This is a genomic window from Citricoccus sp. NPDC079358 (assembly GCF_040702545.1).
Taxonomy (GTDB): Bacteria; Actinomycetota; Actinomycetes; order Actinomycetales; family Micrococcaceae; genus Citricoccus.
The window spans coordinates 114,356-170,206 of record NZ_JBFBLI010000004.1; the positions used below are offsets into that span (position 1 = coordinate 114,356).

General features: G+C 69.1%; 56 protein-coding genes and 1 tRNA gene (2 of these 57 only partly in view). 31 read left to right on the plus strand and 26 right to left on the minus strand.

Translation table 11 applies throughout. From position 1 onward, the window contains the following. The 4 genes from AB0333_RS06815 to AB0333_RS06830 all read right to left on the minus strand — a co-directional run. On the minus strand, positions 1-125 hold the beginning of the coding sequence (locus AB0333_RS06815) for an acyl-CoA dehydrogenase family protein (protein WP_366217908.1). Its footprint begins 1,012 nt before the window's first position; only the first 125 of its 1,137 coding nucleotides appear in the window; its start codon is at positions 123-125; its stop codon lies off the left edge, out of view. A gap of 102 nt (positions 126-227) precedes the next feature. Beyond that, entirely contained in the window at positions 228-1,973 is a 1,746-nt protein-coding gene (locus tag AB0333_RS06820; RefSeq protein ID WP_366217909.1) for a cytochrome b/b6 domain-containing protein, read from the minus strand. 124 nt (positions 1,974-2,097) lie between these two features. Next, positions 2,098-3,087 (minus strand): electron transfer flavoprotein subunit alpha/FixB family protein, encoded by a 990-nt coding sequence (locus tag AB0333_RS06825; RefSeq protein WP_366217910.1) that lies wholly within the window; start codon positions 3,085-3,087, stop codon positions 2,098-2,100. Between the two features lie 63 nt (positions 3,088-3,150). Then, positions 3,151-3,933 carry an electron transfer flavoprotein subunit beta/FixA family protein gene (locus AB0333_RS06830; protein ID WP_366217911.1) on the minus strand — a complete coding sequence of 261 codons (783 nt, stop codon included), beginning with the start codon at positions 3,931-3,933 and terminating at the stop codon, positions 3,151-3,153. A gap of 231 nt (positions 3,934-4,164) precedes the next feature. Between AB0333_RS06830 and AB0333_RS06835 the strand changes: the two genes are divergently transcribed. Next, positions 4,165-4,680, plus strand: coding sequence for a thioesterase family protein (locus tag AB0333_RS06835; RefSeq protein ID WP_366217912.1), 516 nt, complete (start codon positions 4,165-4,167; stop codon positions 4,678-4,680). 119 nt (positions 4,681-4,799) lie between these two features. Then, complete coding sequence (locus AB0333_RS06840) at positions 4,800-6,542, plus strand: AMP-binding protein (protein WP_366217913.1); 1,743 nt, start codon at positions 4,800-4,802, stop codon at positions 6,540-6,542. Positions 6,543-6,605: 63 nt separating this feature from the next. On the opposite strand, the gene AB0333_RS06845 is transcribed toward AB0333_RS06840, so the two are convergent. Genes AB0333_RS06845 through AB0333_RS06860 form a run of 4 tightly spaced genes read right to left on the minus strand, consistent with a single transcriptional unit; the run spans position 6,606 to position 11,738 of the window. Beyond that, the gene (locus tag AB0333_RS06845) at positions 6,606-7,448 is read right to left on the minus strand and encodes a CoA ester lyase (protein WP_366217914.1); all 843 of its coding nucleotides are present in this window, start codon (positions 7,446-7,448) and stop codon (positions 6,606-6,608) included. Further along, on the minus strand, positions 7,445-7,981 hold the full coding sequence (locus AB0333_RS06850; protein WP_366217915.1) for a MaoC family dehydratase: 537 nt from the start codon (positions 7,979-7,981) through the stop codon (positions 7,445-7,447). The genes AB0333_RS06845 and AB0333_RS06850 overlap by 4 nt, the downstream gene beginning before the upstream one ends. After that, on the minus strand, positions 7,978-10,092 hold the full coding sequence (locus AB0333_RS06855) for an acetyl/propionyl/methylcrotonyl-CoA carboxylase subunit alpha (RefSeq protein WP_366217916.1): 2,115 nt from the start codon (positions 10,090-10,092) through the stop codon (positions 7,978-7,980). The genes AB0333_RS06850 and AB0333_RS06855 overlap by 4 nt, the downstream gene beginning before the upstream one ends. A 53-nt stretch (positions 10,093-10,145) precedes the next feature. After that, on the minus strand, positions 10,146-11,738 hold the full coding sequence (locus tag AB0333_RS06860) for a carboxyl transferase domain-containing protein (protein ID WP_366217917.1): 1,593 nt from the start codon (positions 11,736-11,738) through the stop codon (positions 10,146-10,148). Between the two features lie 124 nt (positions 11,739-11,862). Between AB0333_RS06860 and AB0333_RS06865 the strand changes: the two genes are divergently transcribed. The 6 genes from AB0333_RS06865 to AB0333_RS06890 all read left to right on the plus strand — a co-directional run bounded on the left by AB0333_RS06865 (position 11,863) and on the right by AB0333_RS06890 (position 17,719). Continuing rightward, a complete protein-coding gene (locus AB0333_RS06865; RefSeq protein WP_366217918.1) occupies positions 11,863-12,483 on the plus strand; it encodes a TetR/AcrR family transcriptional regulator in 621 nt (206 codons plus the stop codon). 93 nt (positions 12,484-12,576) lie between these two features. Next, positions 12,577-13,398, plus strand: coding sequence for an NUDIX hydrolase (locus tag AB0333_RS06870; RefSeq protein WP_366217919.1), 822 nt, complete (start codon positions 12,577-12,579; stop codon positions 13,396-13,398). 273 nt (positions 13,399-13,671) lie between these two features. Beyond that, positions 13,672-14,976, plus strand: a complete 1,305-nt coding sequence (gene aceA / locus AB0333_RS06875) for an isocitrate lyase (RefSeq protein WP_115932786.1) — start codon at positions 13,672-13,674, stop codon at positions 14,974-14,976. Positions 14,977-15,243: 267 nt separating this feature from the next. After that, positions 15,244-16,917, plus strand: coding sequence for a malate synthase A (gene aceB, locus AB0333_RS06880; RefSeq protein WP_366217920.1), 1,674 nt, complete (start codon positions 15,244-15,246; stop codon positions 16,915-16,917). A 61-nt stretch (positions 16,918-16,978) separates the two neighbouring features. Beyond that, positions 16,979-17,347 carry a glyoxalase superfamily protein gene (locus AB0333_RS06885; protein ID WP_366217921.1) on the plus strand — a complete coding sequence of 123 codons (369 nt, stop codon included), beginning with the start codon at positions 16,979-16,981 and terminating at the stop codon, positions 17,345-17,347. 192 nt (positions 17,348-17,539) lie between these two features. Then, entirely contained in the window at positions 17,540-17,719 is a 180-nt protein-coding gene (locus tag AB0333_RS06890; RefSeq protein WP_147301246.1) for a hypothetical protein, read from the plus strand. Between the two features lie 104 nt (positions 17,720-17,823). Here AB0333_RS06890 and AB0333_RS06895 read toward each other — a convergent pair whose 3' ends face one another. The 4 genes from AB0333_RS06895 to AB0333_RS06910 all read right to left on the minus strand — a co-directional run bounded on the left by AB0333_RS06895 (position 17,824) and on the right by AB0333_RS06910 (position 20,791). After that, the gene (locus AB0333_RS06895; protein ID WP_366217922.1) at positions 17,824-18,438 is read right to left on the minus strand and encodes a malonic semialdehyde reductase; all 615 of its coding nucleotides are present in this window, start codon (positions 18,436-18,438) and stop codon (positions 17,824-17,826) included. A 112-nt stretch (positions 18,439-18,550) separates the two neighbouring features. Next, entirely contained in the window at positions 18,551-18,967 is a 417-nt protein-coding gene (locus AB0333_RS06900) for an acyl-CoA thioesterase (protein ID WP_366217923.1), read from the minus strand. Further along, the gene (locus AB0333_RS06905; RefSeq protein WP_366217924.1) at positions 18,951-20,054 is read right to left on the minus strand and encodes a DNA adenine methylase; all 1,104 of its coding nucleotides are present in this window, start codon (positions 20,052-20,054) and stop codon (positions 18,951-18,953) included. The genes AB0333_RS06900 and AB0333_RS06905 overlap by 17 nt, the downstream gene beginning before the upstream one ends. Before the next feature lie 47 nt (positions 20,055-20,101). Then, complete coding sequence (locus tag AB0333_RS06910; RefSeq protein WP_366217925.1) at positions 20,102-20,791, minus strand: DUF1275 family protein; 690 nt, start codon at positions 20,789-20,791, stop codon at positions 20,102-20,104. A gap of 137 nt (positions 20,792-20,928) precedes the next feature. Here AB0333_RS06910 and AB0333_RS06915 point away from each other — a divergent pair, with 137 nt between their 5' ends. The 3 genes from AB0333_RS06915 to AB0333_RS06925 all read left to right on the plus strand — a co-directional run bounded on the left by AB0333_RS06915 (position 20,929) and on the right by AB0333_RS06925 (position 23,653). Beyond that, positions 20,929-22,047 (plus strand): YihY/virulence factor BrkB family protein, encoded by a 1,119-nt coding sequence (locus AB0333_RS06915; RefSeq protein WP_366217926.1) that lies wholly within the window; start codon positions 20,929-20,931, stop codon positions 22,045-22,047. A 175-nt stretch (positions 22,048-22,222) separates the two neighbouring features. Beyond that, the gene (locus tag AB0333_RS06920; RefSeq protein WP_366217927.1) at positions 22,223-23,335 is read left to right on the plus strand and encodes a YihY/virulence factor BrkB family protein; all 1,113 of its coding nucleotides are present in this window, start codon (positions 22,223-22,225) and stop codon (positions 23,333-23,335) included. A gap of 15 nt (positions 23,336-23,350) precedes the next feature. After that, positions 23,351-23,653, plus strand: a complete 303-nt coding sequence (locus AB0333_RS06925) for an SDR family NAD(P)-dependent oxidoreductase (RefSeq protein WP_366218109.1) — start codon at positions 23,351-23,353, stop codon at positions 23,651-23,653. 206 nt (positions 23,654-23,859) lie between these two features. Here AB0333_RS06925 and AB0333_RS06930 read toward each other — a convergent pair whose 3' ends face one another. Beyond that, complete coding sequence (locus tag AB0333_RS06930) at positions 23,860-25,014, minus strand: thermonuclease family protein (protein ID WP_366217928.1); 1,155 nt, start codon at positions 25,012-25,014, stop codon at positions 23,860-23,862. A gap of 225 nt (positions 25,015-25,239) precedes the next feature. On the opposite strand from AB0333_RS06930, the gene AB0333_RS06935 reads away from it, so the two are divergent. Together AB0333_RS06935 and AB0333_RS06940 are read left to right on the plus strand one after the other, a co-directional pair. Further along, on the plus strand, positions 25,240-25,677 hold the full coding sequence (locus AB0333_RS06935; protein ID WP_366217929.1) for a DUF3052 domain-containing protein: 438 nt from the start codon (positions 25,240-25,242) through the stop codon (positions 25,675-25,677). 66 nt (positions 25,678-25,743) lie between these two features. Then, positions 25,744-26,382, plus strand: a complete 639-nt coding sequence (locus tag AB0333_RS06940; protein WP_366217930.1) for a hypothetical protein — start codon at positions 25,744-25,746, stop codon at positions 26,380-26,382. Between the two features lie 2 nt (positions 26,383-26,384). Here AB0333_RS06940 and AB0333_RS06945 read toward each other — a convergent pair whose 3' ends face one another. From AB0333_RS06945 to AB0333_RS06955, 3 genes are all read right to left on the minus strand, one after another. Next, positions 26,385-27,488: an enolase C-terminal domain-like protein gene (locus tag AB0333_RS06945; protein ID WP_366217931.1), complete on the minus strand. Its 1,104-nt coding sequence runs from the start codon at positions 27,486-27,488 to the stop codon at positions 26,385-26,387. Continuing rightward, on the minus strand, positions 27,485-28,429 hold the full coding sequence (locus AB0333_RS06950; RefSeq protein WP_366217932.1) for a LysR substrate-binding domain-containing protein: 945 nt from the start codon (positions 28,427-28,429) through the stop codon (positions 27,485-27,487). Before AB0333_RS06950 ends, AB0333_RS06945 begins: the two co-directional genes overlap by 4 nt. A gap of 265 nt (positions 28,430-28,694) precedes the next feature. Next, the gene (locus AB0333_RS06955; RefSeq protein WP_366217933.1) at positions 28,695-29,354 is read right to left on the minus strand and encodes a LytR C-terminal domain-containing protein; all 660 of its coding nucleotides are present in this window, start codon (positions 29,352-29,354) and stop codon (positions 28,695-28,697) included. Between the two features lie 92 nt (positions 29,355-29,446). On the opposite strand from AB0333_RS06955, the gene AB0333_RS06960 reads away from it, so the two are divergent. The 4 genes from AB0333_RS06960 to AB0333_RS06975 all read left to right on the plus strand — a co-directional run bounded on the left by AB0333_RS06960 (position 29,447) and on the right by AB0333_RS06975 (position 32,200). After that, the gene (locus AB0333_RS06960; protein ID WP_366217934.1) at positions 29,447-30,346 is read left to right on the plus strand and encodes a haloacid dehalogenase; all 900 of its coding nucleotides are present in this window, start codon (positions 29,447-29,449) and stop codon (positions 30,344-30,346) included. A gap of 74 nt (positions 30,347-30,420) precedes the next feature. Beyond that, entirely contained in the window at positions 30,421-31,476 is a 1,056-nt protein-coding gene (locus AB0333_RS06965; RefSeq protein ID WP_366217935.1) for a 2-oxoglutarate and iron-dependent oxygenase domain-containing protein, read from the plus strand. Between the two features lie 104 nt (positions 31,477-31,580). Then, entirely contained in the window at positions 31,581-31,820 is a 240-nt protein-coding gene (locus AB0333_RS06970; protein WP_366217936.1) for a hypothetical protein, read from the plus strand. After that, the gene (locus tag AB0333_RS06975) at positions 31,817-32,200 is read left to right on the plus strand and encodes a type II toxin-antitoxin system VapC family toxin (protein WP_366217938.1); all 384 of its coding nucleotides are present in this window, start codon (positions 31,817-31,819) and stop codon (positions 32,198-32,200) included. The genes AB0333_RS06970 and AB0333_RS06975 overlap by 4 nt, the downstream gene beginning before the upstream one ends. A 42-nt stretch (positions 32,201-32,242) precedes the next feature. On the opposite strand, the gene AB0333_RS06980 is transcribed toward AB0333_RS06975, so the two are convergent. After that, complete coding sequence (locus AB0333_RS06980) at positions 32,243-33,067, minus strand: SWIM zinc finger family protein (RefSeq protein ID WP_366217939.1); 825 nt, start codon at positions 33,065-33,067, stop codon at positions 32,243-32,245. Further along, positions 33,060-36,242, minus strand: coding sequence for a DEAD/DEAH box helicase (locus AB0333_RS06985; RefSeq protein ID WP_366217940.1), 3,183 nt, complete (start codon positions 36,240-36,242; stop codon positions 33,060-33,062). The genes AB0333_RS06980 and AB0333_RS06985 overlap by 8 nt, the downstream gene beginning before the upstream one ends. A gap of 268 nt (positions 36,243-36,510) precedes the next feature. Here AB0333_RS06985 and AB0333_RS06990 point away from each other — a divergent pair, with 268 nt between their 5' ends. After that, positions 36,511-36,840 (plus strand): nucleotidyltransferase domain-containing protein, encoded by a 330-nt coding sequence (locus AB0333_RS06990; protein ID WP_366217941.1) that lies wholly within the window; start codon positions 36,511-36,513, stop codon positions 36,838-36,840. Continuing rightward, entirely contained in the window at positions 36,837-37,238 is a 402-nt protein-coding gene (locus AB0333_RS06995; RefSeq protein ID WP_366217942.1) for an antitoxin, read from the plus strand. The genes AB0333_RS06990 and AB0333_RS06995 overlap by 4 nt, the downstream gene beginning before the upstream one ends. Positions 37,239-37,443: 205 nt before the next feature. On the opposite strand, the gene AB0333_RS07000 is transcribed toward AB0333_RS06995, so the two are convergent. Beyond that, positions 37,444-37,516: transfer RNA gene (locus AB0333_RS07000), tRNA-Ala, on the minus strand. Between the two features lie 480 nt (positions 37,517-37,996). Between AB0333_RS07000 and AB0333_RS07005 the strand changes: the two genes are divergently transcribed. Together AB0333_RS07005 and AB0333_RS07010 are read left to right on the plus strand one after the other, a co-directional pair. Continuing rightward, positions 37,997-39,751, plus strand: coding sequence for a sodium:solute symporter family protein (locus tag AB0333_RS07005; RefSeq protein WP_366217943.1), 1,755 nt, complete (start codon positions 37,997-37,999; stop codon positions 39,749-39,751). Between the two features lie 30 nt (positions 39,752-39,781). Then, positions 39,782-39,913, plus strand: coding sequence for a putative transporter small subunit (locus AB0333_RS07010; protein WP_366217944.1), 132 nt, complete (start codon positions 39,782-39,784; stop codon positions 39,911-39,913). 171 nt (positions 39,914-40,084) lie between these two features. Here the strand turns inward: AB0333_RS07010 and AB0333_RS07015 are convergent, their stop codons facing one another. Then, positions 40,085-40,585 carry a DUF456 domain-containing protein gene (locus AB0333_RS07015; protein ID WP_366218110.1) on the minus strand — a complete coding sequence of 167 codons (501 nt, stop codon included), beginning with the start codon at positions 40,583-40,585 and terminating at the stop codon, positions 40,085-40,087. Between the two features lie 129 nt (positions 40,586-40,714). On the opposite strand from AB0333_RS07015, the gene AB0333_RS07020 reads away from it, so the two are divergent. From AB0333_RS07020 to ald, 5 genes are all read left to right on the plus strand, one after another. Next, positions 40,715-41,053, plus strand: a complete 339-nt coding sequence (locus tag AB0333_RS07020; protein ID WP_366217945.1) for a hypothetical protein — start codon at positions 40,715-40,717, stop codon at positions 41,051-41,053. Then, a complete protein-coding gene (locus AB0333_RS07025; RefSeq protein WP_366217946.1) occupies positions 41,053-43,581 on the plus strand; it encodes an alpha/beta hydrolase in 2,529 nt (842 codons plus the stop codon). Before AB0333_RS07020 ends, AB0333_RS07025 begins: the two co-directional genes overlap by 1 nt. Then, positions 43,578-44,183, plus strand: coding sequence for a hypothetical protein (locus AB0333_RS07030; protein ID WP_366217947.1), 606 nt, complete (start codon positions 43,578-43,580; stop codon positions 44,181-44,183). Before AB0333_RS07025 ends, AB0333_RS07030 begins: the two co-directional genes overlap by 4 nt. Next, a complete protein-coding gene (locus tag AB0333_RS07035; protein ID WP_366217948.1) occupies positions 44,180-44,857 on the plus strand; it encodes a hypothetical protein in 678 nt (225 codons plus the stop codon). The genes AB0333_RS07030 and AB0333_RS07035 overlap by 4 nt, the downstream gene beginning before the upstream one ends. 74 nt (positions 44,858-44,931) lie before the next feature. Then, positions 44,932-46,071, plus strand: a complete 1,140-nt coding sequence (gene ald, locus AB0333_RS07040) for an alanine dehydrogenase (RefSeq protein ID WP_366217949.1) — start codon at positions 44,932-44,934, stop codon at positions 46,069-46,071. On the opposite strand, the gene AB0333_RS07045 is transcribed toward ald, so the two are convergent. Then, entirely contained in the window at positions 46,038-46,583 is a 546-nt protein-coding gene (locus tag AB0333_RS07045) for a VTT domain-containing protein (RefSeq protein ID WP_366217950.1), read from the minus strand. The two genes, ald and AB0333_RS07045, sit on opposite strands and share 34 nt — an antisense overlap. A 41-nt stretch (positions 46,584-46,624) precedes the next feature. Here AB0333_RS07045 and AB0333_RS07050 point away from each other — a divergent pair, with 41 nt between their 5' ends. After that, positions 46,625-47,332 carry a GerMN domain-containing protein gene (locus tag AB0333_RS07050; RefSeq protein WP_366217951.1) on the plus strand — a complete coding sequence of 236 codons (708 nt, stop codon included), beginning with the start codon at positions 46,625-46,627 and terminating at the stop codon, positions 47,330-47,332. 67 nt (positions 47,333-47,399) lie between these two features. Here the strand turns inward: AB0333_RS07050 and AB0333_RS07055 are convergent, their stop codons facing one another. From AB0333_RS07055 to AB0333_RS07070, 4 genes are all read right to left on the minus strand, one after another. Next, entirely contained in the window at positions 47,400-49,622 is a 2,223-nt protein-coding gene (locus AB0333_RS07055; protein ID WP_366217952.1) for an acyltransferase family protein, read from the minus strand. 65 nt (positions 49,623-49,687) lie between these two features. Next, positions 49,688-50,323: a pyridoxal 5'-phosphate synthase glutaminase subunit PdxT gene (gene pdxT, locus AB0333_RS07060; protein ID WP_366217953.1), complete on the minus strand. Its 636-nt coding sequence runs from the start codon at positions 50,321-50,323 to the stop codon at positions 49,688-49,690. Between the two features lie 103 nt (positions 50,324-50,426). Next, a complete protein-coding gene (pdxS, locus tag AB0333_RS07065; protein ID WP_366217954.1) occupies positions 50,427-51,428 on the minus strand; it encodes a pyridoxal 5'-phosphate synthase lyase subunit PdxS in 1,002 nt (333 codons plus the stop codon). A 156-nt stretch (positions 51,429-51,584) separates the two neighbouring features. Then, positions 51,585-52,430: a CoA ester lyase gene (locus tag AB0333_RS07070; RefSeq protein WP_366217955.1), complete on the minus strand. Its 846-nt coding sequence runs from the start codon at positions 52,428-52,430 to the stop codon at positions 51,585-51,587. Between the two features lie 57 nt (positions 52,431-52,487). On the opposite strand from AB0333_RS07070, the gene AB0333_RS07075 reads away from it, so the two are divergent. From AB0333_RS07075 to AB0333_RS07090, 4 genes are all read left to right on the plus strand, one after another. After that, positions 52,488-53,000: a helix-turn-helix domain-containing protein gene (locus AB0333_RS07075; RefSeq protein WP_366217956.1), complete on the plus strand. Its 513-nt coding sequence runs from the start codon at positions 52,488-52,490 to the stop codon at positions 52,998-53,000. Positions 53,001-53,020: 20 nt separating this feature from the next. Further along, positions 53,021-53,767 (plus strand): hypothetical protein, encoded by a 747-nt coding sequence (locus AB0333_RS07080; RefSeq protein WP_366217957.1) that lies wholly within the window; start codon positions 53,021-53,023, stop codon positions 53,765-53,767. Between the two features lie 44 nt (positions 53,768-53,811). Continuing rightward, on the plus strand, positions 53,812-55,026 hold the full coding sequence (locus tag AB0333_RS07085) for a PLP-dependent aminotransferase family protein (RefSeq protein WP_366217958.1): 1,215 nt from the start codon (positions 53,812-53,814) through the stop codon (positions 55,024-55,026). A 180-nt stretch (positions 55,027-55,206) separates the two neighbouring features. After that, entirely contained in the window at positions 55,207-55,833 is a 627-nt protein-coding gene (locus AB0333_RS07090) for a PadR family transcriptional regulator (protein WP_366217960.1), read from the plus strand. A gap of 2 nt (positions 55,834-55,835) precedes the next feature. Here the strand turns inward: AB0333_RS07090 and AB0333_RS07095 are convergent, their stop codons facing one another. Continuing rightward, positions 55,836-55,851, minus strand: partial view of an aminomethyl transferase family protein gene (locus AB0333_RS07095; RefSeq protein WP_366217962.1) — the 3' end only. 1,367 nt of this gene lie beyond the right edge of the window; the window shows 16 of its 1,383 coding nt (coding positions 1,368-1,383); its start codon lies beyond the right edge, outside the window; it ends in the stop codon at positions 55,836-55,838.

The following is a 55,851-nucleotide window of genomic DNA, read 5'->3' on the forward strand; positions in this document are numbered from 1 at the left end:
GCCAGGACGTCCACCGGGAAGTGCTTCTGCTCGTCCCACTCCAAGGCGTGCGGGGCGATACGCTCGGAGGCGAAAGCGCGGACGGCGTCCACGAGTGCCTGCTGGTCATCGGTGATGCGGAGCATGCTGTCAGTCCTTCGTCTGGCGCCGACCCCGGATCGCGGGGTGGCTGGTGAGCCGGCCCCGCCCCGGGTCACGGGTGGGCACCGGTGGGGGTACTGGCCGTGTTACTTGGAGATCTTGCCCATCTGGGCGGCGATCGGGGTGGTGAACAGGGGCTTGGACAGGAACCAGGCGGCGGCGGTGACCACCAAGGAGACCAGGAAGATCACCAGGCCCCACCAGTCCACGACGTCGCGGGAGGTGTACATGTGGTTCAGGTTCCGCAAGGCCCCGGTGAAGAACACCAGGAACACGTGCACGATCGTGAACGCCACGAAGTAGATCATCACCGGGAAGTGGGTGGCCCGGGCCCATTCGACCGGGTAGATCTTGTTGAGCTTCTCCGCGTTGTCCGGCCACCAGGTGGAGAACCGGATCCCGGAGAGGATCGCCAGTGGGGCCGCTATGAACACGGTGAATCCGTAGGCGACCGTCTGCAGGGCGTTGTAGTTCACCCAGCCGTTCTCGGTGGGCCAGTCCAGGGAGGCGTATTGGATGGCTCCGGAGAGCATGTTCGGGAACACGTCCCAGTCCGTGGGCACGATCCGCATCCAGTGGCCCGTGGCGAACAGCAGGATGATGAAGATGAGCCCGTTGAGGACCCAGAGCACGTCCAGGGACTGGTGCAGCCACTGGGTCAGGGACACCTTCTTGGGGGTATTGCCCTTCGGGGAGAAGAAGGAGCCCTTCTTCGCCGTCCAGTAGCCGGGGGGCTTGCGCTCGTTGCGGACCTGCAGACCGGTGCGGATGATCAGCACGATCAGGAACATGTTGAAGAAGTGCTGCCAGCCCATCCACCAGGGCATGCCCTCAGGGGCCGCCTCCAACTGGGTGGAATGACCGTCATAGGTGGCGATGAACTCCTGCACACCCTCCAGGGTCCGCAGCCAGCGGGCACCCAGCACGACGGCGACGGCCACGACTACCAGACCGCCGATGATCAGCGCCGGCTTGACCCACGGGCGCTCCGGCTTCGGCGGGGTCGCCGCACCGGCCGGACCCGGGGTGCCGGCGGTGCCCGACGGCGGCCGGTTGGCCGACGTGGTCGTGGCGGCGGTTCCCGAGGTGGATGCGGTGGTCGAGGCGGAGGGAGCTGTGGTGGAGGCTGCAGGGGCCGGCGTCGCGGAGCCGGTCGAGGCGGGGGCTGTTGAAGATGAGGCAGCCGCTGTGGAGGCAGCAGACCCGGTAGCCGGGGCTGCACCCATGCGGGTCTTGGCAGACGTCGGGGCCCCGCCCATCCGCTTCTTCGAGGCCGCCGCATCGCCGATCTCGGACGCTGGGGTATCCGACGCCGGTGCCGGCGGGGTGCTGGCCTGGGCCGCGGGGGCGCCGCCCATGCGACGCTTCGGCGCACCAGCAGCCGAGGCCGTCGGCGCGTTCGCAGCGGCCGGGTATGCCGTCGGCTCACCCGCGGCGGGCTGGGCCGTCGCTGCATCCTGACCGGCCGGTGACGCATCCTGACCCGCCGGCGCTGCGGGTGCAGTGGGTGCAGCGGCTGCAGCCGGAGCGGGGGCGCTGCCCATCCGGCGCTTCCGGGCGGAGGCCTCCGTTGCCGCCGGCTCGGGTGTCTCCTCCGGCTGGTGAGCCGCGGCCGCCGAGGCAGGTTCCACCTGCCCAGCGGGAGTCGGGGTCTGGGCCGCGGTCGGCAGCTCTGGCACCTGTGTCTCAGGAGCAGTGGCCTCGGGCTCAGCCACGGCTGGTGCCGGGGCTTCGTGTTCGGTGGCCGGCGCCGCGGACTGCGCTGCCGGCGGTGTGTAACCGGCCATCCGGCGCCGTGCCGGAGACTGTCCCGGTTTCTGCTCGCTGCTCATGGTGCTATTCAGTCCTTCTGAGGGGATCATCACGGTGCGCCCGATGCGCCGGGGAGGAAAAAGCCTTCGCTGGCCAGCGCCGCCCACAGAACGTGGTGCTCTGCGGGCGGCGGGCCGGCGGGGATTAGTTGCGGCGCTTGCCGATCTCCTCGATCAGCTGCGGGACCACGGTGAACACGTCGCCGACGATCCCGAAGTCCGCGACCTCGAAGATCGGGGCGTCCTCGTCCTTGTTGATCGCGATGATCGTCTTGGAGGTCTGCATGCCGGCCCGGTGCTGGATCGCCCCGGAGATCCCCAGCGCCACATACAGCTGCGGGGTCACCGTCACACCGGTCTGGCCGACCTGGTAGGACTGCGGGACATAGCCGGCATCCACTGCGGCACGGGAGGCGCCCACGGCCGCACCGAGCACGTCTGCGAGGTCTTCGACCACGGAGAAGGCCTCCTTCGAACCCACCCCTCGACCACCGGAGACCACGGCCTTGGCGCCCCGCAGCGCCGGGCGGTCCGAGGTGGCCGGGGCCTCGCTGGCCGAGTCGATCACGGCGCCCTTCGCAGCCTGCGTGGATACGGCGGCCGTCGTCACCTCCGGGGCGGCCACGGCCTCGGCGCGGGCCTCGATCGAGCCGGGGCGCACGGTCGCGATCAACAGGCCGCCCTCGACGGTGGACTCGGTGGTGAAGTCCCCGCCGAACACGGCGTGGGAGGCGATGACCTCCTGGCCCTCCTCGTCGTAGGCGATGCCGACGACGTCGCTGGCCACGGACCCGCCGGCCACGATCGCCAGACGTCCGGCCACCGCCTTGGAGTCATTCGTGGCCGAGAGCAGCACGACCGGTGCCGAGAAGGCCTGCACAGCATCGGCCAAGGCGCCGACGGCGGCGGAGCCCAGCTCGGTGGCCGCGGTCTCCGACTCGGCCAGGTAGACCTGAGCCGCGCCCAGCGCTCCCAGGTCGGCGGCCAGGTTCCCGGGCGCCCCGGGGGCGGTTACCGCCACCGCCACGGGGTTCCCCAGGCCGGCAGCGGCCCCCAGCAGGCCCGCCGCCGTGGACTTCGGGGCCCCCTCGGTGGTCGTCTCGATCAGGACCAGTACATTTCCAACAGTCGCCATGTGCGTGCTTCCTTCAGCTCAAAAGTCTCGTGCGATTCACAGGTCAGATCAGGGGCGCCGGGCTCAGATGAGCCGGTTCGTCGCCAGGAACTCGGCCAGCTGCGCTGCCGCGGTGCCGTCATCGGCGACCTTCGGACCGGCTTCCTTCGGCGGGCGGGCGGCCGCGGAGACCATCACCGACCGGACGGACGCCGCCTCCGGGCCGGCCTGGATCCCCAGGTCCGCCAGCGACCAGTTCTCCAGCGGCTTCTTCTTCGCCGCCATGATCCCCTTGAAGTTCGGGAACCTCGGCTCGGCCGTCTTCTCCGTCACCGAGACCACCGCCGGGTAGCCGGAGGAGACCTGCAGCGCGCCGCCATCGACCACTGCCTCACCGGAGACCCGGTCCGCGGCGATCTGGATCTCGTCCAGGCCCGGCAGCACCGGCAGGCCGAGCACCTCGGCGACCATGGCCGGGATCATCCCGCCGCGGCCATCGGTGGCCTCATTGCCGGCGACCACCAGGTCGGCTCCGCCGACCTTCTCGATCGCGGCGGCCAGCACCCGTGCGGTCTGGACCATGTCCGATCCGGCCAGGGCCGCATCTGAGACCAGGACTGCGGAGTCGGCGCCCATCGAGAGCAGCTTCCGCAGCGTCTTCGTGGCATCCTCCGGCCCCATCGCGACGACCACGATCTCGGTGTCCTTGTTCTCGTCCTTGAACGCCAGCGCGTTCTCCAGCGCCCGCTCGTTGATTTCGTCCGGCACCGGCTCCGATGCGGAACGGTCCAAAATTCCTGACTCCAGGTCGATCTTCCGATCCGACCAGGTATCCGGAACCTGCTTCGCCAATACGACAATCTTCATGGAGCGCTCTCCTCGACACGGGGTGACATTCGATCTGCGGACCAAGGTACTAGGGCTTCCTAGTAATTACTAGGCCTTCCAATCGTTGGAGTTTGAGGGCAAGATCAATAGTTCGACGGAGAGTGGTCACTGCGCTCTGCCGAAATGCCGTCCGGACCAGCCTGGATCGGCCTGATCAACCTGCACGTGCGGCTCCTCCCGTCGCTCGCCTCTATGCCGAGGAGTCCCTTCATGGCCGTTGTCAACGCCGTTCCGAGCACCGACGAGGTCCTCCAGATTCCGGTCTCGTGGACCGACGAGGTCCCTCAGGACTGGATCGACATGAACGGACACATGAACATCCGTCACTATCTGGACCTCGGCGGCTTGTCGACGGACCAGGTCATCCGAAACCTGGGCATCGACGACGACTACCGGGCGAGCCGCCGCATGGGCCTGTTCACGGCAGAGCAGCACCTGACCTACCTGCAGGAGATGCGCCTCGGTACGCCCATCACCGCCCATGTCCGAGTCCTGGAGCGCAGCTCCAAGGTCTGCCACCTGGTCGCCCTGATCATGGACCGTGAAAAAGGTCTGCTGGCCTGCATCTTCGAAACCGTCCTGGTCCACGTTGACCTGGACAGCCGGCGCGGCGTGGAATTTCCCGACGACATCGCTGCGGCCTACGACCGCCTCCTCGCCGACGATCACGCACGCTACTCCTGGCCCGCCCCGGTCTGCGGCATCATGGGCCCCCGAGTGCGATAGCAGGACCAACCCGCTCTGTGGGCCCCGCAGCGAGCGTGCCACGCAGATCCGCCTGTGGGAGACGTCACCACATCAGTAGTCTGGCGTCACACATCAGCCCGTAACTGAGAGAGGTCCCCATGACGCAGTCCGCCGCCGATACCTTCCGGCAGGCCCGTGACCAGCTCCTGGCCTGCCGAACTGATCCGGAGCAGGCCAACGCAACGTTCACCTGGCCACGTTTCGAGAAGTTCAACTTCGCGGCCGACTGGATCGATGATATTGCCTCAGGAGCCCGCGCCGGTCAGCCGGCCGTGGTGATCGTCGAGGAGGACGGCACCTCGGAACGGCGCAGCTACCGGGATCTCTCTGAGCGCTCTCATCAGGTCGCCGCATGGCTCACGACCCTCGGCGTCCAGCGTGGCGACCGGGTCATCGTGATGCTGGGTAACCAGATCGAGCTCTGGGAGGTGATGCTGGCGTGCTTCCGCCTGGGTGCCCCGGTGATCCCGTCGACCGTGATGCTCGGAGCCTCCGACCTGGCGGACCGGATTGAGCGTGGCGAGGCATCCTGGGTGGTCACCACCGGCGCCGAGACGCCCAAGTTCGATGAGGTCCCGGGTGAGTTTCAGATCATCCAGATCGGCGCACGAGGTGACGGCTCGTCCACTCGGCGCGCGGTCCACGACTGGGCCGATTCCTTCACGGCGCCCACACAGTTCCACCTCGAGAGCCCCACGGCCGCCGACGAGACGCTGCTGCTCTACTTCACCTCCGGCACCACGTCGAAGGCCAAACTCGTGGAGCACACCCACACGTCCTACCCGGTGGGCCACCTGTCCACGATGTACTGGATCGGTCTCGAACCTGGCGACGTGCACCTGAACGTGGCCTCCCCTGGGTGGGCGAAGCATGCCTGGTCCAATTTCTTCGCCCCCTTCATCGCCGAGGCCACGGTGTTCCTCTACAACTACGGCCGGTTCGACGCCTCTGCGCTCATGAGTCAGATGGAGAAGGAGGGCGTCACCAGCTTCTGCGCACCGCCCACCGTCTGGAGGATGCTGATCCAGGCCGATCTCACCCAGCTCAAGACCCCTCCCACCAAGGTGGTGGCGGCAGGCGAACCGCTGAACCCCGAGGTCATCGCCCAGGTCGAGAAGGCCTGGGGCACCCAGATCCGCGATGGATTCGGTCAGACCGAGTCCACCCTGCAGGTCGCCAACACCCCGGGACAGCCTGTCCGGCCCGGCGCCATGGGACGCCCGCTTCCTGGCTACGACGTCGTCCTCATCGACCCGGACACGGGTGACGTGGCGACGGACACCGGCGAACTATGCCTCCGGCTGGAACCACGGCCGGTCGGATTGACCGTCGGGTATTGGGGAGACCCCGAACGCACGGCAGAGGCCTTCCGCGGTGGCGTCTACCACACGGGCGACATCGTCAGCCGGGACGCCGACGGGATCATCACCTACGTCGGCCGAAATGACGATGTCTTCAAGGCCTCCGACTACCGCCTCTCCCCCTTCGAGCTCGAGTCCGCGGTGATCGAGCATCCGGCGGTGGCGGAGGTCGCCGTGGTGCCGTCCCCGGACCCGCTCCGGCTGGCCGTGCCCAAGGCCTACGTGCGCCTGGCCGAGGGCTGGGAGCCGAACGAGGAGACGGCTCGCGCCATCCTCCAGCACTGCCGGGAGCATCTGGCCCCCTACAAGCGCATCCGCCGTCTTGAGTTCCATGATCTGCCCAAGACCATCTCCGGCAAGATCCGCCGCGTTGAACTGCGACGGCGAGAGGCCGAGGTCCACCCCGACGGCGGCGCCGCGCCAGCCGTGGCCGCTGACGGGTCTGCGGCGATCGAGTACACCGACGCGCTGCTGCGCTGACCCTGGACGGCGGCCCGGGTCCCAGCAGGATCCGAGCCGCCGTGGTGTCCGCGCGCGCGGGATTCACCCCACGATCCGACGCGCCTGCCGCAGGATCGGCTCATCCACCATGCGCCCGCGGAACCGGAAGACTCCCGGCTGCACCTCGGCCTCGGCCAGCACGGCACGCGCCCACTCGGATTCCTCGGCACTCGGCGCGTAGGCCTCCCGGATCACGGCTGTCTGGGAGGGGTGGATGCAGGCGGTAGCGGCGAAGCCGGACGCCGCCGCATCCTCGGCCTCGGCCCGCAGCCCGTCCAGGTCTCCGATGTCCATGAACACCGTGTCCACCGCGACCTTGCCGGCGGCGTTGGCGGCCACCAGGACGCGTGACCGGGCGTAACGGGCCACCTCGCGGTACTGCCCGGCGCGCGGGCCGCCGGCGAAACGGCTGGACTGGCCGGCCATGGACGCCACCAGGTCCTCGGCCCCCCACATCAACGCGATGACGGCCGGGTGCCGGGCGATCTCGAACGCCCTCTCCACTCCGGCGGCAGTCTCGCAGAGCGCGATGACGGAGCAACCCGCCTCCTGAAGGTGATCCAGCTGGGCCGGGTCCTCGACCTTCGCGACCATGAGCACCGGGTAGGGACCGCCGGCCAGGGCGGCCAGGTCCAGTTCATGTTCCCGGGCCGTCTCGCCGCCGACCGGGTTGACCCGCACGATGGTCGTGGCCGGGTCCAGCGATGACGCGACCACGTGCTCCCGCGCCGCGGCCTTGTCCGCCGGGGCGACCGCATCCTCCAGGTCGAGGATGACGGCATCCGCCGCGGCGGCAGCCTTGGCGTACCGCTCCGGCCGGTCGGCCGGGCAGAAGAGGACGGATGGGCCGAAGGTGAAGGCACTGTGGCCGTTCGTGCCGCTCATGCCGCACCGCCCGACGCCGGCCCCGCGCCGCCCGCTTTCGCTCCCTCCGACGCCGCCAGCGCCTCCGGGGAGACCTGCATCAGAGTGGACCGCTGCGCCACGGCCACCACCACCCCGTCCTGATTGCGGGCCGTGTGCTTGAACTCCACGATCCCCTGGTGCGGGCGGGACCGAGAGCGCCGCTTCCCGAGGATCAGGGTCTCGGCGTACAGCGTGTCCCCGTGCCGCATGGGCGCCGGGAACGTCACCTCGCTGAAGCCGAGGTTGGCCACGATGGTCCCCTGGGTCAGCTGCGCCACGGACAGTCCAACCAGCGTGGAGAGGGTGAACATGCTGTTGACCAGCGGCTCGCCGAACTCGGTGTCCGCGGACCATGCCGCATCCAGATGCAGGGACTGGGTGTTCATGGTCTGGGTGGTGAACAGGACGTTGTCCGCCTCGGTCACCGTGCGGCCAGGGCTGTGGACGTAGATGGCCCCCTCCTCCATCTCATCGAAGTACAGTCCCCGCTGGACGATGCGCTTCTCACTCACGCGACGCTCCCTTCCTTCTCCGGGCTTTCCGGGTTCTCCGTGTGCGCACTGCCCGCGTCAGACCCGTCCCCGCCGTCGGTGCCCTCGGTGGCCTCCGGGGTGACCACCGCGAGCACCTGCCCACGGGAGACGGCGTCTCCCACGGCGGCGTGCAGGGCGACCGTGCCGGCCACCGTGGAGCGGATGACGTGTTCCATCTTCATGGCCTCGACCACGAGCACCGGGTCCCCCTCGGCCACGGTGGCACCGTTATCGACCGAGGTGACCAGGACGGTCCCCGGCATCGGGGAGGTCAGGGTCGGCGTGGACTCGGCCTCGCCGTGGACACGGTGGTCCGCGCGCACCCGCCGGATGTCGAACAAGGCGCCCCGGCGGGTGAGCTGGACCCCATCGGGGCCGACGACGGCCGTGAAGCTGCGCCCGACGCCACCGATCGTGACGGTGACCTCCTGCCCCCGGCGCCTGACGAGCGCGGGCAGGGACCCGGACCGGCCGACGTCGGGCCCGGTGTTGGCCTCGGTGTTGGCATCCGCGGTGACGCCGGCGTCACCTTCGGCGACGACGGCAGGGGCGTCCACGGTGCCGGAGAGCAAGACCGTCCGGGTGGTGCCGTCCGCCGCCACCAAGGGGAAGCGCCGGGGCGCCGGGGATCCCAGGCGCCAGCCATCGCGGCGCTGCCACGGGTCGGCGGACGAGCCCCGGGCTGCGTCCATCAGCAGGGCGGCTTCCCGGAACTCCCGCTCCCCCGGCGTCGCGAACTCGAGGGCCTCGAACTCGCGGGCGATCAGGCCGGTGTCCAGCTCCCCGGCGATGACGGCCGGCAGCTCCAGCAGCGCGCGCAGGAACTCGACGTTGGTCGTGAAGCCGACCACCGCCGTGTTCTCCAGGGCGGCGACCATCCGCCGCCGGGCCTCCTCACGGTCCCGGCCCCAGATGATGACTTTGGCAAGCATCGGGTCATAGTCGATGGAGACGGTCAAGCCATCCTCCAGTGCAGTGTCCACCCGGATGCCCTCGCCCTCGGGGTGGCGCACGTGCTCCACCAACCCTCCGGTCGGCAGGAAGCCGGCGGCGGGGTCCTCAGCGTAGATGCGGGTCTCGATCGAATGGCCGTCCAGGACGATGTCGTCCTGTCCCAGCTCGAGAGGCTGGCCGGCGGCCACCCGGAGCTGCTGTTCCACCAGGTCGACCCCGGTGACCTCCTCGGTGACCGGGTGCTCGACCTGCAGGCGCGTGTTCATCTCCATGAAGAAGAACTCGTCCGGGGCGTCCGCCGGGACAATGAACTCGACCGTGCCGGCACCGCGGTAGCCCACGGAGCGCGCCGTCTCGCAGGCGGCCTCACCGATCCGGGCGCGGGTGGCCTCGTCCAGCAGCGGTGAGGGCGCCTCCTCGATGACCTTCTGGTGGCGGCGCTGCAGCGAGCACTCGCGTTCCCCGAGGTGGATGACGTTGCCGTGGGCGTCGGCCAGGACCTGCACCTCGATGTGCCGCGGGGTGGTGAGGTAGCGCTCGATGAACAGGGTGTCATCGCCGAAGCTCGCAGCAGCCTCGCGCCGAGCGGCCTCCAAGGAACCCGCGAGCTGATCCTCGGACTCCACCACGTGCATGCCCTTGCCGCCGCCCCCGGCGGAGGGCTTGATCAGCAAGGGGTAGCCGATGCCGGCGGCGGCCGCGGCGAGGGCGTCATTGTCCATTCCCGCCTTCGCGATGCCCGGGACGGTCGGCACGCCGCGCGCCTCGACGGCGTTCTTCGCGGTGATCTTGTCCCCCATCACCCGGATCGACTCGGCCGACGGGCCGATGAAGGCGATGCCGGCCTCGTCACAGGCCTGGGCGAATCCGGCGTTCTCGGCGAGGAAGCCGTAGCCGGGATGGATGGCCTCGGCACCGGTCGAGCGGGCGGCGTCCAGGACGGCGTCGATGTCCAGATAGGACTGGGCCGCCGGGGCCGGGCCCAGGCGGACGGCGGCGTCAGCCAACCGGACGTGACGCGCGCCGGCGTCGGCGTCGGAATACACCGCCACGGAGCGGATGCCCATCGAGCGCAGGGTGCGGATCACCCGGCAGGCAATCTCGCCGCGGTTGGCGATGAGGACGGTCTTGAACATGGTCGGGGGGCCTGTCTGGGTCGCTGTCGGAGTGGCTGTCGGGGGCACGGCGCTCACATCCTGAAGACGCCGAAGGAGGACGTCTGGGTCGTCTGGCCGGCGGGTCTGTGTGCGGTGCGGTCCGAGGGCTCGCGCATGACGACGTCCAGGGCCAGCCCCAGCACGTCGCGGGTCTGCGCCGGCTCGATGATGCCGTCGTCCCAGAGCCGGGCGGTCGAGTAGTAGGGGCTGCCCTGGTGCTCGTACTGCTCCCGGGTCGGCGCCTCGAACGCGGCCTGCTCCTCCGGGCTCCAGGTGCCGCCGTCGGCCTCGATCTGGTCACGGCGCACCGTGGACAGGACGGAGGCCGCCTGGGGACCGCCCATCACGGAGACGCGGGCATTCGGCCACAGCCACAGGAAGCGCGGCGAGTAAGCCCGCCCGCACATCGAATAGGTGCCGGCTCCGAAGGAACCGCCGACGACGACAGTCAGCTTGGGCACGGACGCGGTGGCCACGGCGTTGACCATCTTGGCGCCGTGCTTGGCGATGCCCCCGGCCTCGTACTCGCGGCCCACCATGAACCCGGTGATGTTCTGCAGGAACAGCAGCGGGATGCCCCGTTGCTCACACAGCTCGATGAAGTGGGCGCCCTTGAGGGCCGACTCGGCGAACAGCACGCCGTTGTTGGCCAGGATGCCCACGCGGTGGCCATGGATCCGGGCGAAACCGGTGACCAGGGTGGTGCCGTACGTGGACTTGAACTCGTGGAAACTGCCGGAGTCGATCGTCCGGGCGATGATCTCGCGGGCGTCGTAGGGGGTGGTCAGCGAGACCGGGACCACGTCGATGAGGGTCTCGGGGGACTGTTCCGGGTCCACGACGTCGGCCGGCACGTAGGGCAGCGACGGCGTCGACTCCAGCGTGGCCACGATGTCCCGGACGATCTGCAGGGCGTGCTCGTCGTTCTCGGCCAGGTGGTCGGTCACGCCGGAGACCGTGGAGTGCACCTCGCCACCACCCAGGTCTTCGGCCGTGACGATCTCGCCCGTGGCCGCCTTCACGAGCGGCGGTCCCCCAAGGAAGATGGTGCCTTGGTTCCGCACGATCACGGTCTCATCGCTCATCGCCGGCACATAAGCGCCACCGGCGGTGGAGGATCCCATGACGGCGGCGATCTGGGGGATGCCGTCCCGGGACATCCGCGCCTGGTTGTAGAAGATGCGGCCGAAGTGGTCCCGGTCCGGGAAGACCTCATCCTGCATCGGCAGGAAGGCACCGCCGGAGTCGACGAGGTAGATGCAGGGAAGCCGGTTCTCGGCCGCGATCTCCTGAGCCCTCAGGTGCTTCTTGACGGTGATCGGGTAGTAGGTGCCCCCTTTCACCGTGGCGTCGTTGGCCACCACCATCACCTGCCGGCCCTCGACCAGCCCGATGCCGGCCACCACGCCTGCCGCGGGGGCGGCCCCGTCGTAGAGGTCGTAGCCGGCCAGCGGGGCCACCTCGAGGAAGGGGCTGCCCTCGTCTAAGAGGGTGTCCACGCGATCCCGGGCCAGCATCTTGCCCCGGGCGGTGTGCTTCTCCCGTGATCTCTCCGGCCCGCCGAGCGCCGCGGTGGTGCGCCGCTCGCGGAGCTCGGCGATCAGGTCTTCATACGTCGCTGACATCGGCAGTGCCGTCCTTTGGGTTAGCAATCAGTAACTAGAAATAGGTTATCGCTCAGTAACCGAAGTTGTCTATGCTGGATGGCATCCGGCAGCAAGAACTCCAGCAACCACGGGAAGGGGCACGATGACGGCAACCTGGCGGGCCACCCAGAAGGCGAATCGCCGCACGGCCCTGATGGAGTCGGCGGCACGGCTCTTCTCCGAGCGCGGCTTCGCGGCGGTCTCCACCACGGAGCTGGGCGAGGCGGTGGGCATGAGCGGGCCCGCGCTCTACAAACACTTTGCCAGCAAGGACGCCCTGCTGGCCGAGATCCTCGTGGACGCCTCCGAACGGCTCCTGGCAGGTTGCCGGGCCATCCTGGCGGAGGCGGGGGCCGCCGACAGGGCAGCCGAGCCCGCCGAGACCCTGGAACGGCTGGTCCGCTTCCACCTGGACTTCGCCACCACGGACCCGGATGTCATCCGCATCCAGGACCGCGAACTGCCCTCCCTGGCCCCCCAGGACAACCAGACCGTGCGCCGACTGCAGCGCGAGTACGTCCAGCTCTGGGACGGAGTGCTTGCTTCGCTGCGCCCCGAGCTCGACGACGGCGAGCGCCAGGTCCGCCTGTTGGGCACCTTCGGCTTGGTGAACTCCACGCCCCACAGCGCCGACTCGGCGCCACTCCACGCTCCCGGGGCCGCGGACGGCCAGCGCGCCGAGGATATCCTGGCCGGCATGGCCCTTCGCTCCCTGACCGGATAGGAACGCCGTCACCGGCCAGGGGCACCACCAACCGGACCGGCACCGCATCCGACACCGGCACACCATCTCCCTCGACTCCAATGGAGCATCGGCATGACCTCTCCCCCAGTCCAGCCCGTCCCGCAGGCGGCGACCGTCCTGTTGCTCCGCGATGCACCAGACGGTCGTGCTCCGGAGATCTTCACCATCACCCGCTCAACGGCCCTGGACTTCAGCGCCGGCGTCTCGGCCTTTCCGGGCGGACGCATCGATGACTCGGACGATCTGGACCCATCCCTCTGGGACGGGACGGACCTGCCCGCCTGGGGGCGACTACTAGGACTGGAACCGGACGGGGCCGGAAAGGTGCTGGCCGGCGTCGTGCGGGAGACCTTCGAGGAGACCGGCATCCTGCTGGCCCGGCACCGGGACGACACCCCGGTGGGCCCCGAGCTGCTGACGACCCTGCCGACCGACACCCGCGAGCGCGTCGAACGACTCGAGCTGGACTTCGGCGGCCTGTTGTCCGAGCACGGACTGCGGCCCGACGTCCACGGCCTGCGACCCCTCTCCCGGTGGATCACCCCCGAGGGCCCGCCGCGACGGTACGACACGTATTTCTTCGCCGCCGCCCTGCCGGACGGCCAGCTGCCGGGAACACTGTCCTTTGAGGGCATCGCCAGCCGGTGGACGACGGCGGCCGAGGCCCTGGCCGACTTCCAGGCCGGCCGGCACCGGCTGATGCCGCCGACCTGGGCACAGTTCCGGACCCTGCTCCCGGCCCGATCAGTGGCCGAGGCCCTGGCACCCGCGGGGACATTCGAAGCGGTCCAGCCCACCGTCGTCGCCGGATCACCCCGCCAGGTCATCGGATTCGCCGATGCGGAGACGTACGCCCTGGAACTGGCCGCAGGATGGCCGCCGACCGGGGAGTGACCCTGGTCGCCACGGGTCAAGAAGATCCTCGATTTCGTATCGACCAGCCAGGCTCCCTACCCCATGGCATTTCAAGCGTCAAAGACCGAACTTTCTGACCAAAGCTACAAATGATGGCTATTTTCTCTGGGATTCCCACCGAAATCACCCTCGGAGCGTCAAGACTGGATCTCAACGAAGCGATACACATCACTTCGAGATCCCAGATCAGCACCATCACGGTGGGCGCGGTGACCAGTCAGGACGCCGCGCAGACCCCCGAAGGAGACTGCCATGACCGAGCAGAACACCCAGCACACCCCGGCCAGCGCCGAGCAGATCCAGCACGACTGGGACCACAACTCCCGCTGGGCCACCACTGAGCGTACCTACACCGCCGAAGACGTCGTCAAGCTCCGCGGCCGCGTCCAGGAGGAGCACACGCTGGCCCGCCGCGGCTCGGAGAAGCTGTGGGAGCAGCTGACCAGTGAGCACGCCGAGGGTTCCTACACCAACGCCCTGGGCGCCCTCACCGGCAACCAGGCCGTCCAGCAGGTCAAGGCCGGGCTGCGCGCCATCTACCTCTCCGGCTGGCAGGTCGCCGCCGACGCCAACCTCTCCGGCCACACCTACCCGGACCAGTCCCTGTACCCGGCCAACTCGGTCCCGCAGGTCGTCCGCCGCATCAACAACGCACTGATGCGCGCCGACCAGATCGAGTTCGCCGAGGGAGTCCAGACTGTGGACGACTACCTGGTCCCGATCGTCGCCGATGCCGAGGCCGGCTTCGGCGGTCCGCTGAACGCCTACGAGCTGATGAAGTCCATGATCTCCTCGGGCGCCTCCGGCGTGCACTGGGAGGACCAGCTGGCCTCCGAGAAGAAGTGCGGCCACTTGGGCGGCAAGGTCCTCATCCCGACCGGCCAGCACATCCGCACGCTGAACGCCGCGCGCCTCGCGGCCGACGTCGCCGATGTCCCCTCCGTGGTCATCGCCCGCACCGATGCCGAGGCCGCCACCCTGATCACCTCCGATGTGGACGAGCGCGATTCTGACTTCATCACGGGCGAGCGCACCGCCGAGGGCTTCTACAAGGTCCGCAACGGGATCGAGCCCTGCATCGCCCGCGCCAAGGCCTATGCCCCGTACTCCGACCTCATCTGGATGGAGACCGGCACCCCGGACCTGGAGCTGGCCAAGCAGTTCGCCGAGGCCGTCAAGTCCGAGTTCCCGGACCAGATGCTCTCCTACAACTGCTCGCCGTCCTTCAACTGGAGGAAGAACCTGGACGATGCCACCATCGCCAAGTTCCAGCGCGAACTCGGTGCCATGGGCTACACCTTCCAGTTCATCACCCTGGCCGGATTCCACGCCCTGAACCACTCCATGTTCGATCTGGCCAAGGGCTACCAGGAGCGCCAGATGTCCGCCTACGTGGAGCTCCAGGAGCGCGAGTTCGCCGACGAGGCCCGCGGCTACACCGCCACCAAGCACCAGCGCGAGGTCGGCACCGGCTACTTCGATGCCATCTCCACCGCCCTCAACCCGGACGCCTCCACCCTGGCCCTCAGCGGGTCCACGGAGGCCGGCCAGTTCTGATCGGCCCGCCCCGGGCCTAGTCCCGGCCAGGTTAGAAGCGGGTGGCGCCCGGACCCACATGGTCCGGGCGTTGCCCGCCCCGCTTCACCGAAGCACAGCACTTCCCGACGCCGGCTCCCGACCGGACGGCCGGCGTCGGGCCCTATTTTCACCCCGCACACACCACTGGGGCTCTTCCACCGACTTTTTCGACACCGCGCGTTTTTCAACGCGCACCGCGTCACCGCCAGTGCGGCCGCCGCGGACGACTTCCTTCAGGAGGCTCCCATGTACCCCACCGACCAGCCCATCACCCTCAACGGCGTGACGATCACCGGACCGCACCTGCCCGGGCAGGAGGAGATCCTCACCCCCGACGCCCTCGACTTCCTGGCCACCCTGCACCGGCAGTTCAACGGCCGCCGCCGCGAGCTGCTGACCAAGCGGGAGGAGACCCGCCAGCGGATCTCCGACGGAGCCACCCTGGACTTCCTGCCGGAGACCCGCACCATCCGCGAGGACGGCTCCTGGCGCGTGGCCCCGCTCGCGCCGGGCCTGAAGGACCGCCGCGTGGAGATCACCGGGCCGGTAGACCGGAAGATGACCATCAACGCGATGAACTCCGGTGCCAAGTGCTGGCTGGCCGACTTCGAGGACTCCTCCTCACCGTCCTGGGAGAACATGCTGAACGGTCAGGTGAACCTGCGGGATGCCATCCGCCGCCAGATCGACTTCACCTCCCCCGAGGGCAAGGACTACGCGCTCGGCGGCGTGCAGCTCGTGGACCGCCCGACCATCATCGTCCGGCCCCGCGGCTGGCACCTGGACGAGGACCACCTGGTGGTGGACGGCGAGCCGATGGCCGGCGCCCTGGTGGACTTCGGCCTGTACTTCTTCCACAACGCCAAGGAACTGCTGCGCCGCGGCCGCGGACCATACTTCTACCTGCCGAAGACCGAGAACCACCTCGAGGCCCGCCTGTGGAACTGCATCTTCGTGGTGGCCCAGGACCACCTCGGGATCCCGCAGGGCACCGTGCGCGCCACCGTGCTGATCGAGACGATCACCGCGGCCTTCGAGATGGAGGAGATCCTCTACCAGCTGCGCAACCATGCCGCGGGCCTGAACGCCGGGCGGTGGGACTACATCTTCTCCATCATCAAGAACTTCCGGGACCGCGGCGATCAGTTCGTGCTGCCTGACCGTGCCGACGTGACCATGACCGCCCCGATGATGCGGGCCTACACCGATCAGCTCGTGCGCGCCTGCCACCGGCGCGGCGCCTCGGCGATCGGCGGCATGGCGGCCTTCATCCCGAACCGCCGCGATCCCGAGGCCAACGCCACCGCGCTGGAGAAGGTCCGTGCGGACAAGACCCGCGAAGCCGGCGATGGCTTCGACGGGTCCTGGGTGGCCCACCCGGACCTGGTGCCGGTGGCCATGGAGGTCTTCGACGCGGTCCTGGCCGACCGCCAGAACCAGATCCGTGCCAACCGCCGCGAGGACGTGACGCCCGACGCCGCAGCCCTGCTGGCCGTATCCGAGACCCCGGGGTCCATCACGGAAGCAGGCGTACGGATGAACATCGAGGTCGGCATCCGCTATGTGGAATCCTGGCTGCGGGGCAACGGCGCCGCCGCCATCCACAACCTCATGGAGGACGCCGCCACCGCGGAGATCTCCCGATCCCAGATCTGGCAGTGGATCAACGCCGGGTCTTCCGCCGAGCTGACCGGGGGCGGCACCCGCACCGTGACCCGCGAGTGGGTCCAGGAGCTGATGGACGAGGAGTTCGGTCGCATTGATCGCGCCGAGGGCGACCGCTTCGACGACGCTCTGGAGGTCTTCTCCGGCTCCGCCCTGGCTGAGGAATACCCCGACTTCCTGACGCTGCCGGCCTACCAGAGGTTCCTCTCGGCCCAGGCTCCGGCACGCCAAGCACTGGCGGGCACCACTGTCTGAGATCCGATCGCGGCGGTGCCAGGACCTGGTCCCGGCACCGCCGCGGTTCTACCGTGGCTCCATGGACATGAGGATCGAACTGGTGGCGATCCCGGTCACCGACGTGGACCGGGCGAAATCCTTCTACGTAGACCAGGTCGGTTTCCACGCCGACCACGACTACGTCCTCTCCCCCGAGCTGCGTTTCGTCCAGCTCACCCCGCCGGGATCGGCCTGCTCGGTGGTCTTGGGCGTGGGCATCACCGAGATGGCTCCGGGTTCGCAAAAAGGCGTACAGATGGTGATCGACGACGCGGATGCCGCCCTCGCTGAACTGTCCGGCCGCGGGGTGGAGTGCAGCGGCGTGGACGAACAGGACTGGGGCCGGTTCGTGTACTTCGCTGATCCGGATGGCAACACCTGGTCGTTGCAGCAGATGCCGCCGCGCTGAGTCCCCTGCGGGGCCGTCCCACGGGTCCCACGGACAGCTCGCCCGGGCCCCCAGGACCCTCCGGCGACCGCACCCTGGGCGCCCTGGACAGTGAGCGGCGGACCGCACACTTGCCCGCACCCTGCAGGGTTGCCACACTGGGGTTCCCTACCGTCGGATGAAAGAGTCGCCATGGACCACGTGAATCCGGAAATGCCTGAGGAAGACCGCCTCGACGAGCCGCAACCTCAACTCTCGGGGGACGAGGCCCTGGCCGAACCGCCCGTCGCCGACGACCCTGTGGAGACGGCCGCACACCGCCACGATGAGGAACTGGCCGAGGAATGGGAGAACGAGTCCTTTCCTGCGTCGGACCCGCCCTCGAACTACTGAACCGGCCTGTCGACCCGCCACCCCTCACCCGCTCACGCAAATCGGCCCGTCCCTTCGATGACCTCGGAGGGACGGGCCGCTTTTTTTGAATGCCAGGCGGGCGATCAGACGGTCTTGACCGCAAGCTCCTCGTCCAGGCGGGGCAGTCGTGGGAACCAGGCATCCACGCCGGGCTTGCCGACGTTGACCACCATGAAGGCGTTCCAGGTGGTGCCGGCGTTGAAGTCGGCATCCACCCCGGCGAAGTCCCAGCCGGTCATGGGGCCGGCGGCCAGACCCTGGGCCCGGACGGCGAGCGTGAAGTAGCCGCCGGCCAGCCAGGCGTTCTGGCGTGCGATCAGCGCGCGGGAGTCGGCGTCGCCGTCGAACAACTCCTTGCGTTCCGGGGCGTGCGGGTAGAACATGGGGAAATTCTCGTGCCAATCTGAGTCCCAGGACAAGACGGCCACCGCGGGGGCGGTCGCGGCCTTGCCGCCGTTGTTGCCACCGGCGTGGGCCACCAGCCGGGCCCGCTGGTCCTCGGACTGGACCCAGGTGATACGCAGCGACTGCAGGTTCATCATGGTCGGGCCCATCCTGGTGAGCTCGTAGATCGCCTGGAGGGTATCCGCGGAGACCGGCTCATCTGAGAACGTGTTGGCGGTCCGGGCGTCGTGGAATAGCTGGTCCAGCGCCTTCGGGTCCACGGGCTCCATCGGGGTGGACTCGGTGTTCAGCACGGTCTCTCTCCCTCGGATCGGCGTCGGCGCCGCACCCTCATCAGGAGGGGACACCAGGAGTGCATAACCGTGGGTGCCGTGAGCGGTATTCCCCGGAGGCGGGCGCTGTGGCCTACGACTCACCTTCCGGCAGCGACCACGCCTCCAGTTCCGCGCGCTCGGCCTCGGTCAGCGCCCGGGAGGCGCTGGATCCGTCCAGCCAGACCAGGATGGAGTCCACCGTGAAGACCGGACGCCCGTCCTGGATCCCCTGTTGGCGCAGCGTGTACGACTTGGTGCCGATCCTCACCACGGACACCTGCAGGGTGATGGCGGGGGCGTACCGGGTCTCGGCGTGGTAGTCGATCTCCTGGCGGGCCACGACGATGCTGCCGCCCTCGCCACTGTCCTGGCGCTGGGACTTCAGAAACGCGTGGAACCGGATCCGCGCCTCCTCAGCCAGAGTCACGATCTTGGCATTGTTGACGTGGCCCTGCGCGTCTTGGTCGGACCAGCGCAGGTCCATCTCGATCTCATATGGCGTGGACACGGTCACTCCTGTCTCTCAGGTCTCTTGTGGTCGAACTGCTGCCGGCCGCGGCCTGCGCCGCCTCGACCTTCTCGGCCGGCCCGGCCACGAAGACCAGCTCCGTGTTGCGCAGGTGGGACACCTTTCCCACCTTCTCCCCCGTGGGCGAGTGGATGCCGATGCTCGCCCCGACGTACCGCTTCGAGTCGAAGCCCAGCACGGCCACCGTCTCATGGCCGGCCTCCCGCAGGGACTGCTCCATGGCGTCTGCGGTGATCCATGATTCGTCGTTGTAGGACACGACGACCACCTCGGACCGGATCCGGGTGAGCACGTCCGCGAGCGCCGCCGGCATCGTGCGCTTGGAGTTGAAGACGCTGCGGGTGTCCTCGTCACGGACGTCCACCCGCTTGCAGGCCACCCCGTAGTGCTCCGGCTCGTCCCAGCGGACCAAGGTCTCCCACACGTGGTAGTTGGCGTAGTAGCGGTGCTGGTTGTAGGGCGGGTCCACGTAGTAGAGGTCGGCCGGCGGCAGGGTGTCCACCGTGTCCATCACGTCCCCGACCACCACGGCCCCCGGCCCGTCCAGCAACGCAGGCATCCGCAGTTCCAGGTCCCGCCCCGAACGCCGGGCCCAGGACTTCAGGTAGGCCATCTGGATGCCCGTGGTGGAATCCACGCGATCAGCGGCTTCCAGCAGGGAGGTCAGCAGGATCGGATACCAGGGGGTGCCGGCATACTCCTCCTCGATGCGCTGGCGGATCGCGTCGATCCGCATGCCGTTCTGGGGTTGGAAGTAGCGTGCCTGCTCGCAGAACGTCGCCGTCACATAGCCGCGGGCCGGCGTCGTGCCCTGAAGGTCCACCAGGATCTCGGCGAGCTCCGCGCGGTCTGTGGACCGCGCGTCGGTGGCGATGTAGCAGCCGGCGAGCACGCCGGTGTAGGTGGCCCGGTCCGAGGCCGTGGTGTGGATGCCTCGGCGCTTGAATTCCTGGGCCACCCGGGTGGTGCCGGAGAAGAGGTCGACGGCGGTGCGGGCACCGGCCGCTGACGCCATGGCACCCAGCACGGGCACCAACAACCGCTTGGAGCCCAGGTACTTGATCATGCATCGAACCTAACCGACGCCTGACGTGCGGAGGGGAAGGCGCGGCCTCAGGTCTGGGAGGACCAGGCGGCGCGCGGCCCCCGAAGGCTCAAGACCACCGCCGGAACGAGCAGCAGGAGGACGGCGATCCACAACGCGCCCAGCCCCAGCACCTGGTAAGCCACAGCCCCCGCGATGGCTCCCACGGCGATGGCGCACCACAACACCAGGTATCGCAACCAGATGGTGCGGTTGCCCCCGGTGACCGCGTGGGCCAGGTGCTGTCCCATCTTGACCAGAGTCCCCGTCATGTAGGTCAGCCCCACGGTGACCTCCCCACCACGGGTGAACGTGCCGTTGACTGCCCCCATGCTGGCCGCGACGGCGGGCGCGACGGCGATCTGCAGCACGGGGGCCGAGGCGCAGACGGCAGCGGACAGCAGGAGGATGAGGGACACCCACACCGCGGTGGAGCGCGGACCGTAAGGCGGGGTGCGCCCAGACCGGGAGGTCCGCACATGCACGGCCAGGGATGACGCCACGACGCCGACCACGAAGAAGAGCACCAGCCCCATGGCCTTCACCCAGCCCAGCAGGTCCCCCGCGGCCAGGTCCGCCCCGGCCCGGGTGGAGTTGCCGGACATGAAGGAGACGAAGTAACCGCCGAGGTGGATGAAGGCGAGCCCGTCCACGAACCCCGCGGTCGCGGTCAAGTGGCCGGCCAGGGCTCCTTGACGCACTGTCAGCGATCCGGCCACGCGACCTTCCTTTCCCCAGGAGACAACACCTCGACTGTAGCGTCGGTGACTCGTCGCGATGCGGTGCTTTCAGATCCGCCGCGAACAGGACAGGATGGCAGTCAGACAGGCCGGACCGCAGACGAGAGGACAAGATCGTGCCCATCAAAGATCCCATTGACGCCACGCTCGAGGCGGCGGACGCACCGTCTCCGGATCACGGCGAGAAACCCGATGACCCGCCCAAGCTCAAGGGCGCGAGCTGGAAGTACGCCTTCAAGCGTGCTCTCAAGGAGTTCGGCACCGACAGCGGCACCGACCTGGCCGCCCGGCTGACCTACTTCATGGTGCTGTCCCTGGCGCCGGCCCTGCTAGCCATCTTCTCGATCATCACGCTGGTGCTCGCCAACAACGCCGACACGGTCACCACCCTGGCGGATGACGTGGTCAAGCAGTACGTACCGGCCGACTACCAGAGCCTCGTGGTCGATCTCGTGGACACGATGATCAGTTCCTCCACCGGGGGCATCATCGCCTTGATCATCGGTATCGCCACCGCCCTGTGGTCGGCTTCTGCCTACGTCAAGGCCTTCTCGCGCTCCATGAACGCCATCTACGGGGTGGAGGAGGGCCGCGGCCTGGTGAAGCAGCTCGGGACCATGTTGCTGGTCACCCTCGCCCTGATCGTCGGCGTGGTGCTCATCCTGGTCTCGCTCGCGTTGAACCAAGCGCTGGTCGAAGGGGTCCTGGGCCCGATCGCCGAACCCCTCGGGATGGGAGGCACCCTGACCTTCCTGTCCGAGACGTTCCTGCCGATCTGGGTCTGGGTCAAGTGGCCGGTCATCCTGGCCCTCATCATCGCCATGATCGCCGTGCTGTACTACTTCACGCCCAACGTGAAGCAGCCCAAGTTCACCTGGGTCGGTATCGGCTCGGTCGTAGCGATCATCGGCATCGCCATTGCGGGCGTGGCCCTGTCCATCTATCTCTCGCAGTTCGCCGGTTACAGCTCCTACGGCGCGATCGGCACCGTGATGGCGCTGCTGTTCGCCCTGTGGATCTTCAACATCGTCCTGCTGCTCGGCGCGGAGATCGATGCCGAGGTCGAACGCGCCCGGCAGCTGCAGGCCGGCATCCAGGCGGAGGAGATGATCCAGCTCCCCCCGCGGGACATCTCCAAGGTGGAGAAGTTGAGGGAAGGCCGGGACAAGCTGGAAGCCGAGGGCCGCATATTGCGCCTCGCCTACAGCGACACAGCGTCCGGGCGAGGGTCTTGATCGTCGACCGGCGCTGACGGGGCGGCATCCGGGCGCGTCAGCCTCTCCACGGCAGTCACGCTGCCGAGGCACGGCGATAGTCTCGGGTACAGGACCGGGGAGCTCCGGGCGTCACGGGCCCACGGTCGCGACGAGGCCACGGCCAGAGGGCGTGGACGAGGAGAGGACCCCCGACGTGCCCATCACAGACCCCATTGAGGCGACCCTGGCAGCGGCGGACCGGTCGGAACGGCACCACGGAGGCCGGCCGCCCTCCCCCGGCCGGCTCAACGGACCGGGACGGAAGTACGCCTTCACCCGTGCCATCAAGGAGTTCGTCGCCACCGGGGGCATAGACCTGTCCGCCACGCTGACCTACTTCATGGTGCTCTCCCTGGCCCCGGCACTTCTGGCGGTCTTCTCCATCATCTCGCTCGTCCTGGCGAACAACGCCGAGACGGTGCAGCAGTTGGTGAACGACGTGGTCGTCGAGTACGTGCCCACCGACTACCGAGGACTCGTCGTCGACTTGGTGGACACGATCATCAGCGCCTCCTCGGGCGGTGCCATCGCGCTCGCCATCGGCATCGCCACCGCGCTATGGTCGGCCTCGATCTATGTCAGGGCCTTCTCCCGGTGTATGAACACCGTCTACGGGGTCCAGGAGGGCCGCGGGTTCGTTCGGCAGATCGCTACGATGCTCCTGACGACACTGGTCCTGCTCATCGGCGTCGTGCTGATCTTGGTGTCTCTGGCCCTGAACCAGTCGCTCGTCAACGGCGTGCTCGGTCCGATCGCAGATCCCCTCGGGCTGACCGACACCCTGACCTTCCTCACGGAGACGTTCCTACCGCTGTGGGCGTGGTTGAGGTGGCCCTTCGTTCTGGTGCTGATGATCTGCATGATCGCGGTGCTCTACCTGGTCACCCCCAACGTGAGGAAGCCCAAGTCGGGCTGGTTGCGCAGTGGTTCGGTCCTCGCCATCCTCGGGATCGGCTTCGCCGCGGTGGCCCTGTCCATCTACCTGAGCCAGTTCGCCGGGTACAGCTCCTACGGCGCCATCGGCACGGTCATGGCCCTGCTGGTCGTATTGTGGGTCTTCAACATCGTGCTCTTGTTCGGCGCGTACGTGGACGCCGAGGTGGCCAGGGCCCGGCAGTTGCTGGCCGGAATACCGGCCGAGGTGGCCATCCAGTTGCCTCCACGGGACACCGTCAGGGTGCACAAGGCCAAGGAGATGCGGGACAAGCTCGAGGCTCAGGGCCGCATGTTGCGCCTGACCTACGGCCCGGCGGACCGCGCGGGCTGATACCCGGCGGCTGACATCGGCGCCGGATCCGGCCTCGGCGCCGCAGCCGCCCTCACGATCGCCCAGCAGGGCGGCCGCCAGACCCTGGTGGACCTCAACGAGGACGGGCTGACGGCCACCCAGGAGCAGATCCTCCAGACGGTGCCAGACGCCCCGATCCTCCTGGTCACCGCCAACGTCACCGACGAGGAGCAGGTCCAGCACTACGTGGATCAGCACGTGGCGACGTTCGGCGCGATCGACGGCTTCTTCAACAACGCCGGATTCATCAACGGCACCGTCATCCCGATCGACGGCGGCCAGCACATCAAGTACTGACCCGTCCAGGCACCCGGCCTCAGCCACGGCCCCGGTCGTAGTGCCCGCTCGGCCCGAGCGCATCAGGCCCGGCGGAACACACCGAGCCCGACGCCGGCCCGGCACCTGATGCGAACCATCGCACCCAGGTGCCGGGCCGGCGTCGTTCCCTACTTTTGGGGCGGCCAGAGACGACTACTTATCCCTGTCCCACAGAACGCGTGTTTTCAGCAGGGCTTGTAGAACTGCCCACCCGGGGCATAGCAGCGGGGCCCCGTGTAGCCCGGGAAGTCAGCGTCCGTTCCGTACCCACTATTCGACGGCTGCTGACGGCGTGGAGCCTCCTGCTGCCTCTCATTCGAACGGTTGCGCTCTGCCTGGCGAGCTTCCTCTTGTTCGCGGGCTCTGTCTGCCTGCCGCTCAGCTTCTGCCTCGCGAGCCTGTTCCGCTTGACGAGCTTCTTCAGCCGCTCGTTCCTCCGCGGCCTTCTGCTCCGCAGCCTCTCGCTCCTCCGCCGCCTTCTTCTCCGCGGCGGCCTCCTCGGCAGCCAACTTCTCCTCCGCTGCCTTCTGCTCTGCAGCCACCCGGGCGGCCTCCACCAGTTCCGTCTCCTTGGCCAGCAGGTCCTGTTGATAGGCCACCGCGGCCGGCAATGCCACATCGCTTCTCTTCCGCAATGTCAGCGCCAGATCACCATAGGCCTTGGAGAGAACCACATGGCTACCGGACTCGACCAGATCCAGAGCAGATCCCAAGGCCTCACCGGCGGCGATCACCGGGGCAGCCGCTGCGAGCGCCGCGGCCACTCCGGCGGCGTCTGCGGGGATGGCCGCAGGCAGATCTTCCAAGGGTGGAAGGGCCTCGGCCAGGGCTGGGATGGTGCACTCAACGGCCGGGTCGTGCAGGCCCTCGCCGGCCTCCTCGGCGCGCTGCTGCGCCTCGAGAACCTCCGAATAGAAGCGATCATTCGGCTCGTACAGGACGGCCACACCCAGTCCGGCTTCGGCCAGGTCCGCATTCACCAGCGAATCGTCCTTGTAGACACCGGCCAAGGTTCGGTCATACCGGTCAGTGCGCTCGACGTCATAGACGAGATCGATCTCTTCACCCGGGGCCAGCAATTCCTCCAGGAATGCTGTGGCTTCCGGGCCCAGGCACTGAACGGGCTTCTCCGGGTGCTTGGTCTCCGGCGTATCCACATTCAACAGCCGGACACGTTGAACCTCTCCGTTGACCTCCGCGTCGATGGTGTCACCGTCGATCACCCGGACCACGGTCGCCCGGTCGCGGCCGTCCGAACCACCAGATTGCGCCACCGCGACGCCGGTGGCGCCTGCCGCCACGACCACCACGGCCACCCCGGTGATCACCTTGGCGGTCACTGATGACCTTGCCCACAAACCAGCCATGACCATCGAGTCCTCTGTGCGTGCCCCTCCGCATGATGACCACAGCAGCATAGGCGAGCGGCAGGGGACCGCGGTCCCGGCCACTGGAGATGACGGGCTCCACGGACTTTGAAGCCGACCCGGCACCTTCCCCGGAAATCCTGTGGAAGATGCCGGGCCGACGTCGTTCCCCCGTCACGGTGGGGGCAGAATGGTGCCATGGCCACGACCCCGGAACAGCCCGCCACCCCCGCCGCCTCTACCGCGCCTGCCGCCCCCGCCGCGCCCCAGAAGACCACCGCGCAGAAGCTCTTCATCAAGCCCACCGACACCCTGCACCTGGCCGGCGGCCACCAGGGCCTGCATGCGCTCCTGGATCCCCTGCCGGAGGGCGTGCGGCTGACGGACGAGATCACGGAGGCCACCGCCGTCGTGCTCTTCGCCCAGGACCAGCGGTCCCTGGACGGGGTGCTGGACGATTGGCTGGAGCCGGCACTCGGGGCCCGGGTGCTGTGGATCGGCTATCCGAAGGGTGGCCGATCGGACATCAACCGGGACACCATCTGGAAGGATGTCGAGGCCCGTGGGCACTCACTGAACGCCAACATCCCGCTGTCCGAGGAGTGGTCCTCCGTGCGGGTGAGGACCGCCTCGTAGACTGGGGGCAGCAGGCCGGTCTGAACTGACCGGAGCACCACACATCAACACTGAGGGACAGCACCCATGCGCCGAATGTCCGATCCCGCCTACGTCTCCGAAAGCCAAGACCGCCTTCACTGCGAGAACATCGAACCGATCACCCAGCTCTGCGATTCCCTGGAGGACACGGACAAGGGCCCCATCCCCTACGTGGACCCCGCCCTGGACGTGGATGAAGCCCGTATCCTGGTCCTCACCTCCGCCCCCGGACCCGGCACCGCGTCCGGCTTCCTCTCCCATGAGAACGACGACGACGCTTCCGAGCGACTGCTCCGCGTCTTCTCCTCGGCGGGCCTGGACCCGAAGTACACCATCCCCTGGCTGGTCCACCCCTGGACCCAGGAGGACTACGCCCTGAACCTCACGAAGGAGCGGATCGCCACGGGAGTGAAACCCTTCAACCGCTTCCTCAAGCGCGTCCCCCGCGTGGTGGCCATCATCGCCCACGGTGGCGAGTCGCAGAAGCTTATCAAGGCGTTCTCCTCCACCATCGGCGGTTCGGCGCTCGCCGCGAAGGCCATCAAGGTCTTCAACGCCCCAGCGCTGCACACCCAGAGCGCCAACCGGAAGTTCACGCCGGAGGAGCTTGAGGACCAGATGGTCGAGACCTACGGCCAGGCCATGCGCCTGTGCGGCATCCGGCCGCTCGTGAGCGGCAGCTGACCTCAGCGGTCGGTGCGGTACCTCGACAGCTTCTCGCCGTCGATCTCCGCACCGACGCCCGGCGCGTCCCGCACGGAGATGCGTCCGTCCGCGATGGCGATCGGCTCGGCCAGCAGGTCATCCGCCATGTCCAGGAAGTTGGACAGCTCCCCGGCCCGGCGGCTGCTCGCCTCGTGGGCCGCGCCGAAAGTCACGGTGGCGAGTGAGCCGATCTGGGTGTCGATCTGGTTGCCCATGGTCACGTCCACCCCCAGTCCGGTGCAGAGACCAAGGATCTCGGTGGCCTCGGTGAACCCGGACCGGGCGGTCTTGATGCAGATCGCGTTGCACCCACCCGAGAGCAGCTCACGGGAGGCGTCGCCGGCCGTGGGCACGGACTCGTCCCCCACCACGGGGATCGGTGACTTCTCCACCAGGCGGCGGCGGCTCATGGCCTCCTTGGCGTCGCACGGCTCTTCCAGCAGGGTCAGGCCGAGGCCCTCCGTCTGCTGCAGCACCTGCATAGCCTCGTTGGCGGTCCAGCCGCGATTGGCGTCCAGGTAGAGCTCCACGTCCGGCCCCAGGCCCTCGCGGAGCACGTGGCAAGCCTCGATGTCCAGGGACAGCGGGCGACGTCCGACCTTCAGCTTGAAGGTGGTGATGCCGTACTCCTCGCCGAACCGCAGCGCCTCCTCCAGCAGTTCCTGGGCTGGCTTGAAGCCGAGCATGTGGGAGACCCGCATCGAATCGGTCCACCCACCCAGCAGCTGGTGCACCGGCCGGCCCAGGGCCCTGCCGGCCAGGTCCCACAGGGCGATGTCCACGGTGCCCTTGGCGACCTGGTTGTGGATGGTCCGGCGCATCACGGCGTGGACCTTCTCCCGGTCGAAGGGGTCCAGCCCGATGATCTGCGGGGCGAAGACGTCCTCGACGATGTTCTTGATGGACACCTGCGTCTCACCGTAGGTGTAGGGCCGCGGCGGGGCATCGGCCACCCCGGTGACCCCCTCATCGGTGTGGATCCGCACCAGCACGTGGTCCGCGGTCTCCACGGAACCGGAGGCGAACGTCAGCGGATGAGTGTACGGGATGGCGTAGGGAATGGCTTCGATGCCGGTGATCTTCATGGACGCTCCTGCTGGTCAGGGGACGGAGGGTGGACGAGGCTGGGCTGCCCGTGGCGCACCTCACCGACGGCGCGGTGGGCGAGGGCCCGGAAGGGCGGGATGAGTCCGGAGCGGCTGCCGTGCTTCCAGGCGATGGCGAGGCCGATCTCGGGCGCATTCTCGAGTTCGCGGTAGGCGATGGGGGACGCGGCGGCCCGCCGGGCGCCGTCGGGCACCAGGGCCAGCCCCATGCCGGCCCCCACGAAGGCCAACAAGGTCGAGGTCTCCGTGGCCTCCTGCACGACGCGCGGGCGGAACCCCGCCCGCCGGCAGGCCTCGGACGTGATGGTGGCGACGGCGGAACCCTGCGGGTAGCTCACGAAGTCCTCCCCCGCGAGCTCGGCCAGGGGCACGGGTCCTCCGCCCGTGGCCAGCCGGTGGTGGGCCGGGAGGGCGACCACGAGGCTGTCCCCCTCGAGGGCGTCGAGCAACAGTTCGGGGGACTGCACGGGCGGACGCAGGACGGCGATGTCGAGCCGGTTCTCCAGCAGCCCCTGCTCGATCTGCGGGGTCAGCATCTCCCCCATCACGTGCAGGCGGACCCCGGGCAGCTCACGCCGGGCCAACTGCACCACGGCCGGCATGACCCGATAGGTGGCGGAGCCGACGAAGCCGACGCGCAGCACGCCCGCGGCGCCGGCACCGACCTCGCGGACATCCTTGGCCAGGGCGTCGACGTCGGCCAGGATCTGCCGCGTCCGGTCCAACATGAGCTGCCCGGCATCAGTGAGGTCCACCCGGCGGGTGGTGCGCTCGAAGAGCTGGGTGCCCAGGGTGGTCTCCAGCTGCTTGATCTGCTGTGAGAGCGGCGGCTGGGCCATGTGCAGCCGCTCGGCCGCCCTCCCGAAATGCCGTTCCTCGGCCACGGCCACGAAATAACGCATCTGGCGCAGGTCCACCACGCCACCCCCTCTCCGGTGCCATCCTGGGCCAGGCCGGCCCGCTCTGCGCCACGCGAGGTAAGCGCGGCATGGTCGATCCAGCGTAGGGATGGCATGACTCACAAGTGAAAGACCAGTTCCGACCATATTAGGACGCTGTTCATCTCAATAGGGGTCGAATGTGTACTCCTGCCTTGCTGATCGGGCATGGAGCCGAGTGCAACGCGACGGATCGGACCACGCGGACCGCCCCACCCGGATCAACCCGGGCTGATGCGGCGATCGCTCAGCCCAGCGCCGCCGTCGGGGCCTCGGTCTCGAGTCGTTGGCAGTCCAGTGGTCCGGATGCGGTGCTGACCCGGTCCTCGGGGACCAACCCCTCGTACTGGGTGCCCATGATGACGTCCACCGTGGCTTCCTCCCGGGCGTCCGGGAGGTAGACCGAGCCCTCGATGTTCCGCTGCACCGCCAGCGACGTGTCCCGCCCGTCCGGGCCGGAGATGATGACGGCCACCATGTTGGAGGTGGTGAATCCCTGATTGCCGACCCCACCGATCACGAACTCGCGGCCCTCGAGGGCGTTGGCCACGTCCCCGGCCAGCCCGCCGATGGTGGTGCCGTTGAAGACCGTCACCGCGGACTCGGTCGAGTAGTCGAACTCCCCCGCCGGGCACAGGAGGGGCTCCTCCGGTGGGGCCGCCTCCCATCCGGGGATGCTCCAGGCCCCCTGCAGCACCTGGTATGCCGTGACGGTCACCCCGGACACGAGGAGCGCGACGATCAGCAGCACGATCGCATGCCGCCGGTGACGCCGGCGGCGGTCCCGCTGCAGCACCTTCGGGTCCACCACCCCGAAATACCGGCCGAGATCGTTCTCCGTGAAGATCCGCCGTCCGTCCGGCTCCTGGCGCGGGTCCACGTCCGGAGGCAACTGAGGCTGGGACACGAGACCCCCTTCGGTGCACGTGGACTGTAGTCAGCACCACATTAGGCGACGGGCCACGGTCTGGCATCCGCTTCGACCCCTAATCTGGTGGCATGCGCACTATCCCCCCGCTCGGACTGCTCCTGGACGTCGACGGCCCCATCGCCTCGCCCGAGACCCGCCGGGTGCCAGACGGCATCATCACGGCACTCGTCACGCTGGCGGACCGCGGCATCCCCGTGGTCTTCAACACCGGCCGGTCCGCCGACTTCGTGCTGCAGAGCGTGGCCGCCCCGCTCCTCGCCGCCGGCCTGCCGGGCGACGCCCGGTTCCATGCGGTGTGCGAGAAGGGCGCGGTCCACTTCTCCTTCGCCTCCCTGACCGGCCTGCCCCGGGCCACGCGTGGCCACGGGGTGCCCGCCTGGATGGAGGTCGACGCCGGCATGCGGCTCCCAGCGGACCTGGAATCCCGCCTGGTCCGGTTGGCGGGCGACTACGCGGACACCATGTTCTACGACGACACGAAGCTGGCCATGTTCTCGGCCGAGATGAACGTGGGCGAGTCCCCGGAACGCTACCGCGCAGGTCAGCGCGACTTCGAGGGCCGCGTGGCAGACCTCCTCGGCGAGGATCCGGCCGCCGAGGCGTTCCAGCTGGACTCCACCATCATCTCCTCGGACGTCGAGCACGTCTCCAGTGGCAAGGACCGGGGTGCGGAGCGCTCCTGGGCCCTGATCGCTGCCGACGGGGAACTGCCGGTGCGCTGGTTCACGTGCGGGGACTCCCGCACGGATTACGCCATGGCGGACTGGCTGCAGGCGCGCGGGGCGCCGGTGGTGCACGTGGACGTGCGGCACGAGGACGGCGTCCCGGACACTCCGTACCGGGTGATGACCAGCGAGGACCTGGCCGCCCAGGGCTTCGGGACGGCCGAGGGAAGGCATGAGGTGACCGGGCAGGCCTTCCTGGAGTGGGCATTAAAGACCACTGGCTCGCCGAACGCCACCATGTGACGAAATGCCGTCACCCGGGGTAGCGCAAGGCAACGTAGACGCGCGGACGCCGGCCGGCGTCGTTGACTGGTTCCATGACTTCTGCGCTCTCTGACGACTCCACGACCGGAGCACCGTTGGATATCCCGGTCCTGGACCTGACCACCATGCGGGCCGCCGACGGCTCGTTCGCCCCGGACTTTCTGGACCGGTTGCGTCACGCCGCCCACCACGTGGGCTTCTTCCAGATCGTCAACTACGGCGCCGCCGCCGGCCAGGTGGATGACCTGTTCCGCGTCACCGCCGAGTTCTTCGCCCGGCCGGACGAGCAGAAGCTGGACCTGCACAACCAGAACTCCCCGCACTACCGCGGCTACTCCTCGGTGGGCTCCGAGCGCACCCAGGGACGCCCGGACTCGCGTGAGCAGATCGACTTCTCCCCGGACCGCGCCCCAGTTCCGGCCGAGCAGATCACACCCGGCGAGGAGTACTGGCACCTGCAGGGCCCCAATCAGTGGCCCGCGGACATGCCGGAACTCGAGCGGGCCGCCATGGACTGGACGGCGCTGATGGACCGCGTCGGCGAAGACCTGCTGAAGGCCCTGTGCGTCTCCATCGGCTTGGACGAGAACCACTTCGCGGAGCCGTTCACCGGCGACCGCGCGTGGATGGGCAAGCTGGCCCACTACGTCGGTGGCGTGAAGGAGGCGGGCACCCAGGGCGTCGGCCTGCATGCCGACTACGGATTCATCACCCTGCTGCTGCAGGACCTGGTGGGAGGCCTCGAGGTACGCCCCTACGGCCAGGATCACTGGCTGCCCGTCGAGCCGATCCACGGCGCCCTGGTCGTCAACCTGGGCGAGATGCTCGAGGTGGCCACCAACGGCTACCTCATGGCCACCATCCACCGGGCCGTCGCCCCGGACGAGGGGGTGGACCGCTATTCCGTCCCGTTCTTCTACTCCCCGCGCCTGGACGCCGTGATCGAGCCCGTGGACCTGCCGGCCGAGCTGGCCGCCGAGGCCCGCGGCGTCTCCGACGATCCCGACAACCCCATGCTGGCCTCGTTCGGCTCCAACATGCTCAAGGGCTTCGTCCGCGCGCACCCGAAGGTCACCGCGAAGTTCCATCCGGAGTTGGCCGCGAAGTAGCGGCGCAGCAACACGTCTACCGACGGATCACTCGGTGACAGCTTGACCCGAAGACCGGTCGATGGGCCGCCGCCTTGCATGCACTGTGGGTGTAGGGTGATCCTATGCCGAAGACGATCCAGATCCGCGATGTCCCCGACGATGTTCACCGGCGTCTCACCGCCCGCGCCGCCGCAGAGCGCCGGTCACTGTCGGAATTGCTCCGTGCTGAGGTCGTCGAGCTGGCCCGCCGTCCGACGATGGTCGAGATGCTGGACCGGCTGGCAGCCCGCCAGGCGCTGGACGTGCCAGAGACGCCTGCCGAGGCACTCGCCCGAGAGCGAGGCACGGACGAGATCCGGTGATCGTCATCGACGCTTCGGCGGCGACTGATCTGCTCCTCGGCACCGATCGCGCGGCCGCGATTGTGCATGCGCTGAGGTCCGTGCAGGAGATCCACGCGCCCGAGCTGATCGAGCCCGAGGTGCTGAGCGTGGTCCGTCGCTGGACCCTCCGCGGCTGGCTCAGCGCCGAGCGTGGCCGGCGGGCGGTCGACGAACTCGGAGAACTCGCACTCGTGCGGCATCGTCACTCCGGCCTGCGCCTGCGAGCCTGGGAGCTCCGCGATCGTTGTTCGGCCTACGACGCCTTCTACGTCGCCCTCGCCGAGGTGCTCGATGCCGAGCTGCTCACCACGGACGATCGTCTGCGCCGGGCCGCGAGCGGACTGGTCCGGGTCCGATAGCGCACCGCCGCCAGGCCCCGGGGTGTATCCATGGACCGGCGTTCAGTCGTGGTCAGTCGATGTCCGAAGTGCCTCGTACGCGGGGCGCAGGACCTCGGCGAGCGGGCGGGAGCGCACCGTGACGTCCACCGGCGGCAACTGGTCCACCAGCAAGGTACCGCCCACCGCGCTCCGCCGCACCGGGACCGGCGCCGGTGCTTCAAAGAAGGCGTCCAGCACCTCCGTGAGAGGGGCGCCCGCGCGCGCACCGGCATCGCCGCCGTCGTCCGCCGCCTCGTGCATCCGGCCCAGCAGGTCCTCGCGCTCGCGGCCGCGCCACGCCAGGATGCGGAACGGATCCTCGTCGAACTGCTCGGCCAGCAGGTAGAACACCGCCGCCAGGTGCTTGCACGGAACCTCCCAGTCGGGGCACGTGCAATCCAGGCTCAGCTCGTCCGCGTTGCGCGGGAAGAGCGACAGGCCGACCTCGGTGAAGACGTCCTCGATGTCGGCAGGCATCTCCCCCGCCAGCAGGGTCGCCACGAACCAGGCGTTGGAGGCGAGCGCCTCCTCCACCGCCGCCCATTCGGTCTTGTCGAAGGCGGTGATGCCAATTCGCACCCGGTAGGGCCTGGCACGGGATCCCTGCACGCTCGCCAGGGTAGTGCCCGCGTCGATCTTCAGGGAGATGACCTGACCGCGGCGGGCGTAGTTCCGGCCACGCTGCAGGCGGGAACCGACGCCGAGGTTCTCCAGGACCTCGATGAACCGAGCCGACCACCAGCTGGTACCGATGGCTCCCCGCACGCTCTTGGCCTTGACGCCGCCGGTGACCTGGAGCGGCTTCGACGGCGGAAAGAAGGGCGAATCGCCACGGCGTCTACTCACCGACGGCCTCCTTCGACAGGGTGAACAACTCGCGCAGGTTCTCCGTGGACAGTTCGGTGAGCCATCCCTCGCCGTCACCGACCACCATGTTCGCCAACGCCATCTTCTCCTCGATCATGGTGTCGATCCGCTCCTCCATCGTGCCCCTGCTGATGAACTTGCGCACCTGCACGCGCTGCTTCTGCCCGATCCGGAAGGCCCGGTCGGTGGCCTGATTCTCCACGGCAGGGTTCCACCAGCGGTCGAGGTGGATGACGTGGTTGGCTGCCGTCAGGTTGAGCCCCGTCCCGCCGGCCTTCAGGGAGAGCAGGAAGATCGGCGGCCCGCCGTCCGACTGGAACCGGCGCACCAGCTCCGTCCGCTGCTGCCGCGGGGTCCCGCCGTGCAGATACGCGACGTCGGTATTGAAGCGTGCCGCGAGGTGCGGCAGCAGCATCTCGGCGAACTCGGTGTACTGGGTGAAGCACAACACCTTGTCGCCCTCCGCGAGGATCTCGTCCAGGATCTCCTCGAGCCGGAGCACCTTGCCGCTGCGCCTGCCGATCGGCGAGCCGTCATGCAGCAGCTGGGCGGGATGGTTGCAGATCTGCTTGAGCTTCGCCATCGCGGCCAGCACGTTGCCGCGGCGTTCGATTCCCTCAGACTGTTCGATCTTCTCGATCATCTCGTTGACGACGGCCTGGTACAACGAGGCCTGCTCGCTGGTGAGGGTGTAGTACTGCTTGATCTCGACCTTCTCGGGCAAGTCGTCGATGATGGTGGGGTCGGTCTTGACCCGACGGAGCAGATACGGGCGGGTGATCGCCCGCAGCCTGGCCGCGGATTCCTCGTCGCCGTGCCGTTCGATCGGGATCGCATACCGGGTGCGGAACACCTCCGCCGGACCCAGCATCCCCGGATTCAGGAAGTCCATGATCGACCACATCTCACCCAGCCGGTTCTCCACCGGGGTTCCGGTCAGGGCGACCCGATGGTCCGCGACGAGCTGCTTGACGGCCTTCGCGGAGCGGGAAAGCCTGTTCTTGACGGCCTGTGCCTCATCGAGCACGATCCGGTTCCAGGAGATCGCCTCAATCTGCTCCAGATCCCGGGTCAGGGTCGCGTACGTGGTGATCAGCACGTCCACCTCGTCCAGGGTCGCCTCGAAGTCCTCGCCGCGCGTCCGATCCGCACCGTGGTGCACGGCCAGCCGCAGGCCGGGCGCGAACTTCGCGGCTTCGGCCTCCCAATTGCCGATCAGCGACATCGGGCACACCAGCAGGGTCGGCCCGGCATCTGGGTGTTCCTGGCGCTGTACCGCCTCCAGCGCCAGTAGCTGCACGGTCTTGCCCAGGCCCATGTCGTCGGCCAGGCAAGCACCGAGGCCGAGGCCAGAGAGGAAGTGCAGCCACGCCAGGCCCCGCTCCTGGTACGGGCGAAGGGTGGCCCGGAAGTCCGACGGCGGCGTCACCGGCCGGATGCGCGCGTCAACCGAGCCGTCGAGCAGGGACCCCAGCCAGCCGTCGGCCGTGATGCCGGCGACCTCGAGTGGTAGATCCGAGTCGTCGGGGTGGGTGCCGGCCAAGCGGAGGACATCGCCGACTGTGCCGTGGCGGGACCCCTCGTTCTGCAGGAAGTCGATGCCGCGGCGCAGCCGGTCCTCGTCGACCGTCACCCACTGGCCCCGTAGCCGCACGAGCGGCGCCTTTGCATCGGCCAGCGCCGCCATCTCCTCCTCCGTGAGGGTCTGGTCGCCCACGGCAAGGCTCCAGGTGAAGTCGCACAGTTGGTCCCGGCCGAAGGACGGCGCCGTGCCCGTGCCGTCCCCCATCGGCGTGGTCGCGGAGAGTTTCAAGGCGAGCTTGGCGCGGCGGTCCCACCAGGAGGGCAGCTGTACCCCGAATCCGGCCTCGTCCAGGACTGGGGCCGCATCCTGCAGGAACCTGAACGCGGCGTCCGGGTCCAGATCGAGCCCCGTGGGGCGCGCCTGCCGTAGCCCCGGTTCCAGGGCGGGGTAGGTCCGGGCGGCCCGGCCCAGTTCCGTGAGCAGCACCTCCTGGGGGCGGCCGAGCCACCGGGCGAGCGCGCCGTCATCCCGCCACACCTGTTCGGCAGGCACCAACAGGCTGGGGTCGGAGGACGACTGCAACAGGAACTCCAGCCGCCACGGAGGCGTTTCCACCAGGGTGCCCGCGGACAATGCACCATCTGGGTCATCGTTCGGAGCCTCACTGAGCCGGAACGTCGCCCGGGCCGGCGCATTGTTCTCCTGGGCATAGTCGGACCAGGGCACCAGCGCCTGCTCCAGTTCGGCCAGCGCCGGTTCCGGTACCTGAATGCGCGCATCCCGGCCACGGAGGGCCTCGATCCACTCCTCGGCGGCCCGCGGATGCTTCGGTGTGCGACCCCGACGCGGAGGAAGTAGCACCAGGTCTTCCGGCTGCCGGGCGCGCACCGCCTCGTCGGTGAGGACGTCGAGGGCAGATGCGGCGAGCTCCCCCGCATCCTCGGAACCCGGCTCGGCGCGGAACGAGGGCGGCATGGCCGTCACGAACTCGCCGAAGGCCAGCGCGTCAGGACCACGGAGCACGGCTCGCCACCGCGCCTCGGCCACCGCGGGTCCTCCATCATCGGGTCCGGAGATCCAGTCGATGCCGGGGACCACACGGCCACGTACAGCGAGTTCGTCGGCGAATCGAGTCAGCTCGGCGAGGAACCGCGCGGAAGGCGCGAGCCGTACTTCGTCCGCCACATCGTCCAGCGGGGCCCGCTCATCGTCCGGGGACTGCTCCGAGAACCGCTCCGGGAACAATGCCGAGACCAGGCCACCGCATCTGCTGCCGTCTCCACCGTTGCCCTCGTGGGCGTCGGCACGGGCGGAAAGCGCCGCAGCGGGAATCCACACCACCGGCACCTGCCATGGCAACAGGGACGGGGTAGTCTTGCCCACCGGTCGAGGCACCACCCGAACGACGTCAGGCGAGTCCAGCGGCGAGCGCTTGACCGAGGGCAGCAACAACGTGGCGCTGCCGACGTCTCCGTACTGCAGTGCGGTCAGCGCCGTCGCCGCCACGGCGAACGGGTGGGGTCGGGCCGACTTGAGCGCCTGGCTGGGGCTCTTGACGGACTTCTCGGAGTCTTCTGCCCACAACCCGAGGCCGTGATCGAGTGACCAGAACGCATGGAGAACTAGCAATCGCCTCCCCTTTCGCTTCACGTCTCGGCAACCGGAACACCGCAGGGATCCGCGTCTCGCGAGTGGCGAATTCGCCATGGTGACTGGGTCCGGGACCAGCGGTCAATCATGCCTCGCGCCAGTCGAAGAACGGTACGCCCGTTGCAGAGTACCAGTTGGCGAGCGGACCGCCTCGAGAACCGGTCACCGTGCTCAAGGATTCCCGTGGGTGGTCCGGCCATCACTGACTGAGGCCGGCCCGTGGCCTGCCTGGGCGGTGGCGGTGGCGGTGGCGGACGAGATGCTCGAGCGGGTGCTCCGCTCCGCCGACTACCGCCCTTCCCTCCCCCTCGCCGAGCACGCCGAAGCCATCACTGCCGCCGCCGCGCGCCGCGGGCTCACGAACGTGCGGGTCTTCGGATCGACGGTGCGGGGCGAAGACGGCTACGACAGCGACATCGATCTTCTCGTCACCCCCGGTCCCGGCACCGACCTGTTCGACATCGCCTTGTTCACCGACGAGGTCCGTCATCTCACCGGGTTCCCCGTCGACGTCATCGCCGACACCAGCCGCTCCCCATCGCTCCAAGGCGCCGCACTCGAAGCGCTTCCGCTATGACGACAGGCCACGGCGAAGGTCGCTTCCAGCCACGCCCCCGGCGTGCGGCCAGGCGCCGGGCAGAGAACGACGCGGAGAATCTGCGGGGAGAGCTCGTCCGGATTCTGCGGCGCACCGAGATCGTCTCGGCCTCGGAACGTAAGGACTTCTCCGAGGGCAGCCCGGTCCACGACGTGGCGAGCATGGTGATCATCCGGCTCGCGGCACTCCTCGAACGCCCCGAGTTCGCCATTTCCGGCCGACGGCTCACGTCGGAGGAGACAGTGGCCATTCGCACGACGCGGAACATCGCCGCTCATACCGGCTACGTCGGCATGAATGACGACCTCTTCTGGACTGCCGTCACCACGCGCGTCCCCGCCATCATCCACCGGCTCCTGGACGACGACCCACACTGACGACGAACGCACGGTCCTCACTGCCTCATCCGAGGTTGTTTGGGGGCGTCTTCGTCATGATGGAGCGTGGCGGTTCTGTGGCGGCGGAGCGCTGGCAGGACGAGGCACACAGGGCCACGAACGACCATCGGGTAGAGACCCAGAGTCCATTCAATAGGCCCGGGTCCCGCGTGCTCATGCGGAAAACCGGGCCATCAGGGGGAAGTGGAGCCTAGGGGAATCGAACCCCTGACCTCTTCATTGCGAACGAAACGCTCTACCAACTGAGCTAAGGCCCCGCGGATTCCGACGCATCGCCGGAAGGCGCTCAGCCATCATACTCGCTCACTGGCCAGCCTTCGAATTCGCAAGTGTCCCTCGCGCTCCCTCGCGCTCCCTCGCCCTCCCGGGACCAGCCCAGAACCAGCCCATGACTGCCTGTGAAGACCCTGAAAACACCTTTCTGACCAGGCACTTTTCTTCTACTTCAACCGCGCGAACTGGTATTGCGGTTGCAAACATGAGAGACTTCAGCGGTTGGCTTCATGGCCAACGCCGGTGTGAGAGAGCCCAGCACGGTGCATGGACACAACATGCAGACCCGCTGAAAAGGCTCCCGCCGGAGGTGGCCAGAAAGGTCACCGCGAGGCCCGAACGGGCCATCGCACGCGGCCCGAGGGGGCCGCCGGTAGCCGGAAACGGCTACGCACCACGGTCCGCGGGGGCCGAAGACCAGCTCCGCGGGCCGCTGTCATTGTCGCCGAGATGAAAGGACCGGGATGCCACCCGCTCAGGAGATCAACCAACTAGGAGTCATGGCAGTGGTGTTGCTGCTGGTGCTCTTCTACGGCGGAACCATGTGGATGTCCGTGGGCATCAGCCGGAAGAAGGAGAACGCCGACGGCTACATGACCGCCGGCAACAACATCGGATTCGGCATCTCGGCGGCCTCGATGACCGCCACCTGGATCTGGGCCTCGTCCATGTACGCCTCCGCCACTGCGGGCTACACGTACGGCATCTCCGGCCCCATCCACTACGGGCTCTGGGGAGCCCTGATGATCCTCTTCATCTACCCTTTCGGCAAGCGCATCCGCAAAGTCGCGCCGCGCGCCCACACCCTGGCCGAGGTCATGTATGCCCGCCACGGACGGTCCTCCCAGCTGATGCTGGCCGGATCCAACGTCCTGGGCTCACTGATCTCGTTGACCTCCAACTTCATCGCCGGCGGCGCGCTGATCTCCATGCTGTCCCCGCTGAGCTTCGGCGCGGGCATCGTGATCGTGGCCGCCGGCGTGCTGATGTACACCCTGTGGTCCGGCTTCCGCGCCTCGGTGATGACGGACTTCGCCCAGGTGATGTTCATGCTCGGCGCGGCCGTCATCATCATCCCGGTGATCTTCTTCGTGGCCGGTGGACCGGGCATGTTCGAGGCCGGCGTGGCTGCCGGCAACGTCACCCCGCAGCAGGAGAACTTCTTCTCCTCCGAGGCCTTCATGAACCAGGGTGCCCCGTACATCGCCGCCGTCCTGGCCTACGCGATCGGCAACCAGACCATCGCCCAGCGCCTGTTCGCCGTGCGGGAGAACCTCATCAAGCCGACCTTCGTGACCGCCACCATCGGCTACGGCGGATCGGTGATCGGCATCGGCATGCTCGGCGTGATGGCGCTGTACCTGGGCGTCGAGCCCATGAACGGCGACGTCAACAACCTCATCCCCCAGATGGCTGGTACCTACCTCGGTCCGATCCTGCTGGCCCTGGCGTTCATCATGATCATCGGCGCCCTGTCCTCCACCGCCGACTCCGATCTGGCCGCCCTGTCCTCCATCGTCATGGCGGACATCTACGGCCAGTCCGTCGGCAAGAAGAAGGCCAACCCGAAGACCATGCTGCTGGTCGGCCGCATCAGCATGATCGTGGCCACCGGTGCAGGGTTGTATTTCGCCACGGCGCAGTTCAACATCCTCGACCTGCTGGTGTTCGTCGGCGCCCTGTGGGGCTGCCTGGTGTTCCCGGTCATCGCCTCGTTCTACTGGCCCAAGGTCACCAACGCGGCCTTCTCCTTCGGCGTGCTCGCCGCCCTCGTGGCGTTCCTGCCCGTGCGCTTCGAGTGGTTCGCGTTCACCGGCTTCCTCGGCCTGAGCGTCGAGCTGCTGGCCACGATCGGCATCGGCGTGGTGCTCGGGATCATGTCGTTCGGGTTCTTCGGCATGAAGCCCGCCATCTGGATCGGCTCGATCGCCGTGCTGGCCGCCGCCCCGTTCACCATCGGCGGCGTCGTGACTGGCGGGCTGCGGGAGTACACCGTGCTCTCCGCCTCGCTGGTCGCCTACGCGGTCTCCTTCCTGGTCACCTACCTGATGTCGGTCCGGTCGAAGCAGAACTTCGACTTCGACGTCATCAAGGACATCACCGGCGACTTCGATCCGGACACCCCGCAGACGCCCGAGCAGATCGTGGCGGCCGCTGCCGCCGCCAAGGCATCGGAGACGTCCGGCGGATCCACGTCGACCGACTCTCAGCGCGACTGACCGGCCGCGACGAACCAGAAAGGAACCACCATGACAACAGTTCTGCTGACTGTGTACGTATTGATGTGGCCCGTGATCGTGGCCTTCGTCCTGTTCTTCATCGCCCGCGGATTCTTCCGCGACGTCTCGGAGTCCAAGAAGGCGGGTCGCCCGATCATCTGATCGGGTCCACCACCCCCACCAACGACGGCGGCGCGTCACCTTCTCCAGGTGACGCGCCGCCGTCGTGCTCCGGGCGTCTGGTCATGCCAAAATCCGGGTGTCGCAGCCACAACTCGGCGCGACACCCGGATTTTCGCATGATGAAGGGGAGGGCTTCAGCGGGAGAGGGCGTCAGCGGTTGAGGAAGTGCACCAGAGTGCCGATGGCGAAGGAGGAGGCGGCCAGCGAGGCGCAGCCGAACTCCACCAGGATGCCGAGTCCCATGGACTTCAGCGCCTCCCAGGAGGACCGCGCGGCGGCCTGGAGATCCCGGCGCCGGGCGAACTCCGCGGCGAGCAGGCCCACGGCGAAGCCAACGAAGAGCCCGACCACGGGGATCACGAACATGCCCACGATGGCGCACCCCACGCCCACCAGGACCGGGCCATTCGGGATCTGCTCGCGCTTCATCTTCCGGCCGGTCAGTACTGCTGACGCGCTCAGGCCGGCGATGGCCAGACCCGCACCGATGATGGCGGCGGTCCAGGCGGCGGGCGAGCCGAGGATCCAGGCCCAGCCGATGAGCGTGAGGACGGTCAGGATGGAACCGGGCAGGATCGGGATGATGGTGCCGAGCACGGCCACCACCAACAAGAGCCCGGCGATGACGGTGGTGATGATCTCGTAGTCCACCTGACCAGTATGGGCCCCGGAGGCGGGGCCCATGGGCAGTTCTCCCCATCGCCTCCCGCCACGTCTCGGCCTACCTTGGGGCACAGAGAGTTCGACGGGTGCCGAGATCAGGAGACGGAGGAGTGCGCGATGGCCGACATCGACTACGGGGCGATGTTCGCCCTCCTGGACCGCCTGGATCCGGACGTCCTGGACCTGCCTGAGGACAAGACCCGGGTCGAGGATGCCGTCGCCGAGCTGAAGCTGGCCTTCGGGGAGACGGCGTGCGCCGGGACGGCTGAGTCCGCCGGCACGGAGTCGCTGGGTCCGGCGCTGCTGGACGTGATCGTGCAGTGTGAGAACGTCCTCGCCGGCACCCGTGCCGCGACGACCAGCTGGCAGGACGCCGACCAGGACATCCAGGACGATGCCGGGCGAGAGAAGGCACGAGCGGACGCTGTGGCGGCCGAGCAGGGGGCCCTGGACTGATGGAACCGTTGACAGTAGACCTCTCGGCCACGGACCACGTTCCAGCCGGCGAACCGATCCGCACCGCTGCGCAGACGGTGGTGACCCGCACCGAGACCGTGCAGACCACCGTCGGCGACCTCCAGCAGTCCTGGACGGCCGTGCCCGGACTGTACTCGGACACCCCGCATGACGATCAGCTCTACACCGCCTTCCAGGACCCCGATGCAGACGTCGATGCGGTGGTCTCCATGGCTGCTGGACTCCAGTCCGCAGCCGAGGCCGCCGCCGACGCCTTCGATGACATCCGCAGGGCCCGCAGCAGGATCCGGGACGTGGACCTCCCAGCCGCCCAGACCCGCTACGAGACCGCCTGTGAGGGCCAGGACCCGTCCACGTGGTGGTCCTTCAGGGAGCTGTACGAACGGCCCCTGCAGGCGGACGCCGACGGGTTGGCCACCGACCTCTCCACGGCCGAATCCGACTTCTCCGCCGCCGTGGCCACGGCGATGGCCCTGCGGCCGGGACGATCCGTCAAGGCCAACTTCGACTACGGCACCCACGATCCGAGCGTGGTCGAGGCCCTGGACCTCCACACCAAGGCCACCGGACCCCATGCCTCGGCAGAGGATCTCACCGCCTACTACGAACACCTGGCCACGCTGACGCCGGAGCAGATCGAGACCCTCGGCGCCCTGGACCCCGCCGCCCGCACCACCCCTCCCCCGCTGCCGGAGACCGAGGAGGACGTGGCCGCCTGGCCCGGCGGCGCGGAGGGTTCGGCCTGGTGGCAGGGGCTGACGCAGCAGCAGCAGTACGCACTCGTCCTGGCCCTGCCGGCACTGGTCGGCAACACCGAGGGCGTACCCTTCACCGACCGGGCCGCAGCCCACACCCGCGTGCTGGACCTGACCCAACACGACCCGGATCTCACCGAGGCCCAACAGGAAGATCTGGACGGACTGCGGGAGGCCGTGGAGAACGCCCCGGCGGGCACGGACGGCGAGCGGTACCTGATCTCCTTGCGCGTGAACGAGGAACCCGTGCTCGGTGCCGTGTCCATCGGCAATCCGGACACGGCGGACACGGTGACCTGGCGGGTGCCGGGCATGGGTGCCGAGACCAGCGGTGCCGCGTCCATGACCTCGGAGATGCAGTCCATCTACGATGCCACCACCGGTGACCGGGCCGTGGTGCTGTGGATCGGCTATGACACCCCGGACGGAGCGCAGAATCCGGAGACGCTGGGATCCTCGCAGGTGCTCTCCAATGAGTCCGCCTACGAGGGGTCCATCGGTCTCGCCCACGCCTTGGACGGCTTCCAGGAGTCACGGCAGGCGAACGCCGACTATGTGGCGGGTTTCCCCGGAGTCGACGGCACGCCGTCCGCCGCCCCCCGGTTCAACGTGGCCGCACATTCCTACGGGACCCCCACCGCGGCCTACGCGCTGACCATGACCGAGCACACGGTGGACACCTACGTGATGTACGGCTCGGTCGGGGTGGACCCGGACCGGGTGCCGGACGCCACCGCGCTCAACGTGGCTCTGGACGCGGACGGTCACCCCGAGGTCTACGCCACGCAGGCCAGGGGCGACCACATCGCCGTGCCCCTGGGCCAGACGCTCAGCCCCTTCGGCGGCCAGCAGCGGATCAGCCCCACAGATGACGCCTTCGGCGCCAAGGCCTTCTCCTCCGACGGCGACGGCACCAGTCCGGGCGCCGCCACCACGGACCACATGGGGCAGCTCGGCGAGATCGGCCCCGAGGGCGGGTACGGCTACACCGAGGCCGGCTCGCAGTCGCTGAACTCGATCGCCGCCATCCTGGACGGGAACGGAGACGATGTCCCGCAGGTCGATCAGTCCTGGTGGGACGACCTACGCGAGGACCCCACGGCGACGCTCCAGGCCGAGGTGCGCGCCCCGGTGGACTCCTGGCAGCAGCAGGCCAACACCACGGCGGACGCCGCTCAGGAGGAGAGGAACTCCACCATCGATGAGATGCAGGAGAACAGCTCCTTCCTCACCCCGCTCGACCACGCCACCATCGACGTCATCCAGTGGGGCAGCAACGGCCTCCAGGATGGGGCCCAGGCAATCAGGGACTACGGCGTGGATCAGGCTCAGAATGTCGGCGACTGGGCCGTGGAGCAGGGCGTCGAGAAGGTCCAGGAGTCGTGGCCGTGGCTGATGGAGAAGGGCCCCGGACTCTATGCGGCCCTCGAGGAGGGCGGGCTGCCCACCTACATCGACACCACGGTCGACGGCCTGCAGGACGAGCTGCGGGACGACGTGGACGACCGCCAGACCGCGGCAAACGCGACGGTGGATCTCAGCCAACACGCCGGCCAGCTGGCAGTGGATGACTTCCAGGACCGGCACGGCTGGGTCCCCGATGCGCCCGTCGACGTGGCGCAGTACGCGGCCGATGTGGCGGTGGACTGGTCCCAGGAGAAGGCCGACGACATGGTGGACGGCCTGCAGGACGTCGGGGACACCGTCATCAATGGCGGCCAGGGCTGGCTGCGTGACAAGCTCTTCTCATGACCGGTTCCCAGCCCACCGCCTCGACCGGACCAGCTGGTCCCGCCGAACCCGCCGGTCCCACCGCGGCTTCTCGGCTGCTCCAGTCAATGCTCACGGACCTCGCCGGACTGGTCACGCATCTCGGTGGCGACTGGACCGCCCAGGACGGCACCGGTTTCCACCCGGCCCGCCGGGCCTTCAGTGACGAGGTCAGCTTCTACGCCGAGCCGTGCATCGCTGCTGCCGCCGCCTCGGAGCCTCCGTCCTCGCGCCGGTTCCGCCTGGTGCTGCAGCGCGGCGGCGCAGCGGACCCGCGTCAGCTGGTCGAGCGCGCCGAGGCCTGGGGCGCCGGACACCACCACACCGTCCTCGAGGCCGGCACCGGACCCCAGATCCAGCAGGGCGACCTGTTCACCACCCTGCGGGGGCCGCACGGCGGGCGGCTCGTGGTCACCGTCTCCACCGGCAGGGCCCAGGTCTCCGCGTTCTCCGCCTGTTCGGAGGACGACTCGATGCTGGACTTCGTGAACTCGGGCGAGCGCCGCACCTCCCCGGGAGACCGCTTCGCCCCACCGACATCAGCCCCTGATCCGGCCTCCACTCGGCTGGGGATCAGCGGATGAGCCCGGCCCGAATCGCGGCCCCGGCCGCGGTGGCCCTCCTGGCCGTGCTCGCCCTCGGCGCCTGCGCTGCGCCCGTCGCCCCGGGCACGACGCCGGCCGGCCCGTCCTCCAGCCAGGTCGCCTCGGCCGGGGCGTCCGGGGGGCCGGCCGAGGTGAGACTCCCCGCAGACGCCACGAGCACCGAGCTGGTCGACCAGCTGGAGGGCGCGGTCTCCTCGTTCACCCAGGAGGTGGGCGGCGAGTGGACGTTCGGCAACGGGGAGGAGTTCGTCGCCCGTGGCGACCCAGCGGGTTACCCGGCCGACCTGTGCCGGGTGGGACTCGACTACGAGGACGACCGCCACGGGAAGCAGTTCCAGCTCACGCTGAACGGGCCGGAGAACGGCGACGACAACGAGGCCCTCATGGAGCGAGCCCGGCAGTGGGGCGAGGCACGGGGCTACGACGTCTCGACCAGCGGCCCCGGGCTCGGCACGGGGCAGGGCGGACTCTCCCTCGCCCTGACCGCCGACGGGCTCACGGACTTCACCTGGAACCTCGCTGCCGGGACCTCGATACTGAGTGCGGGGACGGACTGCTCCACGGATTCCTCGGTGATGGATCACCGACCGGATCCCTCCTCCCAGCCCAGTGCCCTGAACCGCTTCGAGGAGACCCCCACCCCGCAACCCTGAGGTCGCGGAGTGTCCTGGCCCGCTGCGCTCCTCGACCCCTGCCGTTTCCAGGCCGATGCCGGTAGCGTCGGATCATGCTCATCGGCGTCCCCACTGAAATCAAGAACAACGAGTTCCGCGTCGGCCTCACCCCCGTCGGCGTCACGGAACTCGTCCACCACCAGCACGAGGTCATGGTCCAGTCGGGGGCCGGCCTCGGCTCGGGCACCCCGGACGAGGACTACCAGCAGGCCGGAGCCCGCATCGTGTCCACGGCCGAGGAGATCTGGGACCAGGCCGACCTGGTGCTCAAGGTCAAGGAACCCGTGGGCCCGGAATGGCGGCTGATGCGCCGGGGACAGACGCTGTTCACCTATCTGCATCTGGCCGCCGACCCGAAGCTCACCCACGCCGTACTCGAATCCGGCACCACGGCCATCGCCTACGAGACCGTCACCCGCGGGCGCGCGCTGCCGCTGCTGGCCCCCATGAGCCAGGTCGCCGGGCGCCTCGCTCCCCTGGCCGGCGCCTACCACCTGACCCAGGCCCAGGGCGGCTCGGGCATCCTCATGAGCGGTGTGCCCGGAACCCGGCGGGCCCGCGTCGCGGTGATCGGGGCCGGCGTCGCCGGAGAGGCCGCCGCCGTGGTCGCCGCCGGCATGGGCGCCGACGTGACCGTGCTGGACATCAACCTCGACCGCCTCACCGAACTGGACACCACACACCAGGGGCGCCTGCGCACGCTGGCCTCCTCGAAGATGCACATCGCCGAGACCGTGGCGGACGCCGACCTGGTGATCGGCTCGGTGCTCATCCCCGGCGCGGCCGCCCCCAAGCTGGTCACCGCGGACATGGTGGCGTCCATGCGCCCCGGCTCGGTGCTTGTGGACATCGCGATCGACCAGGGCGGCTGCTTCGAGAACTCCCGGCCCACCACCCACCAGGAACCGACCTTCCGGGTGGGTGAGCAGATCTACTACTGCGTGGCCAACATCCCCGGGGCCGTCCCCCAGACCTCGACGGCGGCCCTCACCAACGCCACGCTGCCCTACCTCCTGCAGATCGCCGATCACGGCTGGCGCGAGGCCCTCGCCGCGGACGAGGGGCTGCGGTCCGGGTTGAACGCCCACGAGGGCGTCCTCACCCATCAGGGGGTCACCGACGCTGTGGCCGGACCGCTGGGACTGGACCCGCAGCTGGACTACCGGCCGGCGTCGGACGTGGTGTCCGCCTGAGTCCGGGCCGCCTGGCGGGCCCTGCGCTGCGCGCGTGACGCGCGCAGCCGGGCGAGGCCGCCGGTGCGCCACAGGATCAGCATCACGACGCCGGCCAGCCCCAGGACCAGCGCGAGCAGCGCCACCGGGCTCGCCAGGGCCGTGGTGATGACCGCCCAGACGACGGCCATGCCGATGGTCCCGTAGATGATCCCCCAGATCAGGGATCCGAGCAGGGCGGCGGGGAGGAACCGTCGCCACCGCATGCGGGTCACGCCGGCCGTGCCGATGACGGCGGTCTGGATGCCGACCGTCAGGAAACAGAACGGGATGGCCCAGGGCCCCCAGCGGTCGATGAACCGCATGGCACGCAGGTAGACCGGCCCGGACATGTAGCGGCGCAGGGCGGTGTGCTCGGCCCCGGCGGCGATCCCCCGGCCGAGGGCGTACGTGGCGGTGGAGCGGCACAGGGCACCGCCCCAGAACAGGAGGATGGCCCAGACCAGCGGCAGGGAGGCGATCCAGTCCATCATGGGGGCAAGTCTAGGCGCCAGCCTCGTCTAGGCTCAGGGGTATGAGTCAGACGCGAACCGCCCGACGCCCGCTCCTCGCCACCGCCGCCCTGGCCGCCGTGCTGTCCCTTGGCCTGACCGCCTGCGGACCCGGCGGCGGCGAGGCCTCCGAAAGCCCCACCCCCTCCGCCAGCGACACCGCCAGCGCGTCGGCCACCGAGTCGACGCCGGCGACGGAGTCAGCGTCGCCGAGCGAGTCTGCCACGGCCTCCCCCTCGGCCAGTTCGGCCCCGTCCGGTTCGCCCTCCGCGTCAGCGTCGGGGTCCGCGTCCGAGACCGCCCAGGGCGCCACGGAGGCCACGGTGTACTGGGTGGCGATGGACAACCTCGAGGGCATCGAGTTCCCGGGGTGCGGGGACAGCAGCCTGATGGAGTCCACCGCCCCGGTCTCGGGCGCCGGAGCCGTGGGCGACCCGTCCCTCGTGGAGGCAGGCCTCCAGGTGCTGCTGGACCAGGCCGAGTACGAGGTCGGCTCCGGGCTGACCAACTCGCTCTACCAGTCCGAGCTCAAGGTCACGGACGTCGCCATCTCAGGGGACACCGTGACCGTGGACCTGACCGGCACCCCGGTCTCCTCCGGCACCTGCGACGACCCCCGCATCATCGCCCAGCTGGAGAACACCGCCCTGGCCAACGCCGGCGTCTACACGGCCGAGATCCTCCTCGACGGCACCCCGCTCCAGGAGGCCATGAGCCAGAGGGGCTCCTGAGCCGCCTCAGGCCGAACGCCCGGGGCTGGTCATGACACTCGACTCGCACGCGGCGTGGGGTGTCTTCCTACGGGAGGGCCGGGACCAGGCCCTGCCCTTCGAGGACCTGACCGAGCCAGGGCGCCATCGACTCGGCATACGTGGACGTGAGGTGGTTCTGGTCCCGCCACACCACCACCGTCCCGATGACCGCGGGGCAGGTGCCGTCCGGGCAGATGCCCTCGACCAGGTTCACGGGAACCGCTGACGCCGCACGCTCCAGGGCCGCACGCTGCTGGTCTGATCCTGAGGGGTCGGCGTCGGCCTCGGCGAAGCCGCACTCCTCGACGTAGGTGTCCGGGTGGGTCTCGATGCACTCCGGGATGTTGTAGCCGGGAATCGGCGGGTCGATGATCACCCCGACCGGGATCCCGCTCTCCTCCAGGGCGTTCCACGCCGCGGCCTGGCCCTCCGGCACGGAGGTCTCGTCCTCGGGGGCCTCGTAGAGGAAGGAGGACGTCAGGACGAGGTCATAGTCTTCGGCCCCCAACTCTTCCATCACCCCGGCGTTCCACTGCGCGCACTCGGAGAACACGTCCCCGTCCAACAGCACCTGGCCGCCGGTCAGGGGGCAGGAGGACTTCAGGTAGGTGCTGACCTGCCAGCCGTTCTCAGCAGCCAGCCGGTTCACGGCGGCCTGCCAATGGGCCGCATGGGAGTCGCCGGTCAGGGCCACGCGGAACTCCGCGTCATCCGGGCCATAGGTGCAGGCCAGCGGGTCGCTCTCCCGGTCACGCTGCACGCAGTCCTGGGCGTAGGCCTCCGGCAGGTCGAGGTCCACGGCGTCCGCGCCGGGCAGCAGCGCCTCGACCGGGGTGTGGCCCAGGGCGGCGGCCGGGTCCGCCTGCAGCAGCTCACCCCCGAGCAGCGCCGGCCCCGCCTCGATGCCCTGGGCGCCCTCGGTCCCTTCCGCTCCCCCCTCCGGCGGTGCCGGCTGACCGGGTTGCTCCGATGCCGCCTCGTCCAAGGCCTCCGCATAGGTCGGCGGCTGCCAGCCGTCGGGGCCCTCCACGGTCCGGGAGGTGGCGAGGTCCAGGGACGCCGTCCCGACGATGACCGCCAGCGATGCGGCGAGGCCGAACTGTATCGCCTTCCAGGGGGGCCGGACGACGGTCCACCGCTGGAATGGCTTCTCCACCCACCGGTAGCTGGCCCAGGCGGGCAGGAAGGCCAGGCCCGCCGTCACCAGGCCGACGTACCAGGGCAGGCCCTCGAAGAGGAACGTGGCCATGACGATCAGTGGCCAGTGCCACAGGTACAGCGAGTAGGAGAGGTCCCCGACGACCGTCATAGGGAGCAGGGACAGCAGCGAGCCGACGCCGGAGCGCTCACGGGCGTTCAGGCCGGAGACGATGACGGCCGCAGCGCCGAGGGTCGGCACCAGGGCCGCCGCACCGGGAAAGGACGTCGCTCCGCTGAAGAACAAACCGGCCCCGATCATGGCGGCCAGTCCCGCCCAGCCCAGGCCCAGGGCCCACCGCCGGGGCAGGTGCGCCAACCGGGGGGCGAACAGCGCCAGGAGCACGCCCACCCCGAGCTCGTGGATGCGTGTGGTGGTGGCGAAGTAGGCCATCCCGGGGTTCACGGCGGTGAGGTGCAGGGAGTGCACCAGTGAGCCCATGAACAGGATCACCGCGGCGCCCACGATCCACTGACGCTGGACCACCGCGAGACTGGACTCCGCACGGTGCCGGGACCCGCCGGCGTCCGGCCGCTCCTGGCGGGCGTGGTGCCAGCGGGCGACCACCAGGACGAGGATGAGCACCAGGGGCCAGAGCAGGTAGAACTGCTCCTCCACCGCGATCGACCAGTAGTGCTGCAGCGGGCTGGCGGCCTCATCCTGGCGCAGGTAGTCCGTGGACCCCTGCCCGAGGACCCAGTTGACCACGAACAGCACACTGCCCGTGGCCTCGGTGGCGATCTCATCCCAGCGGGAGCGCGGCAGGATCGTCAGGGTCAGCAGCACCGTGCCGATCAGGGCCACCAGGGCGGCCGGGAGGATGCGCCGGACGCGCCGAGAGTAGAAGACCACGAGGTCCAGCCGGCCGTGCTCCCGGATGCGGGCGAGCAGACCGGACGTGATGAGGAATCCGGAGATGACGAAGAAGATGTCCACGCCCACGAAGCCACCGGGGGCGAACGGCAGACCCGCGTGGTAGACGAGGACGAGCAGCACCGCCAGGGCACGGAGCCCCTGGATATCAGACCGGAACCGGGTGCCGGGGTGATGCTCGGTGGAACCTGGTGACACGACTTCTCCGACTCTGCTGGAACGCGAAGTACTCTATCCGACCGACGCTGACCGGTGGGGTCGGGTCAGCGGATCACGTGCTCCAGGAAGTAGCGGTGGAAGGACCAGTCGCCGGTGACCTCCGGGTGGAAGCTCGTGGCCAGCAGACGGCCCTGCCGGACGGCCACGGGGACATCCCCGGCCGGGTGGTCCGGGTTTTCCAGGCGCGACGCCGGCACGCTCGCCAGCACCCGCACGTCCGGTCCCGCGCGCAGCACCGCGGGGGCCCTGATGAAGACGGCATGCACGGGGTCCCCGGAGACCTCCGGCACCTCGAGGGCGGTCTCGAAGGACTCCACCTGGGAGCCGAAGGCATTGCGCTGCACGGAGATGTCCAGCCCGCCGAAGCTGCGCTGTCCCGCGATCGGGTTGGCGATCGAGTCGGCCAGCATGATCATCCCGGCACAGGTGCCGTAGACCGGCAGTCCTGCCGCGATCGCCTCCCGGAGGGCCGGGGCCACGCCGAGCAGCCGGGAGAGCTTGTCCATCACGGAGGACTCTCCGCCGGGGATGACCAGCCCGTCCAGCCCGGTCAGGTCTGCGGCGGAACGCAGCGGCCGGACCCGCGCCCCGAGGGCGGTCAGCACCCGCACGTGTTCGGCCACGTCCCCCTGGAGGGCGAAGACGCCGACGAGACGTCCGGTGTTGTGCCCGCCCGTCACCGGGGCAACATCCCGCTCAGGGCACGGCCCCTAGCGCTATGCGGGCAGAGATTGGCAGTACGCGTCGTACCGCCACACTCTGCCCGCACTGCGGAGTGGGTGGTCACCAACCGCGGTCGGCGAGGCGGTGCGGGGCGGGCAGGTCGCCGACGTTGATGCCGACCATCGCCTCGCCGAGACCGCGGGAGGCCGCGGCGACCGCGCCGGCGTCGTTGAACTGGGCCGTGGCGCGCACGATCGCGGCGGCGCGGGCCGCGGGGTTGCCGGACTTGAAGATGCCCGAGCCCACGAAGACGCCGTCGGCGCCGAGCTGCATCATCAGCGCGGCATCGGCGGGCGTGGCCACGCCGCCGGCGGTGAAGAGCACCACGGGCAGCTGGCCCTCGCGGGCGACCTCGGCCACCAGCTCGTAGGGGGCCTGGAGCTCCTTGGCGGCCACGTAGAGCTCGTCCTTGCTCAGTGCGGACAGCTTCGCGATCTCGCCGCGGATGGTGCGGATGTGCTTGACGGCCTCGGAGACGTCACCGGTGCCGGCCTCGCCCTTCGAGCGGATCATGGCCGCGCCCTCGGTGATGCGGCGCAGGGCCTCGCCGAGGTTGGTGGCGCCACAGACGAAGGGGACGGTGAAGTCCCACTTGTCGATGTGGTTGATGTAGTCGGCCGGGGAGAGGACCTCGGACTCGTCGATGTAGTCGACCTTGAGCGCCTCCAGGACCTGCGCCTCCACGAAATGGCCGATCCGAGCCTTGGCCATGACCGGGATGGAGACGGCCTCGATGATCCCGTCGATCAGGTCCGGATCGGACATACGGGCCACGCCGCCCTGGGCGCGGATGTCCGCCGGGACGCGTTCGAGGGCCATGACGGCCACGGCGCCGGCGTCCTCAGCGATCTTGGCCTGCTCAGCGGTGACCACATCCATGATCACGCCGCCCTTGAGCATGTCCGCCAGGCCGCGCTTCACGCGGGCGGTACCGGTGCGGGCCGAGCCCTGTCCGGAATCGACGATGGAGCCCGGGGCCGGGGTGGAGGCGTCTGAGGTGTAGGAACCGATGGAGGACTCGGTGGATCCAGTGGTCCCAGTGGGCTCGGAATTGCTGCTCATGGTGTTCCTTGTGTTCCTTCAGAGGGGGCCGACCGGCATGGAAGGGATCACGCCGGTTCATGTGCCATCGAATCTACCCGCAGCCCGGCCCCTCAGGGCGTGTTCGATGTCCGCTTGTTGCGAAGCCGGGTAGCACACCGCCGGGCCGGGTGGAACTCAGGCGTTCCAGAGCCCGTAGGAATCGGCCAGGTCGGCGATCTTCTGCGCGCGGGCCAGGCGGGGCAGGTAGGAACCGTCGCCCACGGAGGCCCCGGCCTGGTGCGCCTGGAGCATGTCCACGGCCCAGGTGACCTCGTCCTCGGACGGGGACAGCGCCAGGTTGATGGACTCGACCTGCTCGCGATTGAGGCACAGCCGCCCGGTCATGCCCATGGACTGGGTGGTGCGGGAGGACTCGACCACCGTGGCATTGGCGTCCGCCGCGCCCGGAGGGCCGTCGATCGCGCCGGGCAGCTTGCCCACGCGGGAGGCGATGACCAGCCGCGAGCGCGCATAGGCCATGGCCATCGGGTCGTCCGAGATGCCGGTGTCCTTGCGGAAGTCATTGGTGCCGAAGGCCAGACGGAACGTGCCGGGGGCCTTGGCCACGGCGGTGGCGTTGTCCAGCCCGACGGCCGTCTCGATCAGGGCGATCACGGGGGTGCCGGCGCGCAGGCGCATGGCGGTCAGGGTGACCTGCTCGGGCTCCTCGGCCAGGGCCAGCATCACGCCGCGCAGTCCCTCAGCGCCGGACAGGGCATCCAGGTCCTGCTGCCAGTCATCAGTGTCGATCCCGTTGATCCTGACCCACGCGGACATGCCGCCGTTGAGGGCCTCCACCACGTTGGCCCGCGCGGCGTCCTTCTTCCCGGCCGGGACGGCGGCCTCCATGTCGAACAGCACCGAGTCCGCCTCGGAGGCGAGCCCGGGGGCGAAATCCTCCGGCTTCGCCGCGTTCACCAGCAGCCAGGAACGGCTCAACTTGGCGGGCAGGGCGGCGGCACGACGGTTACGCAAGGGCATGGATCCCAGCCTACCCGCGCACCGCACGCCCCGGGTCAGCCTGGCTAGGGTGGGCCCATGGCCGAAGAGATCCCGATCCTGACCCGCAGCTCGACCGTCGGCCCCCTCGATGCCGCCGAGCGCGAGATCTTGACCAGACTCCCCGGCCTCTCCGGTGTCCCCGGGTTCCCCGGGCTCCCCGTGGCCGGCACTCCCGTCCCCGCCGGCTCCCCCGCCCCCTCCGGACAGCCGGGCCCGACGCCGGACGCCACGGTGGTGCTGGACGGCACCACGGTGCGGCTGGGGCCGGCGGCCACCGCGGCGGTGCTCGAGCTGCTCGGCCGGCTCGCCTCGGGCGCAGCGGTGACGGTGTCCGAGCAGGACCGGTGGCTGAACACCTCCCAGGCGGCACGGTTGGCCGGGGTCTCCAACACCTACCTGCGCCAGCTGGCGGACCGCGGCGAGATCCCGGTGACCTACCGCGGGACGCACCGGCGGATCCACCCCGAAGACGTCCTCGCGTGGGTGCGGCGCCGGGGCAGCGGCGGGGCGGGGACGGCGGAGTACGATAGTCAGGATTCCCCGCCGTAGCCCTGCCGTTCAGGAGTTCCATGACCTCGCGACGCCGACCGGACCACGCGTCCGGCCACCCGGCCCTGCGCCGGGCCGCCGCGGGGCTGACCGCCGGCCTGGCCGCCGTCGTGCTCGCCGGGTGCTCGATCTTCCCGTCCTCCAACGAGACCCCGACCGTCCAGGACGGCACGGCCCTCCCCGAGGCGAACGCGAACGGCTATGCGGAACTGCCGCTGTACTTCGTGGCCCTGAGCGGGGACTTCCCGCCGGAGACCACGGGCCGGGACGTCGCCTGCCAGGACCTGCTGGTCCGCGCGTCGTCCGTGCCGGTCAAGACGGAGGACCGGGTGGGCTCCGCGGTCGGTTTCCTGATCGACGACGAGCAGTATAGCCACGGCGAGCCGGCCATCACCAACTCCGTGGACCCGTCCGAGGACGGCCTGTTCTACTCCTCCAGCCGCGTGGAGGGTGGCACCGTGACGGTGGAGTTGACCGGGGACGTGGTGACCCGCAGCCAGTGCGAGTCATTCCGCATCCGGGCTCAGCTCAACCGCACGGCGGCCGCGGCGGCCGGGGTGGAGAACGCGGAGATCCTGGTGAACGGCGTCCGGATCGAGGAGATCCTCGGCCTGCCCGAGCTGCAGCTGGGCGAGGAGTTCACCACTCCGGCGGACGAGCCGGCACCCGGCGAGGGCACGGACAGCGCGGCGCCCGAGGATGGGACGGGCGAGACCGACGAGCTGGACGAGATCGGCGACCCCAACCAGCTCAACGGTCAGGGCTGACAGCCCCTTCCGCCGCGGCTCGCCCCGTTGTTAGCATCGGCCCCATGGCCGACCCTTCAGCATTCCTTTCAGATCGCGCGCGCGGCGTGAAGCAGTCGGCGGTGCGGGATGTCTTCGATCTCGCCATGACCCCCGGTGTCATCTCCCTGGCGGGGGGAAATCCCTGGCTGGACGACCTGCCTCTGGAGCAGCTGGGCGGGATCGCCGATGAACTCGTCGCCCGGCAGGGCCACCTCAGCCTGCAGTACGGCGCCGGCCAGGGCACCCCCGAACTGCGGGATGCGGTGTGCTCTGTGATGGCCGCGGACGGGATCCCGGGAGCGGACCCGGAGCACGTGGTCATCACACCCGGCTCCCAAGCGGCCATCGACACCGCGGCGCGCATGCTCGGGAACCCGGGGGACGTCGTCGTGGTGGAGGGCCCCACGTTCGTGGGCGCCCTGAACACCTTCAACACGTGGGAGCTGGACGCCGTCTCCACCCCCACCGACGAGGAGGGCCTGATCCCGGCCCTCCTGCGCACCACCCTGCAGCAGTTGCGCGCCGACGGGCGCCGGGTCGCCTTCCTCTATACGATCCCCTCCTATGCGAACCCCTCCGGGGCGCTCATGCCGGCCGAGCGGCGCGAGGAGGTCGCCCGGATCTGCCGCGAGGAAGACGTCCTCATCGTGGAGGACAACGCCTACGGCCAGCTCGGTTTCGCGGACGCCCCCGTGGCCCCGATCGCCGCGGGCCACCGCGACCAGGTCATCTACCTCGGCACCGTCTCCAAGATTTTCTCCCCCGGCGTGCGCATCGGCTGGGCGCTGGTGCCGCCGGCGCTGCTGCGCGAGTTCTACCTCTCGGCGGAGTCGGCCTTCGTCTGCCCCCCGGTGTTCAGCCAGATGCTCTCCACCGCGTTCCTCACCCGGTTCGACTGGCAGGCCCACGTGGCCCGCTGCGCCGCCGAGTACGCCCGCCGCTGCGACGCCCTGGTGGACGAGATGGAGCAGTCCCTGGACCCGCGCGTGACCTGGACCCGTCCGGCTGGCGGTTTCTTCGTCTGGTCGCGGATGCCGGACGGACTGGACACTCTGCCCCTCATGCACACGGCGGCGGAGGCCGGAGTCGTGTTCGTCCCAGGTGGCGCCTTCACGCCCGACGCCGGCCCCCACCCCCACTTCCGGCTCGCCTTCTCCTTCGTGGCACCGGAGACACTGCGCGAGGGCGTCCGCCGGCTGGCCCCGGTGCTCAACGGGGCCCTGTCCGGCGTCCGGTGATCGACGCCCCGGCGGCGCACCGTGACCCCTCCCCCGCCGGTGTGACGCCCGGACGTCACGTGGCGTTCCTCAGACCTATGGACATAGGTATCTGGCTCTCGGCCCGTTACAGTGGTGCGGATCACCGATTCGCCCGGGGCAGCAGACCGCAGACGGGCGTCCGGCAGGAAGGATGACCACATGTCCCTGCGCAATGCGCTGCTGGCCCTGCTCACCGTAGAGCCCATGACCGGCTATGACTTGGCCAAGCGCTTCGGCTCCTCCGTGGGCAACGTGTGGCACGCCCCCGATTCCCAGATCTATCCGGAGCTGCGCCGGATGCTGCAGGACGGACTGCTGGAGTCCGAGGAGGTCCCGTGGGGCCGCAAGGGCCGGAAGATCGAGTACACCATCACCGAGCAGGGCCGCGTGGCCTTCGGCGAGTGGATGGACTCCGACCTGCAGTGGACGCGGGACCGCGACCCCATGCACCTGCGGGCCGCCTACTTCGAGTACGCCACCCCGGACCGCGCCCGCGATCAATTGGCGGCCTACCGGGAGCACATCCTGCAACTCCGGGGGCAGTGGCAGCAGCAGATCGACGAGGTCTTCGCCGGCACCTCGGAGACCCTCAACCGCCGGCTCGAGACCGTCCCCGCCGCCCAGCACCGCCGCACCACCGCCTTCAAGAAGTTCACCTACGAGGGGCTCGTGGACCGCGCGGACGTGGAGATCGCCTGGGCCGAGCGGGGGCTGAGGCTCCTGGACGAGTTGGACGACCTGGATGCGCAGGATGAGCTGGGCACCCTGAGCACCCAGGACGCCTAACCTCAGCCGTTGGCGCGG

Coding starts and splice junctions, on each gene's coding strand:
- AB0333_RS06995 (WP_366217942.1), top strand. CDS start 36,837: ATGACGACAGGCCACGGCGAAGGTCGCTTCCAGCCACGCCCCCGGCGT.
- AB0333_RS06840 (WP_366217913.1), top strand. CDS start 4,800: ATGACGCAGTCCGCCGCCGATACCTTCCGGCAGGCCCGTGACCAGCTC.
- AB0333_RS07080 (WP_366217957.1), top strand. CDS start 53,021: ATGACCTCGCGACGCCGACCGGACCACGCGTCCGGCCACCCGGCCCTG.
- pdxS (WP_366217954.1), bottom strand. CDS start 51,428: ATGAGCAGCAATTCCGAGCCCACTGGGACCACTGGATCCACCGAGTCC.
- ald (WP_366217949.1), top strand. CDS start 44,932: ATGCTCATCGGCGTCCCCACTGAAATCAAGAACAACGAGTTCCGCGTC.
- AB0333_RS06970 (WP_366217936.1), top strand. CDS start 31,581: ATGCCGAAGACGATCCAGATCCGCGATGTCCCCGACGATGTTCACCGG.
- AB0333_RS07090 (WP_366217960.1), top strand. CDS start 55,207: ATGTCCCTGCGCAATGCGCTGCTGGCCCTGCTCACCGTAGAGCCCATG.
- AB0333_RS06860 (WP_366217917.1), bottom strand. CDS start 11,738: ATGTCAGCGACGTATGAAGACCTGATCGCCGAGCTCCGCGAGCGGCGC.
- AB0333_RS07030 (WP_366217947.1), top strand. CDS start 43,578: ATGACCGGTTCCCAGCCCACCGCCTCGACCGGACCAGCTGGTCCCGCC.
- AB0333_RS06940 (WP_366217930.1), top strand. CDS start 25,744: ATGCGCCGAATGTCCGATCCCGCCTACGTCTCCGAAAGCCAAGACCGC.
- AB0333_RS07050 (WP_366217951.1), top strand. CDS start 46,625: ATGAGTCAGACGCGAACCGCCCGACGCCCGCTCCTCGCCACCGCCGCC.
- AB0333_RS07005 (WP_366217943.1), top strand. CDS start 37,997: ATGCCACCCGCTCAGGAGATCAACCAACTAGGAGTCATGGCAGTGGTG.
- AB0333_RS06825 (WP_366217910.1), bottom strand. CDS start 3,087: ATGGCGACTGTTGGAAATGTACTGGTCCTGATCGAGACGACCACCGAG.
- AB0333_RS06935 (WP_366217929.1), top strand. CDS start 25,240: ATGGCCACGACCCCGGAACAGCCCGCCACCCCCGCCGCCTCTACCGCG.
- AB0333_RS06870 (WP_366217919.1), top strand. CDS start 12,577: ATGACCTCTCCCCCAGTCCAGCCCGTCCCGCAGGCGGCGACCGTCCTG.
- AB0333_RS06960 (WP_366217934.1), top strand. CDS start 29,447: ATGCGCACTATCCCCCCGCTCGGACTGCTCCTGGACGTCGACGGCCCC.
- AB0333_RS06835 (WP_366217912.1), top strand. CDS start 4,165: ATGGCCGTTGTCAACGCCGTTCCGAGCACCGACGAGGTCCTCCAGATT.
- AB0333_RS06885 (WP_366217921.1), top strand. CDS start 16,979: ATGGACATGAGGATCGAACTGGTGGCGATCCCGGTCACCGACGTGGAC.
- AB0333_RS07085 (WP_366217958.1), top strand. CDS start 53,812: ATGGCCGACCCTTCAGCATTCCTTTCAGATCGCGCGCGCGGCGTGAAG.
- AB0333_RS07070 (WP_366217955.1), bottom strand. CDS start 52,430: ATGCCCTTGCGTAACCGTCGTGCCGCCGCCCTGCCCGCCAAGTTGAGC.
- AB0333_RS06845 (WP_366217914.1), bottom strand. CDS start 7,448: ATGAGCGGCACGAACGGCCACAGTGCCTTCACCTTCGGCCCATCCGTC.
- aceA (WP_115932786.1), top strand. CDS start 13,672: ATGACCGAGCAGAACACCCAGCACACCCCGGCCAGCGCCGAGCAGATC.
- AB0333_RS07075 (WP_366217956.1), top strand. CDS start 52,488: ATGGCCGAAGAGATCCCGATCCTGACCCGCAGCTCGACCGTCGGCCCC.
- AB0333_RS07045 (WP_366217950.1), bottom strand. CDS start 46,583: ATGATGGACTGGATCGCCTCCCTGCCGCTGGTCTGGGCCATCCTCCTG.
- AB0333_RS07035 (WP_366217948.1), top strand. CDS start 44,180: ATGAGCCCGGCCCGAATCGCGGCCCCGGCCGCGGTGGCCCTCCTGGCC.
- AB0333_RS06905 (WP_366217924.1), bottom strand. CDS start 20,054: ATGATCAAGTACCTGGGCTCCAAGCGGTTGTTGGTGCCCGTGCTGGGT.
- AB0333_RS06945 (WP_366217931.1), bottom strand. CDS start 27,488: ATGAAGATCACCGGCATCGAAGCCATTCCCTACGCCATCCCGTACACT.
- aceB (WP_366217920.1), top strand. CDS start 15,244: ATGTACCCCACCGACCAGCCCATCACCCTCAACGGCGTGACGATCACC.
- AB0333_RS06965 (WP_366217935.1), top strand. CDS start 30,421: ATGACTTCTGCGCTCTCTGACGACTCCACGACCGGAGCACCGTTGGAT.
- AB0333_RS06855 (WP_366217916.1), bottom strand. CDS start 10,092: ATGTTCAAGACCGTCCTCATCGCCAACCGCGGCGAGATTGCCTGCCGG.
- AB0333_RS07010 (WP_366217944.1), top strand. CDS start 39,782: ATGACAACAGTTCTGCTGACTGTGTACGTATTGATGTGGCCCGTGATC.
- AB0333_RS06890 (WP_147301246.1), top strand. CDS start 17,540: ATGCCTGAGGAAGACCGCCTCGACGAGCCGCAACCTCAACTCTCGGGG.
- AB0333_RS06865 (WP_366217918.1), top strand. CDS start 11,863: ATGACGGCAACCTGGCGGGCCACCCAGAAGGCGAATCGCCGCACGGCC.
- AB0333_RS07020 (WP_366217945.1), top strand. CDS start 40,715: ATGGCCGACATCGACTACGGGGCGATGTTCGCCCTCCTGGACCGCCTG.
- AB0333_RS06830 (WP_366217911.1), bottom strand. CDS start 3,933: ATGAAGATTGTCGTATTGGCGAAGCAGGTTCCGGATACCTGGTCGGAT.
- AB0333_RS07025 (WP_366217946.1), top strand. CDS start 41,053: ATGGAACCGTTGACAGTAGACCTCTCGGCCACGGACCACGTTCCAGCC.
- AB0333_RS06820 (WP_366217909.1), bottom strand. CDS start 1,973: ATGAGCAGCGAGCAGAAACCGGGACAGTCTCCGGCACGGCGCCGGATG.